General features: G+C 59.4%; 47 protein-coding genes, 2 tRNA genes, 3 rRNA genes and 1 pseudogene (2 of these 53 running past the window's edge). 37 read left to right on the top strand and 16 right to left on the bottom strand.

The features are described from left to right. The 17 genes from pssA to PF1751_RS23475 form a co-directional block, all read left to right on the top strand. Positions 1-271, top strand: the final stretch of a protein-coding gene (gene pssA / locus PF1751_RS23555; protein WP_042570830.1) for a CDP-diacylglycerol--serine O-phosphatidyltransferase. It extends 587 nt beyond the left edge of the window; the window shows 271 of its 858 coding nt (coding positions 588-858); its start codon lies off the left edge, out of view; it ends in the stop codon at positions 269-271. A gap of 63 nt (positions 272-334) precedes the next feature. Continuing rightward, positions 335-1,348 carry a protein-methionine-sulfoxide reductase catalytic subunit MsrP gene (msrP, locus tag PF1751_RS23550; RefSeq protein WP_010206553.1) on the top strand — a complete coding sequence of 338 codons (1,014 nt, stop codon included), beginning with the start codon at positions 335-337 and terminating at the stop codon, positions 1,346-1,348. Next, a complete protein-coding gene (gene msrQ, locus PF1751_RS23545; RefSeq protein ID WP_010206552.1) occupies positions 1,348-1,968 on the top strand; it encodes a protein-methionine-sulfoxide reductase heme-binding subunit MsrQ in 621 nt (206 codons plus the stop codon). The genes msrP and msrQ overlap by 1 nt, the downstream gene beginning before the upstream one ends. A 488-nt stretch (positions 1,969-2,456) precedes the next feature. Next, positions 2,457-3,993 (top strand): 16S ribosomal RNA (locus PF1751_RS23540). Between the two features lie 122 nt (positions 3,994-4,115). Further along, positions 4,116-4,192, top strand: a tRNA-Ile gene (locus PF1751_RS23535). A gap of 10 nt (positions 4,193-4,202) precedes the next feature. Continuing rightward, positions 4,203-4,278 (top strand) — tRNA-Ala (locus tag PF1751_RS23530). Positions 4,279-4,516: 238 nt separating this feature from the next. Beyond that, a 23S ribosomal RNA gene (locus PF1751_RS23525) occupies positions 4,517-7,408 on the top strand. Positions 7,409-7,564: 156 nt separating this feature from the next. Then, positions 7,565-7,680, top strand: a 5S ribosomal RNA gene (gene rrf / locus PF1751_RS23520). The 16S, 23S and 5S rRNA genes sit together here with 2 tRNA genes alongside, the layout of an rRNA operon. A gap of 144 nt (positions 7,681-7,824) precedes the next feature. Continuing rightward, positions 7,825-11,277 (top strand): exodeoxyribonuclease V subunit gamma, encoded by a 3,453-nt coding sequence (recC, locus tag PF1751_RS23515; protein ID WP_044287885.1) that lies wholly within the window; start codon positions 7,825-7,827, stop codon positions 11,275-11,277. Next, positions 11,274-14,948: an exodeoxyribonuclease V subunit beta gene (gene recB, locus PF1751_RS23510; RefSeq protein ID WP_044287883.1), complete on the top strand. Its 3,675-nt coding sequence runs from the start codon at positions 11,274-11,276 to the stop codon at positions 14,946-14,948. The genes recC and recB overlap by 4 nt, the downstream gene beginning before the upstream one ends. Then, complete coding sequence (gene recD / locus PF1751_RS23505) at positions 14,945-17,014, top strand: exodeoxyribonuclease V subunit alpha (RefSeq protein ID WP_044287881.1); 2,070 nt, start codon at positions 14,945-14,947, stop codon at positions 17,012-17,014. The genes recB and recD overlap by 4 nt, the downstream gene beginning before the upstream one ends. Positions 17,015-17,156: 142 nt before the next feature. Beyond that, positions 17,157-17,732, top strand: coding sequence for a regulatory sequestration protein YfiR (yfiR, locus tag PF1751_RS23500; protein WP_010206546.1), 576 nt, complete (start codon positions 17,157-17,159; stop codon positions 17,730-17,732). Beyond that, on the top strand, positions 17,729-18,991 hold the full coding sequence (gene dgcN / locus PF1751_RS23495) for a diguanylate cyclase DgcN/YfiN (protein ID WP_010206545.1): 1,263 nt from the start codon (positions 17,729-17,731) through the stop codon (positions 18,989-18,991). Before yfiR ends, dgcN begins: the two co-directional genes overlap by 4 nt. A gap of 4 nt (positions 18,992-18,995) precedes the next feature. Then, positions 18,996-19,487 carry an outer membrane lipoprotein YfiB gene (gene yfiB, locus PF1751_RS23490; RefSeq protein ID WP_010206544.1) on the top strand — a complete coding sequence of 164 codons (492 nt, stop codon included), beginning with the start codon at positions 18,996-18,998 and terminating at the stop codon, positions 19,485-19,487. A gap of 544 nt (positions 19,488-20,031) precedes the next feature. Next, on the top strand, positions 20,032-20,715 hold the full coding sequence (locus PF1751_RS23485) for a TauD/TfdA family dioxygenase (RefSeq protein ID WP_231621429.1): 684 nt from the start codon (positions 20,032-20,034) through the stop codon (positions 20,713-20,715). Between the two features lie 123 nt (positions 20,716-20,838). Continuing rightward, positions 20,839-21,687: an EamA family transporter gene (locus tag PF1751_RS23480; protein ID WP_010206542.1), complete on the top strand. Its 849-nt coding sequence runs from the start codon at positions 20,839-20,841 to the stop codon at positions 21,685-21,687. Beyond that, positions 21,687-22,634, top strand: coding sequence for a LysR substrate-binding domain-containing protein (locus PF1751_RS23475; protein WP_044287879.1), 948 nt, complete (start codon positions 21,687-21,689; stop codon positions 22,632-22,634). Before PF1751_RS23480 ends, PF1751_RS23475 begins: the two co-directional genes overlap by 1 nt. A gap of 45 nt (positions 22,635-22,679) precedes the next feature. Here the strand turns inward: PF1751_RS23475 and PF1751_RS23470 are convergent, their stop codons facing one another. Beyond that, positions 22,680-22,970: a DUF3077 domain-containing protein gene (locus PF1751_RS23470; RefSeq protein WP_010206539.1), complete on the bottom strand. Its 291-nt coding sequence runs from the start codon at positions 22,968-22,970 to the stop codon at positions 22,680-22,682. 330 nt (positions 22,971-23,300) lie between these two features. After that, on the bottom strand, positions 23,301-24,248 hold the full coding sequence (locus PF1751_RS23465; RefSeq protein WP_010206538.1) for a LysR family transcriptional regulator: 948 nt from the start codon (positions 24,246-24,248) through the stop codon (positions 23,301-23,303). A 131-nt stretch (positions 24,249-24,379) separates the two neighbouring features. Here PF1751_RS23465 and PF1751_RS23460 point away from each other — a divergent pair, with 131 nt between their 5' ends. Together PF1751_RS23460 and mmsB are read left to right on the top strand one after the other, a co-directional pair. Next, entirely contained in the window at positions 24,380-25,897 is a 1,518-nt protein-coding gene (locus PF1751_RS23460) for a CoA-acylating methylmalonate-semialdehyde dehydrogenase (protein WP_015885874.1), read from the top strand. Between the two features lie 15 nt (positions 25,898-25,912). Continuing rightward, the gene (gene mmsB / locus PF1751_RS23455; RefSeq protein WP_044287875.1) at positions 25,913-26,800 is read left to right on the top strand and encodes a 3-hydroxyisobutyrate dehydrogenase; all 888 of its coding nucleotides are present in this window, start codon (positions 25,913-25,915) and stop codon (positions 26,798-26,800) included. 48 nt (positions 26,801-26,848) lie between these two features. On the opposite strand, the gene PF1751_RS23450 is transcribed toward mmsB, so the two are convergent. Next, on the bottom strand, positions 26,849-27,193 hold the full coding sequence (locus tag PF1751_RS23450; RefSeq protein WP_010206533.1) for a cupin domain-containing protein: 345 nt from the start codon (positions 27,191-27,193) through the stop codon (positions 26,849-26,851). A gap of 385 nt (positions 27,194-27,578) precedes the next feature. Here PF1751_RS23450 and kynB point away from each other — a divergent pair, with 385 nt between their 5' ends. Both kynB and kynA read left to right on the top strand, forming a co-directional pair. After that, a complete protein-coding gene (kynB, locus tag PF1751_RS23445; protein WP_010206532.1) occupies positions 27,579-28,229 on the top strand; it encodes an arylformamidase in 651 nt (216 codons plus the stop codon). Continuing rightward, entirely contained in the window at positions 28,226-29,083 is an 858-nt protein-coding gene (kynA, locus tag PF1751_RS23440) for a tryptophan 2,3-dioxygenase (RefSeq protein WP_010206531.1), read from the top strand. The genes kynB and kynA overlap by 4 nt, the downstream gene beginning before the upstream one ends. 157 nt (positions 29,084-29,240) lie before the next feature. Here kynA and PF1751_RS23435 read toward each other — a convergent pair whose 3' ends face one another. The 4 genes from PF1751_RS23435 to antA form a co-directional block, all read right to left on the bottom strand. Next, a complete protein-coding gene (locus PF1751_RS23435) occupies positions 29,241-30,644 on the bottom strand; it encodes an amino acid permease (protein ID WP_010206530.1) in 1,404 nt (467 codons plus the stop codon). Positions 30,645-30,716: 72 nt separating this feature from the next. Next, complete coding sequence (gene antC, locus PF1751_RS23430; protein WP_021492164.1) at positions 30,717-31,724, bottom strand: anthranilate 1,2-dioxygenase electron transfer component AntC; 1,008 nt, start codon at positions 31,722-31,724, stop codon at positions 30,717-30,719. A gap of 66 nt (positions 31,725-31,790) precedes the next feature. Next, positions 31,791-32,282, bottom strand: coding sequence for an anthranilate 1,2-dioxygenase small subunit (antB, locus tag PF1751_RS23425; RefSeq protein WP_010206527.1), 492 nt, complete (start codon positions 32,280-32,282; stop codon positions 31,791-31,793). Further along, on the bottom strand, positions 32,282-33,673 hold the full coding sequence (gene antA / locus PF1751_RS23420) for an anthranilate 1,2-dioxygenase large subunit (RefSeq protein ID WP_010206526.1): 1,392 nt from the start codon (positions 33,671-33,673) through the stop codon (positions 32,282-32,284). The genes antB and antA overlap by 1 nt, the downstream gene beginning before the upstream one ends. Before the next feature lie 312 nt (positions 33,674-33,985). Here antA and PF1751_RS23415 point away from each other — a divergent pair, with 312 nt between their 5' ends. Beyond that, positions 33,986-34,966 (top strand): AraC family transcriptional regulator, encoded by a 981-nt coding sequence (locus PF1751_RS23415; RefSeq protein WP_010206525.1) that lies wholly within the window; start codon positions 33,986-33,988, stop codon positions 34,964-34,966. 133 nt (positions 34,967-35,099) lie between these two features. Here PF1751_RS23415 and PF1751_RS23410 read toward each other — a convergent pair whose 3' ends face one another. Next, positions 35,100-35,975 (bottom strand): LysR family transcriptional regulator, encoded by an 876-nt coding sequence (locus tag PF1751_RS23410; RefSeq protein WP_010206524.1) that lies wholly within the window; start codon positions 35,973-35,975, stop codon positions 35,100-35,102. Positions 35,976-36,089: 114 nt separating this feature from the next. Here PF1751_RS23410 and PF1751_RS23405 point away from each other — a divergent pair, with 114 nt between their 5' ends. Genes PF1751_RS23405 through catA form a run of 3 tightly spaced genes read left to right on the top strand, consistent with a single transcriptional unit; the run spans position 36,090 to position 38,491 of the window. Continuing rightward, positions 36,090-37,217: a muconate cycloisomerase family protein gene (locus PF1751_RS23405; protein ID WP_010206523.1), complete on the top strand. Its 1,128-nt coding sequence runs from the start codon at positions 36,090-36,092 to the stop codon at positions 37,215-37,217. Positions 37,218-37,229: 12 nt separating this feature from the next. Beyond that, positions 37,230-37,520, top strand: coding sequence for a muconolactone Delta-isomerase (gene catC, locus PF1751_RS23400; protein ID WP_010206522.1), 291 nt, complete (start codon positions 37,230-37,232; stop codon positions 37,518-37,520). A 41-nt stretch (positions 37,521-37,561) separates the two neighbouring features. Then, positions 37,562-38,491 carry a catechol 1,2-dioxygenase gene (gene catA / locus PF1751_RS23395; protein ID WP_044287873.1) on the top strand — a complete coding sequence of 310 codons (930 nt, stop codon included), beginning with the start codon at positions 37,562-37,564 and terminating at the stop codon, positions 38,489-38,491. A gap of 104 nt (positions 38,492-38,595) precedes the next feature. Here the strand turns inward: catA and PF1751_RS23390 are convergent, their stop codons facing one another. Next, the gene (locus tag PF1751_RS23390) at positions 38,596-39,069 is read right to left on the bottom strand and encodes an Lrp/AsnC family transcriptional regulator (protein ID WP_003176072.1); all 474 of its coding nucleotides are present in this window, start codon (positions 39,067-39,069) and stop codon (positions 38,596-38,598) included. Between the two features lie 144 nt (positions 39,070-39,213). On the opposite strand from PF1751_RS23390, the gene kynU reads away from it, so the two are divergent. Both kynU and PF1751_RS23380 read left to right on the top strand, forming a co-directional pair. Then, on the top strand, positions 39,214-40,464 hold the full coding sequence (gene kynU, locus PF1751_RS23385; RefSeq protein WP_044287870.1) for a kynureninase: 1,251 nt from the start codon (positions 39,214-39,216) through the stop codon (positions 40,462-40,464). Between the two features lie 136 nt (positions 40,465-40,600). Then, positions 40,601-42,007, top strand: coding sequence for an amino acid permease (locus PF1751_RS23380; protein ID WP_010206519.1), 1,407 nt, complete (start codon positions 40,601-40,603; stop codon positions 42,005-42,007). Here the strand turns inward: PF1751_RS23380 and PF1751_RS23375 are convergent. Further along, positions 41,953-42,843, bottom strand: a complete 891-nt coding sequence (locus PF1751_RS23375; protein ID WP_010206518.1) for a LysR family transcriptional regulator — start codon at positions 42,841-42,843, stop codon at positions 41,953-41,955. The two genes, PF1751_RS23380 and PF1751_RS23375, sit on opposite strands and share 55 nt — an antisense overlap. Positions 42,844-42,966: 123 nt before the next feature. Here PF1751_RS23375 and PF1751_RS23370 point away from each other — a divergent pair, with 123 nt between their 5' ends. The 5 genes from PF1751_RS23370 (at position 42,967) to PF1751_RS23350 (ending at position 48,008) form a co-directional block, all read left to right on the top strand. Next, positions 42,967-43,731: a sulfite exporter TauE/SafE family protein gene (locus PF1751_RS23370; protein ID WP_021492161.1), complete on the top strand. Its 765-nt coding sequence runs from the start codon at positions 42,967-42,969 to the stop codon at positions 43,729-43,731. A 120-nt stretch (positions 43,732-43,851) separates the two neighbouring features. Beyond that, positions 43,852-44,442: an NADPH:quinone oxidoreductase MdaB gene (gene mdaB, locus PF1751_RS23365; RefSeq protein WP_042571635.1), complete on the top strand. Its 591-nt coding sequence runs from the start codon at positions 43,852-43,854 to the stop codon at positions 44,440-44,442. Between the two features lie 30 nt (positions 44,443-44,472). Further along, positions 44,473-45,369 (top strand): LysR family transcriptional regulator, encoded by an 897-nt coding sequence (locus PF1751_RS23360; RefSeq protein ID WP_010206514.1) that lies wholly within the window; start codon positions 44,473-44,475, stop codon positions 45,367-45,369. A 103-nt stretch (positions 45,370-45,472) separates the two neighbouring features. Then, positions 45,473-46,366, top strand: a complete 894-nt coding sequence (locus tag PF1751_RS23355; RefSeq protein ID WP_021492160.1) for an NAD-dependent epimerase/dehydratase family protein — start codon at positions 45,473-45,475, stop codon at positions 46,364-46,366. A gap of 196 nt (positions 46,367-46,562) precedes the next feature. Next, the gene (locus tag PF1751_RS23350; protein WP_010206505.1) at positions 46,563-48,008 is read left to right on the top strand and encodes a SulP family inorganic anion transporter; all 1,446 of its coding nucleotides are present in this window, start codon (positions 46,563-46,565) and stop codon (positions 48,006-48,008) included. A gap of 122 nt (positions 48,009-48,130) precedes the next feature. On the opposite strand, the gene PF1751_RS23345 is transcribed toward PF1751_RS23350, so the two are convergent. Continuing rightward, the gene (locus PF1751_RS23345) at positions 48,131-48,511 is read right to left on the bottom strand and encodes a lysozyme inhibitor LprI family protein (RefSeq protein ID WP_010206504.1); all 381 of its coding nucleotides are present in this window, start codon (positions 48,509-48,511) and stop codon (positions 48,131-48,133) included. Positions 48,512-48,759: 248 nt separating this feature from the next. On the opposite strand from PF1751_RS23345, the gene PF1751_RS23340 reads away from it, so the two are divergent. Genes PF1751_RS23340 through PF1751_RS23325 form a run of 4 tightly spaced genes read left to right on the top strand, consistent with a single transcriptional unit; the run spans position 48,760 to position 52,845 of the window. Then, positions 48,760-50,109 carry a GntT/GntP/DsdX family permease gene (locus tag PF1751_RS23340; protein WP_010206503.1) on the top strand — a complete coding sequence of 450 codons (1,350 nt, stop codon included), beginning with the start codon at positions 48,760-48,762 and terminating at the stop codon, positions 50,107-50,109. Between the two features lie 12 nt (positions 50,110-50,121). Beyond that, entirely contained in the window at positions 50,122-50,982 is an 861-nt protein-coding gene (locus tag PF1751_RS23335) for a MurR/RpiR family transcriptional regulator (RefSeq protein WP_010206501.1), read from the top strand. 1 nt (position 50,983) lies between these two features. Continuing rightward, on the top strand, positions 50,984-52,447 hold the full coding sequence (locus PF1751_RS23330) for an N-acyl-D-amino-acid deacylase family protein (RefSeq protein WP_044287868.1): 1,464 nt from the start codon (positions 50,984-50,986) through the stop codon (positions 52,445-52,447). A 29-nt stretch (positions 52,448-52,476) separates the two neighbouring features. Continuing rightward, positions 52,477-52,845 (top strand): glyoxalase superfamily protein, encoded by a 369-nt coding sequence (locus PF1751_RS23325; protein ID WP_010206499.1) that lies wholly within the window; start codon positions 52,477-52,479, stop codon positions 52,843-52,845. A gap of 636 nt (positions 52,846-53,481) precedes the next feature. Here the strand turns inward: PF1751_RS23325 and PF1751_RS29995 are convergent. Both PF1751_RS29995 and PF1751_RS29990 read right to left on the bottom strand, forming a co-directional pair. Next, the gene (locus PF1751_RS29995; RefSeq protein ID WP_370636473.1) at positions 53,482-54,345 is read right to left on the bottom strand and encodes a methyl-accepting chemotaxis protein; all 864 of its coding nucleotides are present in this window, start codon (positions 54,343-54,345) and stop codon (positions 53,482-53,484) included. Then, positions 54,337-55,266 (bottom strand): annotated as a pseudogene (locus tag PF1751_RS29990) (methyl-accepting chemotaxis protein); the annotation flags it as partial. The pseudogene PF1751_RS29990 and the gene PF1751_RS29995, both read right to left, overlap by 9 nt. Positions 55,267-55,652: 386 nt before the next feature. Between PF1751_RS29990 and PF1751_RS23315 the strand changes: the two are divergent. Continuing rightward, a complete protein-coding gene (locus PF1751_RS23315; protein WP_010206497.1) occupies positions 55,653-56,270 on the top strand; it encodes a BamJ family beta-barrel-assembly machinery protein in 618 nt (205 codons plus the stop codon). Positions 56,271-56,405: 135 nt separating this feature from the next. Here PF1751_RS23315 and PF1751_RS23310 read toward each other — a convergent pair whose 3' ends face one another. The 3 genes from PF1751_RS23310 to PF1751_RS23300 all read right to left on the bottom strand — a co-directional run. Beyond that, entirely contained in the window at positions 56,406-56,663 is a 258-nt protein-coding gene (locus PF1751_RS23310) for a PA4570 family protein (protein ID WP_003194088.1), read from the bottom strand. 161 nt (positions 56,664-56,824) lie between these two features. Continuing rightward, positions 56,825-57,166, bottom strand: a complete 342-nt coding sequence (locus tag PF1751_RS23305; protein WP_010206496.1) for a zinc ribbon domain-containing protein YjdM — start codon at positions 57,164-57,166, stop codon at positions 56,825-56,827. A gap of 197 nt (positions 57,167-57,363) precedes the next feature. After that, on the bottom strand, positions 57,364-57,671 hold the end of the coding sequence (locus PF1751_RS23300) for a polyprenyl synthetase family protein (protein WP_010206495.1). The gene runs 661 nt beyond the window's last position; the window shows 308 of its 969 coding nt (coding positions 662-969); its start codon lies off the right edge, out of view; the stop codon is at positions 57,364-57,366.

The raw sequence follows: 57,671 nt of genomic DNA, 5'->3' as shown, positions 1-57,671 counted from the left end.
CGGCATTCAGGGTTCGAAGATGTCGTTCCTGGTGGCCTTGATGGTGGCAGCAGCCGGCATGCTGATGGTCAGCAATATCAAGTACAACAGCTTCAAGGAGCTGGACCTGAAGGGGCGTGTACCTTTTGTGGCTATCCTGGCAGTGGTTCTGGTGTTCGCCGTAGTGTTCAGCGATCCGCCTCGCATTCTGTTGCTGGCGTTCCTGGTTTACGCTGCTTCGGGGCCGGTTCAATACTTGTTGCATCTGCGCCGCGACAAAACATTGCCTTAATGTAATTTCCCCCATACTCCGCAGTCTATTGGTGCATCAGTTCTCCAATGCTGCGGAGTTGCCATGTTAATCAAATTGCCTAAAGCGTCCGATTGCCACGAATCGGATGTCACCCCTGAATCCTTCTATCTCTCTCGCCGTAGCTTGCTCGGCGGTGCGCTTGCCGGTATCGCAGCCAGCAGCTTGCCGCGTTGGGCGAGTGCTGACGAAGCCTCGCGTTATGCCGATGTCGAAGCGGGCAGGGCGCCGGGCTGGTTTACCGAGAAGCTGTCAGGCACCAAATGGCAGGCGGTCACGGTGAAGGACGAAGCGATCACGCCGTTCAAGGATGCGACCCACTACAACAACTTCTATGAGTTCGGTACAGGCAAGGGCGACCCGGCGACGAATGCGGGCTCCCTCAAAACCGAGCCTTGGAGCGTTGTGATTGATGGCGAGGTCGCCAAGCCAGGCCGTTATGCCCTGGAAGACTTCATGAAGCCTTATCAATTGGAAGAGCGGATCTACCGTCTGCGCTGTGTCGAGGCGTGGTCGATGGTTATTCCGTGGATCGGTTTTCCGATCTCGGCGTTGCTCAAACAGGTTGAGCCGACTTCCAAGGCCAAATACATTCGTTTTGAAACGCTTCAGGATCCAAAGAGCATGCCGGGGCAGCGTTCAAGTTTTGGCTTGATCGATTGGCCTTATGTAGAGGGGCTGCGTCTGGATGAAGCGATGAACCCTTTGGCGATCCTGGCGGTGGGGATGTACGGGCGCGAATTGCCTAACCAGAATGGTGCGCCGCTGCGGTTGGTCGTGCCGTGGAAGTATGGCTTCAAGAGTGTGAAGTCCATTGTCCGTATCAGCCTTGTAAGCGAGCAGCCGAAAACCACCTGGCAGAGCATTGCAGCGGACGAGTATGGTTTTTACGCGAATGTGAACCCTACGGTCGACCACCCGCGTTGGACTCAGGCGCGGGAGCGTCGTCTACCGAGTGGGCTGTTCAGTCCCAATGTGCGTGAGACGCAGATGTTCAATGGCTATTCGGATGAGGTGGCGTCTCTTTATACCGATCTCGATCTGCGGAAGAACTACTGATGCGCTTCCCGATCTGGCGCATTGGCGTCTTTATAGCGGCGGCGGTATGGCCGTTGTTCTGGCTATATGAAGCTTGGAGTTCTGTCCTGGGGCCGGATCCGGGCAAGGTGTTGGTTGATCGACTGGGTCTTGGCACGCTGATTCTATTGTTGATCACCCTGACAATGACGCCGTTGCAGAAGCTCAGTGGCTGGGCGGGGTGGATAGCGGTACGCCGTCAACTCGGGTTGTGGTGCTTTGCTTATGTTGTGCTGCATCTGGCTGCTTATTGTGTGTTTGTGCTGGGGCTGGATTGGTCGCAGTTGGGTGTTGAGTTGCGCAAGCGGCCTTACATTATTGTCGGGGCGTTGGGTTTCCTGTCGCTGTTGGTGCTGGCGGTGACGTCGAATCGTTACAGTCAGCGCCGGTTGGGCAGCCGTTGGAAGAAACTGCACCGGCTGGTGTATGGGGTTCTGGGGCTTGGGTTGCTGCATATGCTGTGGATCGTGCGGGCGGATCTGAAGGAGTGGGCTATCTATGCTTTTATAGGTGCGCTTCTCTTGGTGCTGCGGATACCGCCGGTCATGCGGCGAATCCCTCGTCTTATTGCGAAAAAACCAGTTTCTGCAACAAAAGCGTAATTAAGGGTTGACGACGGATTCCAGACGTCTATAATTCGCCCCACTTCCGGCGCAGTCGAAACGGAAAACTCCTTGGTAAACAATGAGTTATGTAGGTTTCGGCAGCAGGTTGCTTCAGTTCATCGAAGCCAAAAGGGAGTTGAAAAAGAGGTGTTGACAGCAGCGTGTAACGCTGTAGAATTCGCCTCCCGCTAACGAGAGATCGAAGGCGCAAGTGGTTGAAGTTGTTGAAGAATTCTTCGAAAACTTCTGAAAATAATCACTTGACAGCAAATGAGGCTGCTGTAGAATGCGCGCCTCGGTTGAGGCGAAAGATCTTAACCAACCGCTCTTTAACAACTGAATCAAGCAATTCGTGTGGGTGCTTGTGGAGTCAGACTGATAGTCAACAAGATTATCAGCATCACAAGTTACTCCGCGAGAAATCAAAGATGTAACCAACGATTGCTGAGCCAAGTTTAGGGTTTCTTAAAAACCCAAAGATGTTTGAACTGAAGAGTTTGATCATGGCTCAGATTGAACGCTGGCGGCAGGCCTAACACATGCAAGTCGAGCGGTAGAGAGAAGCTTGCTTCTCTTGAGAGCGGCGGACGGGTGAGTAATGCCTAGGAATCTGCCTGGTAGTGGGGGATAACGTTCGGAAACGAACGCTAATACCGCATACGTCCTACGGGAGAAAGCAGGGGACCTTCGGGCCTTGCGCTATCAGATGAGCCTAGGTCGGATTAGCTAGTTGGTGAGGTAATGGCTCACCAAGGCGACGATCCGTAACTGGTCTGAGAGGATGATCAGTCACACTGGAACTGAGACACGGTCCAGACTCCTACGGGAGGCAGCAGTGGGGAATATTGGACAATGGGCGAAAGCCTGATCCAGCCATGCCGCGTGTGTGAAGAAGGTCTTCGGATTGTAAAGCACTTTAAGTTGGGAGGAAGGGCAGTTACCTAATACGTGATTGTTTTGACGTTACCGACAGAATAAGCACCGGCTAACTCTGTGCCAGCAGCCGCGGTAATACAGAGGGTGCAAGCGTTAATCGGAATTACTGGGCGTAAAGCGCGCGTAGGTGGTTTGTTAAGTTGGATGTGAAATCCCCGGGCTCAACCTGGGAACTGCATTCAAAACTGACTGACTAGAGTATGGTAGAGGGTGGTGGAATTTCCTGTGTAGCGGTGAAATGCGTAGATATAGGAAGGAACACCAGTGGCGAAGGCGACCACCTGGACTAATACTGACACTGAGGTGCGAAAGCGTGGGGAGCAAACAGGATTAGATACCCTGGTAGTCCACGCCGTAAACGATGTCAACTAGCCGTTGGAAGCCTTGAGCTTTTAGTGGCGCAGCTAACGCATTAAGTTGACCGCCTGGGGAGTACGGCCGCAAGGTTAAAACTCAAATGAATTGACGGGGGCCCGCACAAGCGGTGGAGCATGTGGTTTAATTCGAAGCAACGCGAAGAACCTTACCAGGCCTTGACATCCAATGAACTTTCTAGAGATAGATTGGTGCCTTCGGGAACATTGAGACAGGTGCTGCATGGCTGTCGTCAGCTCGTGTCGTGAGATGTTGGGTTAAGTCCCGTAACGAGCGCAACCCTTGTCCTTAGTTACCAGCACGTAATGGTGGGCACTCTAAGGAGACTGCCGGTGACAAACCGGAGGAAGGTGGGGATGACGTCAAGTCATCATGGCCCTTACGGCCTGGGCTACACACGTGCTACAATGGTCGGTACAGAGGGTTGCCAAGCCGCGAGGTGGAGCTAATCCCATAAAACCGATCGTAGTCCGGATCGCAGTCTGCAACTCGACTGCGTGAAGTCGGAATCGCTAGTAATCGCGAATCAGAATGTCGCGGTGAATACGTTCCCGGGCCTTGTACACACCGCCCGTCACACCATGGGAGTGGGTTGCACCAGAAGTAGCTAGTCTAACCTTCGGGGGGACGGTTACCACGGTGTGATTCATGACTGGGGTGAAGTCGTAACAAGGTAGCCGTAGGGGAACCTGCGGCTGGATCACCTCCTTAATCGACGACATCAGTTGCTCCATAAGTTCCCACACGAATTGCTTGATTCATTGAAGAAGACGATAGAAGCAGCTTTAAGCTCCAAGCTGATAGCTCATAGCTAATCAGTTGCGCTCGAAATTGGGTCTGTAGCTCAGTTGGTTAGAGCGCACCCCTGATAAGGGTGAGGTCGGCAGTTCGAATCTGCCCAGACCCACCAATTTTGTTATGGGGCCATAGCTCAGCTGGGAGAGCGCCTGCCTTGCACGCAGGAGGTCAACGGTTCGATCCCGTTTGGCTCCACCATATAACTGCTTCTGCTGTTAGAGTTTAGAAATGAATATTCCAGTGTGAATATTGATTTCTAGTCTTTGATTAGATCGTTCTTTAAAAATTTGGGTATGTGATAGAAAGATAGACTGAACGTTACTTTCACTGGTAACGGATCAGGCTAAGGTAAAATTTGTGAGTTCTCTTAGTTGAGAAATTCGAATTTTCGGCGAATGTTGTCTTCACAGTATAACCAGATTGCTTGGGGTTATATGGTCAAGTGAAGAAGCGCATACGGTGGATGCCTTGGCAGTCAGAGGCGATGAAAGACGTGGTAGCCTGCGAAAAGCTTCGGGGAGTCGGCAAACAGACTTTGATCCGGAGATGTCTGAATGGGGGAACCCAGCCATCATAAGATGGTTATCTTGTACTGAATACATAGGTGCAAGAGGCGAACCAGGGGAACTGAAACATCTAAGTACCCTGAGGAAAAGAAATCAACCGAGATTCCCTTAGTAGTGGCGAGCGAACGGGGACTAGCCCTTAAGTGGCTTTGAGATTAGCGGAACGCTCTGGAAAGTGCGGCCATAGTGGGTGATAGCCCTGTACGCGAAAATCTCTTAGTCATGAAATCGAGTAGGACGGAGCACGAGAAACTTTGTCTGAATATGGGGGGACCATCCTCCAAGGCTAAATACTACTGACTGACCGATAGTGAACTAGTACCGTGAGGGAAAGGCGAAAAGAACCCCGGAGAGGGGAGTGAAATAGATCCTGAAACCGTATGCGTACAAGCAGTGGGAGCCCACTTTGTTGGGTGACTGCGTACCTTTTGTATAATGGGTCAGCGACTTATTTTCAGTGGCGAGCTTAACCGAATAGGGGAGGCGTAGCGAAAGCGAGTCTTAATAGGGCGTCTAGTCGCTGGGAATAGACCCGAAACCGGGCGATCTATCCATGGGCAGGTTGAAGGTTGGGTAACACTAACTGGAGGACCGAACCGACTACCGTTGAAAAGTTAGCGGATGACCTGTGGATCGGAGTGAAAGGCTAATCAAGCTCGGAGATAGCTGGTTCTCCTCGAAAGCTATTTAGGTAGCGCCTCATGTATCACTGTAGGGGGTAGAGCACTGTTTCGGCTAGGGGGTCATCCCGACTTACCAAACCGATGCAAACTCCGAATACCTACAAGTGCCGAGCATGGGAGACACACGGCGGGTGCTAACGTCCGTCGTGAAAAGGGAAACAACCCAGACCGTCAGCTAAGGTCCCAAAGTTATGGTTAAGTGGGAAACGATGTGGGAAGGCTTAGACAGCTAGGAGGTTGGCTTAGAAGCAGCCACCCTTTAAAGAAAGCGTAATAGCTCACTAGTCGAGTCGGCCTGCGCGGAAGATGTAACGGGGCTCAAACCATACACCGAAGCTACGGGTATCACGTAAGTGATGCGGTAGAGGAGCGTTCTGTAAGCCTGTGAAGGTGAGTTGAGAAGCTTGCTGGAGGTATCAGAAGTGCGAATGCTGACATGAGTAACGACAATGGGTGTGAAAAACACCCACGCCGAAAGACCAAGGTTTCCTGCGCAACGTTAATCGACGCAGGGTTAGTCGGTCCCTAAGGCGAGGCTGAAAAGCGTAGTCGATGGAAAACAGGTTAATATTCCTGTACTTCTGGTTATTGCGATGGAGGGACGGAGAAGGCTAGGCCAGCTTGGCGTTGGTTGTCCAAGTTTAAGGTGGTAGGCTGAGATCTTAGGTAAATCCGGGATCTTAAGGCCGAGAGCTGATGACGAGCTAACTTTTAGTTAGCGAAGTGGTTGATGCCATGCTTCCAAGAAAAGCTTCTAAGCTTCAGGTAACCAGGAACCGTACCCCAAACCGACACAGGTGGTTGGGTAGAGAATACCAAGGCGCTTGAGAGAACTCGGGTGAAGGAACTAGGCAAAATGGCACCGTAACTTCGGGAGAAGGTGCGCCGGTGAGGGTGAAGGACTTGCTCCGTAAGCTCATGCCGGTCGAAGATACCAGGCCGCTGCGACTGTTTATTAAAAACACAGCACTCTGCAAACACGAAAGTGGACGTATAGGGTGTGACGCCTGCCCGGTGCCGGAAGGTTAATTGATGGGGTTAGCTAACGCGAAGCTCTTGATCGAAGCCCCGGTAAACGGCGGCCGTAACTATAACGGTCCTAAGGTAGCGAAATTCCTTGTCGGGTAAGTTCCGACCTGCACGAATGGCGTAACGATGGCGGCGCTGTCTCCACCCGAGACTCAGTGAAATTGAAATCGCTGTGAAGATGCAGTGTATCCGCGGCTAGACGGAAAGACCCCGTGAACCTTTACTATAGCTTTGCACTGGACTTTGAATTTGCTTGTGTAGGATAGGTGGGAGGCTTTGAAGCGTGGACGCCAGTTCGCGTGGAGCCATCCTTGAAATACCACCCTGGCAACTTTGAGGTTCTAACTCAGGTCCGTTATCCGGATCGAGGACAGTGTATGGTGGGTAGTTTGACTGGGGCGGTCTCCTCCTAAAGAGTAACGGAGGAGTACGAAGGTGCGCTCAGACCGGTCGGAAATCGGTCGTAGAGTATAAAGGCAAAAGCGCGCTTGACTGCGAGACAGACACGTCGAGCAGGTACGAAAGTAGGTCTTAGTGATCCGGTGGTTCTGTATGGAAGGGCCATCGCTCAACGGATAAAAGGTACTCCGGGGATAACAGGCTGATACCGCCCAAGAGTTCATATCGACGGCGGTGTTTGGCACCTCGATGTCGGCTCATCACATCCTGGGGCTGAAGCCGGTCCCAAGGGTATGGCTGTTCGCCATTTAAAGTGGTACGCGAGCTGGGTTTAGAACGTCGTGAGACAGTTCGGTCCCTATCTGCCGTGGACGTTTGAGATTTGAGAGGGGCTGCTCCTAGTACGAGAGGACCGGAGTGGACGAACCTCTGGTGTTCCGGTTGTCACGCCAGTGGCATTGCCGGGTAGCTATGTTCGGAATAGATAACCGCTGAAAGCATCTAAGCGGGAAACTAGCCTCAAGATGAGATCTCACTGGAACCTTGAGTTCCCTGAAGGGCCGTCGAAGACTACGACGTTGATAGGTTGGGTGTGTAAGCGCTGTGAGGCGTTGAGCTAACCAATACTAATTGCCCGTGAGGCTTGACCATATAACACCCAAGCAATTTGACTACTCTAACGAGCATCAGATTGCGGTGTGTGAAGATGATACGAACCGAAAGTTCGATATCTCACAAAACACCGATCTGTCACATACCCAATTTGCTGAAGCGAGGCCATCAGGTCACGACTCAGTACCCGAATTTCTTGACGACCATAGAGCATTGGAACCACCTGATCCCATCCCGAACTCAGCAGTGAAACGATGCATCGCCGATGGTAGTGTGGGGTTTCCCCATGTGAGAGTAGGTCATCGTCAAGATTAAATTCCGAAACCCCATCTGCGAAAGCAGATGGGGTTTTGTTTTGGGCGGTCGGAAAGACAGCTCACATCGCAATTCCGCCAACAACTGCCCACAGTGCTAAAGTCGCACCCTCGATTTTCGCTTTTCCCAAGGAAGCCGTTATGCCGGATGCGACGTCCCTCAGCGCTGGATTCATGGTGGTTCACGGCAATCGCCTGGACGAACTGCGCAGCCTGGTGGTCAGCTGGATGCGCCGCTACCCCCTGGCTCCCCTGGAAAACGAAATCGCCCTGGTCCAAAGCAACGGTATCGCCCAGTGGCTCAAGCTGGCCCTGGCGGAAGATCCGGAAGACGACGACATGGGGGGTTGCGGCATCGCCGCCGCCATCGATGTTCAACTACCCGGCAGCTTTATGTGGCAGCTCTACCGTATGGTCTTGGGAAAAGATGAAATTCCGCCCAAATCCCTGCTCGATAAAGCCCCGCTGACGTGGCGCCTCATGCGCCTGCTTCCGGAGCTTATCGATCAACCGCACTTCGAACCACTCCAGCGCTTTCTCACCCACGACACCGATTTGCGCAAACGCTACCAACTCGCCGAGCGTCTGGCTGACCTGTTCGACCAATATCAGGTCTACCGTGCCGATTGGCTCGAAGACTGGGCTGCCGGCCGCCACCAGCTGCGCAACGGTCGAGGCGAATCCAAGCCACTCAACCCTGCCAACTGCTGGCAAGCCGAACTATGGCGAGCACTGCTGCTGGATGTTGGTGAAGAAGGCATGGCCGAAAGCCGCGCCGGCGTTCATCAGCGCTTTATCGAGCGCATCAATACACTGGAAAAAGCGCCCGGGGGCCTGCCATCCCGAGTCATCGTTTTCGGCATTTCCTCGTTGCCCGCCCAGGCACTGGAAGCCCTCGCCGGCCTCGCGCGATTCAGCCAAGTTCTGCTCTGCGTGCACAACCCTTGCCGCCACCATTGGTCCGACATCGTCGCCGACAAAGACCTCCTGCGTAACGAATACAAACGCCAGGCGCGCAAAGCCGGCATGCCGGTCACCATCGACCCACAAACCCTGCACCAGCACGCCCACCCGCTACTGGCCGCCTGGGGCAAACAAGGCCGTGACTACATCAGCCTGCTGGACAGCTACGACGACCCCAATAGCTACCGCGCTGCATTCCGCGATGGCCGCATCGACCTGTTCAGCGACAGCGAGCCCACCACACTGCTCAATCAACTCCAGGACGACATCCTGGAGTTGCGTCCACTCAATGAAACACGCGAGCTATGGCCTGCTGTCGACCTGCAACGTGATACCTCGATTCGCTTCCACATCGCCCACAGCGCGCAGCGAGAAGTGGAAATTCTCCACGACCAACTGCTCCAACGCTTCAGTGCCGACCCCTCGCTGCGCCCGCGGGATGTCATCGTCATGGTCCCGGATGTCGACAGCTATGCGCCGCACATCCGCGCCGTGTTCGGCCAACTCGAACGCAATGACCCACGCTTCATCCCGTTCACCCTGACCGACCAAGGCCAACGCGGCCGTGACCCGCTGCTCATCGCCGTCGAACACCTGCTGAAACTGCCCGACAGCCGCTTCCCGGTCAGCGAGATCCTCGATCTGCTCGACGTGCCGGCCCTGCGCGAACGCTTCGCCATCAAGGAGCGCGACCTGCCCACGCTGCATCGCTGGATCGAAGGCGCCGGCATCCGCTGGGGGCTCAACGCCGAACAACGTGCCGGTCTGGGCCTGCCAAAAGAACTGGAACAAAACAGCTGGCGTTTCGGCCTGCGCCGCATGTTGCTCGGTTACGCCGTCGGCACCGGCGCCGCGTGTGATGGTATCGAGCCCTACGACGAAATCGGTGGCCTTGATGCGGCGCTCATCGGCCCTTTGGTCGCTTTGCTCGACGCACTCAGCGATGCGCATCAAGCGTTATCACTGCCGGCTTCACCGACGCAATGGGGCGAGCGCTTGCAACGCCTGATACAACTGTTCTTCCTACCCAGCAGCGAGCACGATGACTACCTGCTGGGCCAACTCGAACAACTCAGGGAAACCTGGCTGGAAACCTGCGAATCCGTCGGCTTGCAAGACGAATTACCTCTCACAGTGGTCCGCGAGGCCTGGCTTGCGGGGCTGGACCAAGGTCGCCTGTCCCAACGCTTCCTCGCCGGGGCTGTCAATTTCTGCACTCTGATGCCCATGCGTGCGATCCCGTTCAAGCTCGTTTGCCTGCTCGGCATGAACGACGGTGATTACCCGCGCGCGCAACCACCGCTGGACTTCGACCTGATGGGCAGCGACTACCGCCCAGGCGACCGCTCACGCCGTGAAGACGACCGCTACCTGCTGCTCGAAGCCCTGCTTTCAGCACGTGACCAGCTCTACGTCAGTTGGGTCGGCCGCAGCATCCGCGACAACAGTGACCGCCCAGCGTCGGTACTCATCGGCCAACTGCGTGACCATCTCGCCAGTGGCTGGCACCTGGCAAACAGTGACAAACCGCTGATCGAAGCCATGACCCAAGAGCATCCGCTGCAACCGTTCAGCGCCCGTTACTTCCATGAAGGCGATGCGCTGTTCAGCTACGCGCGCGAATGGCAGTTGCTTCATGAAGCCTCCGATGCCCTCCCGACAGAACACGACCTGGCTCCCCACCAACAGGAAGAACCCCTGAGTCTCGGCCAGCTCCAAGACTTCCTGCGCAACCCGGTCAAACACTTCTTCAGCCAGCGCCTGAAAGTATTCTTCGAAGCCGCCGAAGTGCCGCTGGCCGACGAAGAGCCTTTTGTTCTCGACGCACTGCAACGCTACAGCCTGAGTGACAGCCTGCTGAATGCCGCGCTCACCCGACCCGATCAGCTCGACCAGACCCTGAACGCCCAGGCCCTGCGCCTGCAAGGCAGTGGCCTGTTGCCGATGGTTGGTTTCGGCGAATGCCTGCGCAACGAACTGATCGAGCCTTTACCCGATCTGTTGCGACGCTATCAGCAATTGCTCGCCCTTTGGCCTACCCCGCACACCGGTGCCGAACCGGTCAGTTTTGAGCATCACGGCGTGCAGTTGGAAGGCTGGATCAGCGGTCTGCATCGACGCAGTGATGGCGGGTTGCTAAGCGTTACCACCATTCCCAACAGCATCGGCTCGATCAAGACCCGCAAGTGGCATCGCCTGATTCGCCCTTGGGTCAATCACCTGGTTGCCTGTGCGTGCGGTCTGCCGCTGAGCACCGGCTTGGTGGCCAGCGATGACACCCTGCTGCTGCCGCCTCTGGATAAAGCCAATGCCCAGGAAGTCCTCGGCCACTTGCTGCTCGCCTGGCATGCCGGAATGAGCAAACCGTTGCCCGTGGCCGTCAAAACCGCTTTCGCGTGGCTCAGCCAGACCGACCCCGTCAAGGCCGAAGCAGCCGCAGTTAAAACCTACGAAGGTGATGGGCTCAACAACGAAGGCGAACGCCGCGAAACGCCGGCGCTCACCCGGCAATTCCCCGATTACGCCACACTCATCGCCAGTGAAGAATTCGAAGGTTGGTGCGAAACCCTGTATCGCCCGCTGCTCAACGCCCCGTGGCGATCACTCACCGGCGAGGAGGCCAGCGCATGACCAGCAGACCCTTGGCCCTGGCCTTTCCGCTCAAAGGCAGCCAGCTGATTGAAGCCAGCGCCGGTACCGGAAAGACCTTCACCATCTCCGCCCTCTACCTGCGCCTGGTCCTCGGCCACGGGGGCGATGAATCAAGCTTTGGCCGCGAACTGCTGCCGCCGCAGATCCTGGTGGTGACCTTCACCGATGCCGCCACCAAAGAACTGCGCGAACGCATCCGCATCCGCCTGGCCGAAGCCGCTCGTTTTTTTCGCGAAGAGATTGAACAGCCAGACGCCCTGATCGCCGATCTGCGCGCGGATTACCTACCCGAACAATGGCCTGCCTGCGCCAACCGCCTGGACATCGCCGCCCAGTGGATGGACGAAGCCGCCGTCTCGACCATCCACAGTTGGTGTCAGCGCATGCTGCGCGAACATGCGTTCGACAGCGGCAGCCTGTTCACCCAGACCCTGGAAACCGACCACAGCGATTTGCTCGGCGAAGTGTTGCGCGATTACTGGCGGCTGTTCTGCTACCCGATGCATGACGACGCACTCAACTGGGTGCGCAGTCACTGGGGTGGACCTGCTGCGTTGATGCCACGGGTACGCGCGTTGTTCGGCAGCGAGCGGCCGACGGATGAAACCCGCGAGCCCGCAGAACTGATCACGGCTTGCCTGCAAGAGCGCCGCGAAGCGCTGACAACCCTCAAGGCGCCTTGGCAACAATGGGCCACTGAGCTGCGCGACATCTGCCTGCAAGCCGTGGCCGCCAAAGCCGTCGACGGGCGCAAGATGCAGGCGCGCTACTTCGAACCCTGGTTCGAAAAAATCAGTGCCTGGGCTGCTGACGAAACCCTCGAACAACTCGACATCGGCACCGGCTTCACGCGCCTGACGCCTGACGGCATGGCCGAAGCCTGGAAAGGCGAGCCACCGCAGCATCCTGGCATCGACGCCATGGCCGGTCTCAAGGCGGCTCTCGATGCGCTGCCGACCCCCGACGCCGCCGTGTTGCAACACGCCGCCGGCTGGGTGGGCAAACGCTTTGAAGAAGAAAAACGCCGTCGCACCGAAATGGGGTTCGACGACATGCTCATCCGCCTCAACGCCGCGCTGCAAGCCGACGGCGGCGAACGCCTGGCCAGTGTGGTCCGCGAGCAATTCCCGGTGGCCCTGATCGACGAGTTCCAGGACACCGACCCGGTGCAATACAGCATCTTCGACAGTATCTACCGCATTGAAGAAAACCACCTCGACAGTGGCCTGTTCCTGATCGGAGACCCCAAGCAAGCGATCTACGCCTTCCGTGGCGCCGATATCTACACCTACCTGCGCGCCCGTCAGTCCACCACCGGCCGCCACCACACGTTGGGCACCAACTTCCGCTCCAGCCACGCGATGGTCGAGGCAGTGAACCATGTGTTTCAGCGTGCGGAAACGGGCCGTGGTGCATTCCTGTTCCGCGAGCCCGATGGTGTAAACCCGGTGCCGTTCCACTCGGTACTGTCCCAGGGGCGCAAGGAACAATTGCAGGTCGATGGGCAAACGCTGCCCGCGATGAACCTCTGGCACTTACCCACCGACCAGCCGGTTTCCAACGTGATTTATCGTCAGCAGCTGGCGGCCGCCTGTGCCACGCACATTGTTGAGTTGCTCAACGGCGGGCAGCAAGGCAGCGCAGGTTTCCTACAACCGGACGGCAGCTTCAAAGGTGTACGCCCGTCAGACATCGCGATCCTTGTGCGCGACGGCAAGGAAGCCCAAGCCGTACGCGGCGAATTGGCCGCCCGTGGAGTGCGCAGCGTCTACCTGTCCGACAAGGACTCCGTCTTCGCCGCACAGGAGGCCCACGACCTGCTGGCTTGGCTCAAGGCTTGCGCCGAGCCGGATGTCGAACGCCCGCTGCGCGCCGCTCTGGCCTGCGTCACGCTCAACCTGTCACTGGCAGAACTGGAGCGCCTGAACCAGGACGAGCTGGCGTGGGAAAGCCGCGTCATGCAGTTCCGTGGCTACCGCACGATCTGGCGCACCCAAGGCGTGCTGCCGATGCTGCGTCGCCTGCTGCACGACTTCAAGCTGCCGCAAACCCTGATCGCACGCAGTGACGGTGAGCGTGTGCTGACCAACCTGCTGCACCTCAGTGAACTGCTGCAACAGGCAGCTTCTGAACTTGATGGCGAGCAGGCACTGATCCGCCATTTGGCCGAGCACCTGGCACTTTCCGGCCAGGCGGGCGAAGAACAAATCCTGCGCCTGGAAAGTGATGAACAACTGGTCAAGGTCGTGACCATCCACAAATCCAAGGGCCTGGAATACGACCTGGTTTTCCTGCCCTTCATCTGCTCAGCCAAACCCGTGGACGGTAGCCGATTGCCCCTTCATTACCATGATGAAAACGGCAAATCCCACGTCAGCCTGCGCCCTACGCCTGAGCTGATCGCCCAGGCGGACAACGAACGGCTGGCCGAAGACCTGCGCCTGTTCTACGTAGCCCTGACCCGCGCCAAGCATGCGTGCTGGCTGGGTATCGCCGACCTCAAGCGCGGCAACAGCAACAACTCCGTACTGCACCTGTCGGCGCTGGGCTATTTGCTTGGCGCAGGAGCATCACTGGGTGAGTCCGCCGGCTTGGCGCGCTGGCTCTTGGACCTTCAAGAAGGGTGCACGGCAATCCACTATGGCCAGGTGCCCGAAGCGCAAGACAACCTCTTCCACCCACCCCGCAACGAAGCCACGCTGCGAGCGCCCCTCCTGCCCAAACGCAAGGCTGCAGAAAACTGGTGGATTGCTTCCTACAGCGCCTTGCGCATCGGCGACAGCATGAGCGCCGCCACCCTCGAAGCACCGGAAAGCCCGCAGGCCCAAAAGCTGTTTGATGACGAACGCCTCGATCCCGACGCACCGCGCGAAGTGGCGGCATCCGGCGGCGACATTCACCGTTTCCCACGCGGCCCTAACCCAGGGACCTTCCTGCACGGCCTGCTGGAATGGGCAGGGGAGGACGGATTCAACGTCACGCCCGAGGCGATCGAAAAGGCCGTGGGCGCCCGCTGCAACCGGCGCAACTGGGAAGGCTGGATCATTACCCTCAGCAGCTGGCTCGGCCACCTGCTGCAAACGCCATTGCCTGTGAATAACAGCCACGTCTCCCTCAGTGGTTTGCAGCAGTACCAGATCGAGATGGAATTCTGGTTCGCCAGCCACAAGGTCGACGTACTCGCCCTCGACAAGCTGGTCTGCCAATACACCCACAACGGTGTATCCCGCGTCGCCGCAGAGCCGGTGCTGCTCAACGGTATGTTCAAGGGCTTCATCGATTTGACCTTCGAACATGACGGCCGCTATTACGTGGCCGACTACAAATCCAACTGGCTGGGCCCCGACGATTCGGCCTACACCTTTGATGCCATGGAACAGTCGATCCTTGATCATCGGTACGACCTGCAATACGTGCTTTACCTGTTGGCCCTGCACCGCCAACTCAAGGCGCGCCTGCCGGACTACGACTACGACCGCCATGTCGGCGGTGCGTTGTACATTTTCCTGCGGGGTACGCAGTCCGCGAGTCAGGGTGCGTATTTCACCCGACCGCCGCGGGAATTGATTGAAGGCCTGGACCTGCTGTTCCAGGGCAAGCCCATCCCGCCCAAGGTTGAGCCCGCCTGGGAACAAGGAGTGTTGTTATGAGCCTGTTGCCGTTACCGCTGGAGGAACTGACGCCCCTCAGCCGCGCCGCCGACCTGGTGCAATTACTGGAACGTTGGGTCGACCGTGGCTGGTTGCGTGCCTTGGACAAAGCCTTTGTCGGTTTCCTGCACGAGCTTGATCCACAGGCGGACCCGCTGATGCTACTGGCCGCCGCGCTGACCAGCCATCAATTGGGCCACGGCCATGTCTGCCTTGACCTGTTCGAAACCCTCAAGGCGCCGGATTTCGCCCTGTCGTTGCCGCCTGAAGGCGACCTGCAAACCGGCGCCATGCTGCTGCCGTCGCAGTTGCTCGACGGCCTGGACGGCGCCCACTGGTGCCATGCTCTGGCCGCCAGTCACTTGGTGGCGTTGGCAGTCGATGGCCGCGAATCCGCCCAAAGTCGCCCTTTGGTACTCTCCGGCAAGCGCCTGTACCTGCGCCGCTACTGGACCTACGAACGGCGCATCGACACCGCCCTGCGCCTGCGTCTCGCTACTCAGGAGAGTGTCGCCGCTGATTTGCCGCAGCGCCTCAACAGCCTGTTCGACCAACCACCGCCCGACGGCGTGATCGACTGGCAAAAACTCGCCTGCGCGTTGGCCACTCGCGGCGCATTCAGCATCGTCACCGGCGGCCCCGGCACTGGCAAGACCACCACCGTGGTGCGCTTGCTCGCGCTGTTGCAGGCGCCGGCTGTGGACGTCGGCAGCCCACTGCGCATTCGCCTGGCCGCGCCCACCGGTAAGGCCGCCGCACGCCTCACCGAGTCCATCAGCCAACAAGTGCTGTCGCTGAAAGTGCCTGACAGCGTGAAGGAAAAAATCCCAACCCAGGTCACCACCGTCCACCGCCTGCTGGGCAGTCGTCCGGGCACGCGGCATTTTCGTCATCACATCGGCAACCCATTGCCGCTGGATGTGCTGGTGGTGGACGAAGCCTCAATGATCGACCTGGAAATGATGGCCAACCTGCTCGACGCCTTGCCGCCCCATGCACGCCTGGTGCTGTTGGGCGACAAGGACCAACTGGCGTCGGTAGAAGCGGGCGCCGTGCTCGGTGATTTGTGCCGCGACGCCGAAGCCGGTTTCTACAGCGCCGAGACGCGCCAATGGCTGCAGGCCGTCAGCGGTGAAGACCTCAGCGCCAGCGGCCTGCAGGAAGACTTCGACGGCAGCCATCCCCTGGCCCAGCAAGTGGTGATGCTGCGTTACTCGCGACGTTTCGGCGAAGGCAGTGGCATCGGCCAACTGGCGCGCTGGGTCAACCAGCAAAACCCTGAAGAAGCCCGCAAACTGCTTGCCGCGCGCAGTCACGATGATCTGTTTTGCGTCAGTCTCAAGGGCGAACACGATCACGCCCTGGAACGCCTGGTGCTGGACGGGCAGGGCGAGGGTGCCGAGGGCTATCGCTATTACCTCAACCTGTTGCAAAGCGCGCGTCCGTCGCCGGAAACACCGCGTGAAAGCGACGCCTGGACCCACTGGGCGCAACAACTGCTGCAAGCTTTCGACGCGTTCCAACTGCTCTGCGCGGTACGCAAAGGCCCCTGGGGCGTGGAAGGCCTGAACCTGCGCATCACCGCCGCCCTGCGCAAGGTACGGCTGATCGACGGCGACGAACAATGGTACGAGGGGCGCCCGGTGCTGATGACCCGTAACGATTACGGCCTGGGCTTGATGAACGGTGACATCGGCATCGCCCTCAAATTGCCCGAAAGCGACGGCGGTCCCCAGGTGCTGCGCGTGGCTTTCCCGCGTAACGACGGCCAGGGCGGCGTGCGTTTTGTGTTGCCCAGCCGTTTGAACGATGTGGAAACCGTGTACGCCATGACCGTGCATAAATCCCAGGGCTCGGAATTCACGCATACCGCGCTGATCCTGCCGGATGCGTTGAGCCCGGTGCTCACTAAAGAGCTGATCTACACCGGCATCACTCGGGCCAAGCGTTGGTTCAGCCTGATCGAGCCCCGAGGCGGCGTGTTTGAAGAAGCCGTCAGGCGTAAGGTCAAGCGTTTGAGTGGGTTGATGCTGGAGTTGGGTCACGAATCAGAAAAAACTGACTGACAGCTCATGCAATATTTCTTATTCAGGCGTCTGATTTTTCTGAAAAAATAGCGAGCCCCGCCAACGCCCGTCTTCGTGGGGTTTTCCGCCGCTGTGCTATCGTTGCGGCATCATTTATAAAAACACCTGAGAGAATCGCTGCATGAACGTGGCTGTCGCGTCCACAGAGCGCAGTTTGAGCTGGAGACGCCTGCTACTGGTGGCGGTCCTGTGTGTGCTCGCGCCACACGCCTGCGCCCAGGCATCCGACCCTGCAGGCCTTGCCGCACACCGCGCCCAGGCGGTCACCCAAGTGGTACTGGGTATCCTCAGTTATGCGCGCTGGCCGGTAGAGCCTGCGCAATTGCGCCTGTGTATTGTTGGCCCGACCCAGTACACCGACGATTTGATCAAAGGCACCACCCAGGCCACCGGCCGTCCCGTCGTGGTTCAGCGCCTGCTGGCCAACCATCCGGATATCGTCAATGCCTGTGACGCGGTGTACATCGGCAAACTCAGTGCCGATGAGCGCAGCCAGCTGTTCACGTCGTTGATCGGCCATCCGGTACTGAGCATCAGCGAAGGTGGCGACCAATGCACGGTGGGCAGTCTGTTCTGTCTGCGGGTGAGCGATGAGCAGGTTTCGTTCGAGGTCAACCTCGACTCCGTCGCCCGCAGCGGTGTACGCATTCACCCGAGCGTGCTGCAGTTGTCCCGTCGCCGAGCGCCTGCGTCATGACGGTTGTCAAAGTGCGGCCGACCCTGGGTTCTGTCATCGGCCGAGGACACCTGATCCTGGCGCTGGTGGCCGTGACCCTGGCGAGTGTCTCTCTGACCTTGCTCGGGGTGCTGGCGTTGCGGGTCTATGCCGAGCACAACCTGCACCTGATCGCACGTTCCATCAATTACACCGTGGAAGCGGCGGTGGTGTTCAACGACAGCGCGGCGGCCACCGAAGCCCTCAGCCTGATCGCCTCCACCGAAGAAGTGGCCGAGGCCGAAGTCTTCGATGTCAACGGCACGTTGTTGGCGAAGTGGATACGCCCGGAAACCGGCATGCTTTCTCGGGTCGAGCTGGAGCTGGCGCATACCCTGCTCGAACAACCCATCAGCCAGCCGATCCTGCATCAAGGCCAAGTCATCGGCAGCACCCACCTCACCGGTCACGGCGGCAGCTTGCTGCGCTTCCTGCTCAGCGGCCTGGCCGGGATCCTCATCTGCACTGCGCTCAGCGCGTGGATCGCCCTGCACCTGGCGCGGCGCCTGTTGCGCGGCATCACCGGCCCGCTGCAAAGCCTCGCCGCGGTGGCCCACGCCGCGCGCAGTGAACGCGACTTCGACCGCCGCGTACCCCCGGCAAAAATCGCCGAACTCGACAGCCTGGGCAGTGACTTCAACGCCTTGCTCGGCGAGATGGAAGCCTGGCAAAGCCATCTGCAAAGCGAAAACGAATCCCTCGCCCATCAGGCCAACCACGACAGCCTCACCGGCCTGCCCAACCGTGCTTTTTTCGAAGGCCGTTTGATTCGGGCGCTGCGCAGTGCGGCCAAGGCCAAAGAACAGGTGGCGGTGCTTTACCTCGACAGCGACCGCTTCAAAGAGATCAATGACAGCTTTGGCCACGCCGCCGGCGATGCAGTCCTCGTCGCCGTCGCGGAGCGCGTGCGTGCGCAATTGCGTGAAGATGACCTGGTGGCGCGCTTGGGCGGCGATGAGTTCGCCATCCTGCTGGCGCCGTTGCACAAGGCGCAAGACGCCGAGCGTATTGCCGACAAGATCATCGCCAGCATGGACCTGCCGATCCCCGTGCCAGGCAACACCCAGGTACTGACGTCCCTTAGCATCGGCATCGCCATCTACCCCGATCATGGTGCCACCCCAGGTGCCTTGCTCAATGCCGCCGACGCGGCGATGTACCAGGCCAAACGTTTGTCTTCGGGCGGCCAGCAAACGGCGGAGTCGGAGCACTCGGCCGCCAACGTTCAACACAGGAGCTGACACCTTGTTCTCGACCGCGCGTTTCATGTTTATCACCCTGCTCGTGGCACTGCTCGCCCTTGGCGGCTGCCAGACGCCGCCGCCCAAAGGCCTGACCCCAGCGCAAGTGGCCGTCCTCAAGCAGCAGGGCTTCGAGCTGACCGATGACGGCTGGGCATTCGGCCTGTCCGGCAAAGTGCTGTTCGGCAGTGACGTCGAGACGCTCAACCAACCCAGCACCGAGATTGTCCAGCGTATCGGCAAAGCCCTGCTGGGCGTGGGTATCGAACGCGTTCGCGTCGACGGCCACACCGACGCGTCGGGCAAGGAAACCTACAACCAGCAACTGTCCCTGCGCCGTGCCAAAAGTGTGGCGACGGTGTTGACCGGCGTGGGCATGAAAGAAGAAAACATCCAGCTGCGCGGGCTGGGCAGCAGCCAGCCAGTGGCGTCCAACGACACAGTGGCGGGACGCACCGAAAATCGGCGGGTGTCGATTGTGGTGATCGCGGACTGAGCCCGTCCTACCGACCTCAATGTAAAACCCAATCAACTGTGGGAGCTGGCTTGCCGGCGATAGCGGTGTCTCAGTACGGGATGTACTGACTGACACACTGCCATCGCCGGCAAGCCAGCTCCCACAGTGGGTTTTGCGGTGCCTGGCTACAGCGTTCGCTTACCGGCCCGGTGTCATCGCCTGCGTTGACGCACCATCACCGTATCTCAGCAAAGACCGTCAAGCATGTTTCCTGTAGGAGAAGTCTGCCATGACGAATCTTGATGGCTAGGCTGACGAAGTTTCGCTTTTTCGCAAAGGGTGGGCTTAGTTAAATGGCCGCTCCAAGTAACCACCGTAAAGGACTGCGATGAGCATAAACGTCAGTAACTTCCGCCAAGAGGTTTCTAAAACTAGGCTTTCACACAGTGCTTTTAATGAGCTGTTGAGCGCAAGAGCGTTGTTCGAGTCTGAAAGTCAGGGAGTTCGATTCGATACCAAAGCCGCGCACATCAATCCTCTACAATCACCCGTCCTGAGCAAGGAGCTAGATAGAATCCGAACCATGATCGATCATGAAAGCCATGTTTTGATTCTTGATGGCTTTAAGGTCGACAAACTTTCGAGTTTCAAATCGCTGATATGGACATTTGGCTCTCTACTCGGTGTGCCAATGGTGCAGAACCATCTCGGTCATAAGGTGATTGAGGTTTATGACAGGGGCGGTAAGAGCATTGAAGATGGTGCGAGATACCATCAAACCCGCCAAGGTGCCTATGTGCACAACGATGGAGTGAGCGACCCGTTGCCTATCGATTACTTGATCCTGGCGTGCGGACAAAAAGCGCTTTTGGGAGGTGAGAGCATTCTGATTGATGCAAGCGCGGTATACGCGGAGCTGATGGCGTTTCCAGAAATACTGGAAGAACTTAAATGCGACTTCTTTTTTGAAAACCGCGGCATGTCAGATGAGGAGCAGTTGTTCAAAGCGCCTATCCTGAGTTTTTCCGATGAAGGTATTCCACTGGTCAGATACTTTCGCGTCTACATTGAGTCCGCTCACCTTAAGGCGGGAGTGCCATTAACCATGGCCCAATCCCAAGCGCTAGACTTTCTGGACACCGTTCTCGATCAGTCATCGGTTCAGCATCGAGTGTTGCTGGAACCAGGGCAGGTACTCATTTCAGCCGATAACAAGTTTCTCCATACCCGCACGCACTTTATAGATATGATATTCCACGTTGTGTGATTGATGATGGCGAGTCCTTGAACGATCTAAATCGCTACATGCTACGGATGTGGTTACGCAAACAATGATGCCTCGAGGCGCCTAAGTTACATCCCCCCCTCTATCCGCCATAAGCCGAACCCCATGGAAAACTCCGATATCGCGATCACGCTGGTCCTGATCTCTGCCTTTATGCACGCCACTTGGAACGCCGTAGTCCGTGCCGGTAGCAGTCGCTTCATGACCTTGGCCATGGTGGATGGCACCGCGCTGGTGATATGCCTGTTGGCGTTGCCGCTTGTCAGTGTACCGAGCCTGGAAGTAGGGGGTTATATCCTCGTCTCCGTGGTACTCAATACGGTCTATCGATTATTTCTGATCAAAGCGTACGAAACGGGTGACTTCGGTCAGGTTTACCCGGTGATGCGTGGGGTACCGCCGGTATTGGTCGCGCTGTTTTCCTACTTTCTGTTGCATGAACAGTTGTCAGTTCAGGCACTGGTGGGTGTGTCGCTGATATGTGTGGGAATTATCAGCCTGACCTTTGTGCGTCGGATGACGGCGCAGATGTTCAAGCCGATCCTGATGGCGGTGTGCGCTGGAGCGTTTATCGCGTCTTACACTGTAGTGGACGCCAAAGGTGTAAGAACCAGTGAGACGGTGTTGCAGTACATCGTCTACCTGACGGTGTTCCAGAGTATTCCGATCCCACTGCTGGCGTTTTCCAAAGAGCGCTCGGCTTTGGCTCAAGCGATACGTGGGCACTGGCGAGTCGGCCTATTAGGCGGCGTTTTTTACTTGGCGTCCTACGCATTGGTGTTGTTTGCATTGTCGCTGGACGCGGTGGCCAAGGTCTCAGCGCTGCGGGAAACCAGTGTTATTATCGGCGCCATTATTGCCGCGCTGTTCTTTCATGAACGGTTCGGTTGGCGACGGATGCTGTCGGCATTCGTCATTGTTAGCGGGATCATCTTGATCAAAGTGAGCACCTGATGGCTCAGCGTCCGCCTCCCACACCGATGCTTCAAGCGTTCGTCAGCGCTGCGCAAACCGGTAGTTTTGCGCGTGCGGCTTCTGACCTTAACCTCACTGCCAGCGCCATTAGTCATCAAATTGCAGGCTTGGAGGAATGGTGGGGCGTGCAGTTGTTTGAGCGGCATTCACGCGGCGTCAAGCTGACGCCAGCGGGGCAAGCCTTGTTGCCGGTTACCGATGGCTTTTTCAAGGCGCTGGATGGGGTACTGCAATCGCTCAACCCCGGTAAATCCCGACCGTTGTACCTCTCGTGCACGTCTTCTCTCTGCTCGACGTGGCTAATCCCCAGGATGCATGGGTCGCACACAGAGGCCTCGTTCAACCTCGATCTGGTGTTGACTAGCGCCGATATGAACAGCACCAGCCTGGAAGCTCATCAATACGATGTCGCGGTGGTGATGGGGTACGGCGATTATCCGGATCACCATGTTGAATTGCTGATGTGCGACGCGGTATTTCCCGTTTGCTCGCCAGAATTTCTGCGGTTGAAGGGGGATATTTCACTGGAGGATGTCGCCCGGTACCCGCTGATTCATCGGGTGGACGATCAGGTGTGTCCGGGGTGGGAAAGCTGGTTTGCGTTTCAGGGGTTGGCGGCGCCGCCTTATCACCATGGGCCGCGATTTCCGGATTCGAGCCTGGCGATCAGTCTGGCGGTGAAGGGCACAGGCATTGCACTGGGCAGGACTGCGTTGGTATATGACCTATTGGCAGACGGCGCGTTGGTTGCGTTGAAAAGCCCCGTGATGATGTCGCCAGCGGCGTACTACATCATCTGTCAAAACGGCCGGCAGTTAGAGCCGGATATCGCTCGGTTGATTGAATGGCTCAAGACCAGTGCGAATAAGTTTTTGCGCGAAGTTCGGGCTCGGTATCCGCAAATTGCCGGGGCTGGTGCGATTTAAATGTAGGAAGGAGCAAGGCTCCTCCCGCATTCGAACGGTATTCGCTTACCGGCCCGGTGTCATCGCCTGCGTCAGGTCATCTACCACGGCCTTGCCCATTTCACACAGGTAATGCGCAGCCCATGCGTATTGCTCGCCGCGGACATCCATGGCGGCTTCCATCGCGAGTTTCTTGGAGTAAAAAAGTAGGGTGGAGGCGTGTTCCAAAGCTTCCTCAATCGGCATGCCGGCGTTGACGCGGAACAGGGGTTTTTGGTTTTCGCCGTAGTCGCCGAAGGTGACGACGCCGAGGGTGGAGATGGAGGAGATCGGTGGGTCGGGGACGATTTTAGTCATGACGATTGCTCTCTGCTGAAGTAGAGCCGCCACATCACATCGCTAAACATGAAGAGGGTGGCAGCTGTATGCAGGTTAGCGATCCGGGCCAGGAGCACCCCGGGTAGACTCGAAGGTCTCCAGCACACAGCCACCATAAAACGTTAAAAGCGGGCAAACGCCGGCTGATAGTGTTGGGAGCGGTGACACGCCTGAAGCCCGGATCGCTAAACCCGATCGCTGATGTACAGCGAAGTCAGGAGGCTAGTGACCCAGACGATAGGGCGCAATAGGGTGGAGAGTCTCTAGGAAACGTCCTGCAATTTAAAGCGAATCGTCGTTGATGGCCCTTTAATCCGCAAACCGTATCTCCCGCGTCTCCCCCATCAACAACCCCTGATTCTGCTCAGTCACCTCGCGGATGTAATCCCACAACAACGTAATCCGTTTCAGCTTCCTCAAGTCCTCTCGGCAATACATCCAGAACTGCCGCGTAATCGTAATCTGCTCCCCCAGCACTGGCAGCAGCCGTGGATCCTGCGCCGCGAGAAAACACGGCAATATCGCCATCGACCGCCCTTGCTGCGCCGCCACGTACTGCGCGATCACGCTGGTACTGCGTAGGCTGGCGCTGGCGCCGGGCACCACGTTCGCCAGGTACAGCAGCTCCGAACTGAACGCCAGGTCATCCACATAGCTGATAAACGGATGTTCGGCCAAATCGGCGGGTTTGCGGATGGGCGGGTGTTGGTCCAGATAGTCCTGGGTCGCGTACAGCTGCAGTTTGTAGTCGCACAGTTTGCAGCACACATAGGGCCCGTGTTCCGGGCGCTCCAAGGCGATGACGATGTCGGCTTCGCGCTTGGACAGGCTGATGAAGTGGGGCAGGGGCAGGATGTCCACCGAGATGGCCGGGTAGGTGTCGACGAAGTGGCTCAACTGCGGAGTGACGAAGAAGCTGCCGAATCCTTCGGTGCAGCCCATGCGCACGTGGCCGGAGAGTGCCACGCCGGAGCCGGAGACTTGCTCGCAGGCCATGTGCAGGGTGCTTTCGATGGACTCGGCATAGCCCAGCAAACGTTGGCCTTCGGTGGTGAGGACGAAGCCGTTGGTCCGGGATTTTTCGAACAGCAGGGTGCCGAGGGACACTTCCAGGGAACTGATACGCCGCGACACCGTGGTGTAGTCCACCGCCAGGCGCTTGGCGGCCACGCTGGCCTTGCGGGTGCGGGCCACTTCGAGGAAAAACTTTAGGTCATCCCAGTTCAGGGAGCCCAGCGACGTGATGTTTTTTTGCATATTGGTCCGGCTTTTATGTGCGTTCTTATTAGAGATTTGCACATCTATACTCCAAAAACTGTCCGAACGCCTCATTCCCAAGGCGGTTTACGCGCCTTGTCTCTGCATAACTACAAGATTCTGGAGACCACATGAACGCATCTGCCGATATTTCCGTGCAACAGGTCAAGTTGCTGATCAACGGCGAGTGGGTCGAGTCCAAGACCACCGAATGGCAAGACATCGTTAACCCGGCCACTCAAGAGGTGCTGGCCAAAGTCCCGTTCGCCACTGCCGATGAAGTCAACGCTGCCATCGACGCCGCCCATCGCGCCTTCCAGACCTGGAAGCTGACGCCGATCGGCGCGCGCATGCGCATCATGCTCAAGCTGCAAGCCTTGATCCGCGAACATTCCAAGCGCATTGCCGTGGTGCTCAGCAATGAGCAGGGCAAGACCATTGCCGATGCCGAGGGCGATATTTTCCGTGGCCTGGAAGTGGTCGAACACGCTTGTTCCATCGGCACCCTGCAAATGGGCGAGTTCGCTGAAAACGTTGCCGGTGGCGTCGATACCTACACCCTGCGCCAACCCATCGGCGTGTGCGCCGGCATCACCCCGTTCAACTTCCCGGCGATGATTCCGCTGTGGATGTTCCCAATGGCCATCGCCTGCGGTAACACCTTCGTCCTCAAACCGTCCGAACAGGACCCGCTGTCGACCATGCTGCTGGTGGAACTGGCGCTTGAAGCCGGTGTGCCGGCCGGCGTGCTCAACGTGGTGCACGGTGGCAAGGATGTGGTGGATGCGCTGTGCACCCATAAAGACATCAAGGCCGTGTCCTTTGTTGGCTCGACGGCTGTGGGCACTCACGTCTACGACCTGGCCGGCAAACACGGCAAGCGTGTGCAATCGATGATGGGCGCCAAGAACCACGCGGTGGTACTGCCCGATGCCAACCGCGAACACACCCTCAATGCTCTGGTCGGTGCTGGTTTCGGCGCAGCGGGCCAGCGTTGCATGGCCACCTCGGTGGTGGTGCTGGTGGGCGCGTCCAAGCAGTGGCTGCCGGACCTCAAGGCGCTGGCGCAGAAGCTCAAGGTCAACGCGGGCAGCGAAGCCGGTACCGATGTGGGCCCGGTGATCTCCAAACGCGCCAAGGCACGTATCCTGGAGCTGATCGAAAGCGGCGTGAAAGAAGGCGCCAAGCTGGAGCTGGACGGCCGCGACATCAAGGTGCCGGGCTTCGAGCAAGGCAACTTTGTCGGCCCGACCCTGTTCTCGGGCGTGACCCCCTCCATGCAGATCTACACCCAGGAAATCTTCGGCCCGGTGCTGGTGGTGCTGGAAGTGGCGACCCTCGATGAAGCCATCGCACTGGTCAACGCCAACCCCTTCGGCAACGGCACCGGCCTGTTCACCCAGAGCGGTGCGGCGGCGCGCAAGTTCCAGAGCGAAATCGACGTGGGTCAGGTCGGTATCAACATCCCGATCCCGGTGCCGGTGCCGTTCTTCAGCTTCACCGGTTCGCGCGGTTCCAAGCTGGGCGACCTCGGCCCGTACGGCAAGCAAGTGGTGCAGTTCTACACCCAGACCAAAACCGTCACCAGCCGTTGGTTCGATGACGACACGGTCAACGATGGCGTCAACACCACCATCAACCTGCGCTGATACCGGGAGACGATCATGAAGATTGCATTTATCGGCTTGGGCAACATGGGAGCACCCATGGCCCGCAACCTGATCAAGGCCGGCCACGCGCTGAACCTGTTCGACTTGAACCAGACGGTACTCAAGGAGCTGGCCGAGCTTGGCGGCACTGTCAGCGACTCACCGCGTGATGCGGCGAAAGGCGCGGAGCTGGTGATCACCATGCTGCCGGCGGCGGCGCATGTGCGCAGCGTGTGGCTGAATGAAGACGGCGTTTTGGCCGGCATCGGTAAAGGCGTACCGGCGGTGGATTGCAGCACCATCGACCCGCAAACCATCCGCGACGTAGCGGCTGCTGCGGCCAAGCAAGACGTAGCTGTGGCCGACGCGCCAGTCTCCGGCGGCACCGGCGGCGCCCAGGCCGGCACGTTGACCTTCATGGTCGGCGCCAACCCGGAACTGTTCGCCACCCTGCAACCGGTGCTGGCGCAAATGGGCCGCAACATCGTGCACTGCGGTGAGGTGGGCACCGGGCAAATCGCCAAGATCTGCAACAACCTGTTGCTGGGCATCAGCATGGTCGGCGTCAGCGAAGCCATGGCCCTGGGCGATGCGCTGGGTATCGACACGCAAGTGCTGGCGGGAATTATCAACAGCTCCACCGGGCGTTGCTGGAGTTCCGACACCTACAACCCATGGCCGGGCGTGATTGAAACAGCGCCGTCGTCACGTGGCTACACCGGCGGGTTCGGTGCTGACCTGATGCTCAAGGATTTGGGCCTGGCCACTGAAGCGGCGCGCCAGGTGAAGCAGCCGGTGATCCTGGGCGCCGTGGCCCAGCAGTTGTATCAATCGATGAGCCAACGTGGGGAAGGGGGCAAGGACTTCTCAGCGATTATCAACAGCTATCGCAAGCCCAAATAGGGCGTGTTCCGGGGGCCCGCCTGTGGCGGGCTCCCGGTTTTTTGCGGCTCAAGCAAACACAAAATACTTACGCACTGTTTCGACCACTTCCCACGTCCCCTTCATCCCCGGCTCCACCACGAAGATATCCCCAGCCCGCAAGTGAATCGGCTCCAGGCCTTCCGGCGTGATGATGCAGTAGCCTTCCTGAAAGTGGCAGTATTCCCACTTCACGTAGTCCACGTACCACTTGCCCGGGGTGCAGATCCAGGTGCCCATGATCTTGCTGCCGTCTTCGCTGGTGTAGGCGTTGAGGTTGACGGTGTGCGGGTCGCCTTCGAGTTTTTCCCACTTGCAGGCATCCAGGACCGGCAGGGGGTGGGTGTCGCGCAGTACGGTAATGGGCTTGGACATGATGTCTCCAGGGCAGGGAATGGAAAGATCCACCCTAAGGCCTCGGGCGTTGCGCCAGTGGTCTGAACTCGACATCGGGATGCCCAGAAGCGCAGGGGAGTGCGACTCTTTGGGCACCGTGCAGTCCATGTGGGAGCGGGCTTGCTCGCGATTGCGGTGTGTCAGCCACACATACATTGACTGACTTATCGCATTCGCGAGCAAGCCCGCTCCCACATTGGTTCTTCAGTGGCTGAGCCACCGTGCCGGAATGATATATCTAAGCGCCTACACGCCCATTCTTCGCAGTAAGTGCGAAAGATTTCCTGCTTCACGCCAGAATTCGCAAGAAAATTCGCAGCCGGCCCTCGTATCATTCACTCCAGTAACCGCCAAGAGCCTTGAAATGAACCCAATAAAAACGTGGTGGGATATCAGCCCGCCCTTGAGTACGGCGACCCCGACCTGGCCGGGGGATACGCCGTTCCAGGAAGAGCGCGTGTGGCAGTTCGGCCCGGAGTGCCCGGTGAATGTCGGGCGTATCACGCTGTCGCCACATACCGGCGCCCACGTGGATGCGCCGCTGCACTACAGTGCGGACGGCGCGCCGATTGGCGAGGTGTCGTTGGACGTGTACATGGGCCCGTGCCGGGTGTTGCATTGCCTGGACAGCGGCGCGCTGGTGCAGCCGCATCAGCTGGAAGGCCGTGTGGATAAGTTGCCCGAGCGTGTGCTGCTGCGCACTTATCCACAAGCGCCACTGACTGAATGGGATTCGAACTTCACCGCCGTCGCCCCGCAAACCATTGAGCTGCTGGCGAGCCTGGGTGTGCGCTTGATTGGTATCGACACCCCATCCCTGGACCCGCAGCAGTCCAAGACCATGGATTCCCACAACGCCGTGGCGCGCCATGGCATGGCGATTCTCGAAGGCATCGTGCTCGATGACGTACCGGAAGGCGACTACGAACTGATCGCCCTGCCGCTGCGTTTTGCCAACCTCGATGCCAGCCCGGTCCGCGCAATCCTGCGCCCGCTCAAGGAGCCCACGCGATGAGCCAATGTCCTTTCTCTGCCGACTACCAACCGCCTGAAGAGTGGCACAACGCCGAACTGAATTTTTCCGAGTCCATGAGCTACGGCGATTACCTGGACCTGGGCAAAGTCCTCAGCGCCCAGCACCCGCTGTCGCCGGACCACAACGAAATGCTCTTCATCATCCAGCACCAGACGTCCGAGCTGTGGATGAAGTTGATGCTCCACGAGCTCAAGGCCGCCCGCGAACACGTGCGCCTGGGCGAGCTGCCGCCGGCGTTCAAGATGCTGGCGAGGGTGTCGCGGATCTTCGATCAACTGGTGCACGCCTGGGCGGTGCTGGCGACGATGACGCCGTCGGAGTACAAGTCGATCCGCCCGTTCCTGGGGCAATCGTCGGGGTTTCAGTCGTTCCAGTACCGCGAGATCGAATTTATCCTCGGCAATAAGAGCGCGGCGCTGTTGCGGCCCCACGCCCATCGGCCGGAGCTGTTGAACGAGTTGAAAGTGGCGATTGCCACGCCGTCGCTGTATGACGAGGCGATCAACCTGATGATCCAGGCCGGCCTGGCGATTGATCCGAAACGCGCCGAGCGCGACCCCACGGCGGCGACGGTTCACGATGAATCGGTGGAGGCGGCGTGGCGCGAGGTGTATCGCGATCCGAGCCGGTATTGGGACCTGTATCAGTTGGCCGAGAAGTTTATCGACCTGGAGGACTCGTTCCGTCAGTGGCGCTTCCGCCATGTGACGACGGTGGAGCGGATCATCGGCTTCCAGCCCGGCACTGGCGGCACGGAAGGTGTGGGGTATTTGCGCAAGATGCTCGATACCGTGCTGTTCCCCGAACTCTGGCGAGTCCGCTCCACGCTCTAAGCAAAAAGCCCCGGATTACCGGGGCTTGTTGTTTTGACATGCAATCAACTGTGGGCGCTGGCTTGCCTGCGATGGCATCCTCTGGGTCTTACTGTAAACCGAGTCGCCTGTATCGCGGGCAAGCCCGGCTCCCACACAAGCCGGGCTCCCACAGGTATCACTGTGCGTTGACGACCGCGTGACTTCTGCGGACCCGCAACCGATACGCCACGTAGATAATCCCCACCCACACCGGCATCGCATACACCGACTCGCTGATACCTGGAATCGCCAGCATCACGCTGATGATCATCACCATGAACGCCAGGCACAGGTAGTTGCTGAACGGGAACCAGAAGGTTTTGAACGACGGCGTCACGCCTTGTTCACCCATGGCTTTGCGGAACTTGATGTGGGTGATGCTGATCAGCGCCCAGTTGATCATCAGCGAGGCAACCACCAGCGCAAACAGCAACTCCAGGGCACTCTGCGGCGCCACGTAGTTGACCACCACGCACAGCATCGTCACCAACGCCGAAATCGCCAGGGCGCGGATTGGCACGCCTTGCTTGTTGAGCTTCATCAGCGATTTGGGGGCGTCGCCTTGCTCGGCCAGACCGAACAACATGCGGCTGTTGCAGTACACGCCGCTGTTGTACACCGACAGCGCCGCGGTCAGCACCACGAAGTTGAGGATGTGTGCGGCGGTGTCGTTACCGATCAGCGAGAAGATCTGCACGAACGGGCTACCGCTGTAGGCATCGCCCGACGCGCCGAGGGTTTGCAGCAGTTGGTCCCACGGGTACAGCGACAGCAGCACGGTCAGGGCGCCGACGTAGAAAATCAGGATCCGGTAGACCACTTGGTTGATCGCTTTCGGGATCACTTTACGCGGCTCGCTGGCTTCGGCGGCAGTGATGCCCACCAGCTCCAGGCCACCGAACGAGAACATGATGAACGCCATGGACATCAACAGCCCCATGCCGCCATTCGGGAAGAACCCGCCGTGGCTCCACAGGTTGCTCACCGAGGCTTGCGGGCCGCCGGTGCCGCTGAACAGCAGGTAGCAGCCGAGCACGATCATGCCGACAATCGCTACCACTTTGATGATCGCAAACCAGAACTCGGTTTCACCGAAGAACTTCACGTTCAGGGTGTTGATCAAGTTCACTGCGACAAAGAACACCAGCGCACTGACCCAGGTTGGAATGTCCGGCCACCAGAACTGGATGTACTTGCCCACGGCCGTCAGTTCAGCCATGCCCACCAGGACGTAAAGGACCCAGTAGTTCCAGCCCGCCAGGAAGCCTGCGTAGCCGCCCCAGTATTTGTGGGCGAAGTGGCTGAACGAGCCGGCCACCGGCTCTTCGACGATCATCTCACCGAGCTGGCGCATGATCAGGAACGCAATGAAACCGGCAATCGCGTAACCCAGGATCATCGACGGCCCCGCCGACTTGAGCACCCCGGCCGAGCCGAGGAACAACCCCGTGCCAATCGCCCCTCCCAAGGCGATCAGCTGAATGTGCCGGTTCTTCAGGCCACGCTTGAGGCCTACCGGGTTAACCATGTCATCCGCCATTAACATTCCCTTCTACTTGTTTTTCTCAGGGTTGAGTGCACGCCGCATCAGCCCCTCAGAAGTGCTGAGGGGTCAGATATTACTCTGCGTAAACTTTTCGTAATACAACTGAACGCCATCAAGTGCCTGATCCGCCAGCCATTGCTGGATGGATTCGACCATTGGCGGGGGGCCGCACAGGTACATATCCGCCGAACCGTCCCGCAATTCGGCCAGGTCGAAATGCTCGGTGAGGTAGCCGCGTTTACCAGACCACTCTTCTGAAGGTGCGCTGAGCACTTCGGTGTAGCGCAAGTTTGGGATTTTCGCGGCATAGGCCCGTATGCGCGCTGCTTCGCATAAGTCCTCGGCACCGCGCACGCCGTAGTAGAGGTGCACCGGTTGCTCGCAACCATTGGCGGCCAGTTGGTCGAGCATACCCAGCAAGGCCGATAACCCGGTACCGCCCGCCACCAGCACCAATGGCTGCGTGACGTGGCGCAGGTAGAAGGCGCCGAGTGGCGCTTCCATCAACAGCTCGTCACCCACCTGGCAGCGCTCGCGCAGGTAATTGCTCATCACCCCGTCGGGCAGCAGACGCACCAGAAATTGCAGGTGATTGCCTGGCAGGTTGGCGAAGGAATAGGACCGCCAACTGTCCGTGCCAGGCACTGACAGGCGCGCGTATTGGCCGGGCAGAAAATCCAGCGCCTGATCCAACTGCACCTGCAGGATCGCCGTGCTGGCTGACACCTGCTCCACTGCGCTCACGGTGCCCTTTACCTGAACCGGGCCGGGCGCATTGCACAGGCTCGAATCAAAGTCGAAGTAAAACGTAGCGTCGGACTTCACCCGCGTCTGGCAACTGAGCATCTTGCGCTGTTGCAGGTCGAGGCTGGACAGGGCTTCTTCGTCCACATAGTCCTGGCTGTAATCGCCAGACTCGCAACGACCCTGGCAAGTACCGCAGACGCCTTCGCGGCAATCCAGGGGGATCTTGATGCCGTTGCGCAGCGCGGCATCCAGCAGGATTTCGTTGGCACCCACCGGAAAGAACAGGGTCTTGCCGTCGGCAAAACTGAAGGCCACTTTGTGATTCATGTGTTGCTCTCCGCGTATGTATGACGCGCGCACCCTGTGGCGAGCGGACTGGCCAAAAAGGCGCGTTTAAAGATGATAAAAATCCAGCACCGAGTTGATGGTGTCGTTGAGCAGCAGCGCATGCTTGCGGGTGATCAACCAACTGTCGCCATCGGGTTTCAGGCGATAGGTGGCGTGGCCATAGAACTGCTCCGACGTGGCCAGGCGATAGAACAGCGTGTGCCAGTTCAGTCGCACCTCCAGCGTGCCATCCGCCTGCTCGGCGATGCGCACGTTGTTGATCAGGTGCAAGGTGCGTGGCATTGGCGTAGCCGACGCGGCTTTGCCGGTGCGCAAGCGGAACACGCGGTCTTCCAGGCCCGAGCGGTTGGCGTAATAGATCAACGACATCTCGCGCTTGGGGTCGCGGGTGTAGACGTGCTCCGAGTCCCACTGCGGCAGGTGGAACTCGCTCTGCGGGTCGAACAACTGCACATAGGCGTCCCAGTCCTGGGCGTCGCACAGCTCGGATTTGCGGTAGAAGAACTGCTCGATCTGATACTGCAATTGCGCATTCATCACTTCACCTCCCGCAGTGTCAGCGCTTGCCTGTCCAGGCCATTGAGCAGGAACTGCTGCCAGTTGCGATGCTGGTTCACGTAGAGGCCTTCATGGGTGAATTCGGTGCCGGTCATGGCCGGCTGGATGCCGATGGCTTCGCTGTTCGGCGTGGGCCCGGTTTCCCAGCGGTGGCTGCCGCGTGAGATGTCGCTCCAGCGCTCCAGGCGGCCCTGGAACCCGCGCTGGGCTTCGCGAAACTCCACCAGGTCGTCCGGCGTGCCCATGCCCGATACGTTGAAGAAGTCCTCGAACTGGCGAATACGGTTTTCGCGGTCCGCGTCGGATTCGCCCTTCACCCCCAGGCATTGGCTGATGATCTCGGTCTTGTTCCACGCCACCGGGCGGATGATGCGCAGTTGCGAGCTGATCTGGTCGAGGAAGAACAGGCTCGGGTAGATATTCAAGTTGCGCAGGCGGTGCATCATCCACTCGGCTTTTTGTTGGCCGTGTTCTTCCACCAGGCGCGGCATGATGGTCGCGTAGCCGGAACGCACGCTGGGGTTGGGCATGTCACTGAACAACACACTGTGGCCATTGTTGAAGGCGAACCAACCGTCGTCGGTGTTTGCATCACCCGCGCCGAGTTTGCTGTAGTCCAGGGTGCTGCCTGCGCCCGCGCCATTCTCGGTGTTCACCTGCTGGCGATGCTGCACCGTGGCCACGTAGTTGTAGTGCACAGTGCTGACGTGATAACCGTCCAGGCCGTTTTCGTTCTGTAGCTTCCAGTTGCCGTCGTAGGTGTAGGCGGATTTGCCCGGCAGCACTTCCAGCTCGCCGGTGGCGGACTGGGCGACCATCATGTCGAAGAACACTTTGGCGTCGCCCAGGAAGTCTTCCAGGCTGTCGGTGCCAGCCACATCCAGGCTGATGAACACGAAGCCTTTGTAGCTCTCGATACGCGCCTTCTTCAGCCCGCGCGTGGCCTTGTCGAAACCATCCGGGTATTCCCCCGGCGCCTTGACCTTTACCAGCCGGCCGTCGCTCTTGTAACACCAGGCATGGAACGGGCAGGTGAAGGTGGACTGGTTACCCTTGCCGACCCGCGTCAGGGTGGTGCCGCGATGCTGGCAGGCGTTGATCAGCGCATTGAGTTGGCCTTCGCCGTCGCGGGTGATGATCATCGGCTGGCGCCCGGCGCGCATCGTGACGAAGTCGTGGTTATTCGCCAGTTCGCTTTCGTGGCAGGCGTAGATCCAGTTCTTTTCGAAGATCAGTTCCATCTCCAGATCGAACAGCTGCGGCTCGGTGAACATGTCGCGGGCGATACGGAACACTTCATCCGCCGGGCGAAAATCCAGACAACCTTCGATAAATGTTTTCCACTGCTCGACGCTTCTTGCACCACTCATGGGAGGCACCTTTTTGATAGGGGCTAATCGGTGGTCCATTAGAGGCAGCGGGGCGGGGTGCGGGCTATCCGCTTAGTGGGGGAACCTGCGCCGGATAATTGGGCAGCAAATACCCAACCCGGTGCAGTGTGGTGATGGGATGCGCTACTGTCTTGTCGGGCAATGGCCGGAAAAACCGCTTTCTTATCCATTTAGTCGACCAATGCTATCCACCCGCTGGCCATTGCGCTGGCGTGGCGCATTATTTGCTGTCGAACAACAACGACGCGCCGCCAGAGCGCGCAACAGCCTAACCGCCGTGGGTGCATCCTGATGAGCAGCCAAACGATTCAACGCTTCGACCTTGAAGGCGCCCGCAGCTGGATGTCCGGGATCTGCGGGCCCCATCGCCTCGCCACCGCCACGCCCGAGCGCCTGCGCTTTCACCACAGCGCCAATGTGTTCAAGTCCCGCGCCACCACCCTGGGCGTGATCGAATACGGCACCGATGTGACCATCGACATCGAAGACGCCGAGCACTTCAGCAGCTACAGCCTGAGCCTGCCCCTGGTGGGCGAGCAGGAGTTGAGCAAGAACGGCGAGCGCCTGAGTTCCAACCGCGACCAAGGCGTGATCATTTCACCCAATGAACATCAGGTGCTGGCGATTTCCGGCGACTGCCGCAAGTTGCAGGTGGTGATCACGCGGGCGGCGATGGGGGAGTCACTGGAAGGTTTGCTGCAACGGCCGATTGATGCGCCGTTGCGCTTCGAGTCGGTGATGGACGCGGTGGACGGCGCCTCGGCGGCGTGGTGGCGCATGGCGCGCTACTTCATTGCGGAGCTGGAACACGGCAGCGAGTTGTATGAACAGCCGGCGTTTACCCGCGACCTGGAAAGCTCGCTGATCAAGGGCCTGATCCTGGCCCAGCCGAACAATTACTCCGAAGAACTGCGCGATATGCTCGGTGTGAAACTGCCGCATTACCTGATCCGTGCGCGCCAGTACATCCATGACAACGCTCGGGAAGCCGTGCACCTGGAAGATCTGGAAGCGGCTGCGGGGGTGTCGCGGTTCAAGTTGTTCGATGCCTTTCGCAAGTACTTTGCCCTGTCGCCGATGGCCTATTTGAAGAAGCATCGGCTTTCTGCGGTGCGCCAGGAAATCCTCGAGCACGGCTCTACCCGCACCATTTCCGAAATTGCCCTGGGCTGGGGCTTTACCCACCTGGGGCGATTTTCGGCCGAATACCGAAAACTGTTCGACGAATCCCCCAGCCAGACCCAGCAGCGCAAACGCATGCGCAGTATCTGAAAACAATGAAGGTCAAACTGTGGGAGCGGGCTTGCTCGCGAATGCGGTATCTCAGTCAACCTATTCGGCGACTGATACACCGCTTTCGCGAGCAAGCCCGCTCCCACATTGGATGTGCGGTGTTTCGGAGAAATCAGATCAGTTCTTCCACCAGTTGCAGGCAATGACTGAGCCCCGGCGATTGATCATTTACCCGCCGGCTGAGAATGATCGGCGAGGTCGCGGTGGCCTCCACCACCGGCGTGTAGCCGATGTCCGCCCGGTGCAACACCTGCACCGAGGCAGGCACCAGCGTCACGCCGATCCCGGCGCCGACCAGGCCGATGGCGGTTTGCAACTCGTTGGTCCACTGCGCCACCTTGAGGCTCAAACCGTGGGCATCGAACAGCGCAATTACATGGTCGGCATAGCTGGGCCGTGGGTTACCGGGGTAGAGCACAAAGGGCTCGGCGGCCAGTTGAGCGAGGGTGGCGGGCGCGTCCAGCAAGGGGTGTCCGGCGGGCAACACAGCCACCAGCCGATCCTCCACCAGCACCCTCTGGACGATGGCCGGGTCGTCGATGCGTATCCGCCCGAAACCCACATCAATCCGCCCGGCCTTGAGCGCTTCGACCTGTTGCAAGGTGGTCATTTCCGACAGCCCCAACTCCAGCTCCAGTGCCTCATGCGTGCGCAGCCGCCGAATCAGTTCCGGCAACACGCCGTACAGCGTCGACGGTGCAAAACCGATGCCCAGCCAGGTCTTTTCACCCTGGCCGATGCGTCGCGTGTTGTCGCAGACCTTGTTCAGTTGTTCCAGCAGCACAGTGGCGTGTTCATAGAAAAACCGACCGGCCTCGGTCAGCCGCAGCGGTCTGCTACGTTCAAGCAGGATCACGCCCAACTCGTCCTCCAACTGCTGGATCTGCCGGCTCAATGGCGGCTGGGCGATGTGCAGGCGTTCGGCGGCGCGGGTGAAGTTGAGGGTTTCCCCCAGCACCTGGAAATAGCGCAGGTGACGCAGTTCCATAACGGCTCCTTTCATACCTTGAGGGTATTGCTTGAGACCCATTCTATATTGGAAGCCTATAAAAATAGGGCACAGAATCGGCTCAAATCTATAAAGAACCCAGCGGGTATTGCCATGCCGATTTGCGCCATCGAGTCGATCGACACGATCATCGTCGACCTCCCCACCCTTCGCCCGCACAAGTTGGCGATGCACACCATGCAGAACCAGACGCTGGTGATCATCCGCCTGCGCTGCGCCGACGGTATCGAAGGCATTGGCGAAGCCACCACCATTGGTGGCCTCAGTTACGGCAACGAAAGTCCTGACAGCATCAAGGTCAACATTGACCGTCACTTCGCGCCCCTGTTGATCGGCCAGGACGCCAGCAATATCAACGCGGCCATGTTGCGCCTGGAGCGCAGTATTCGCGGCAACACCTTTGCCAAGTCCGGTATCGAAAGCGCCTTGCTCGATGCCCTGGGTAAACGCCTGAACCTGCCGGTCAGCGAACTGCTCGGCGGCCGTGTGCGCGATGCCTTGCCGGTGGCCTGGACCCTGGCCAGCGGCAACACTGAAAAGGATATTGCCGAAGCGGAAAAGATGCTCGACCTGCGCCGCCACCGCCTCTTCAAGTTGAAGATTGGCGCGGGTGAGGTCAGCCACGACCTGGCTCACGTGATCGCGATCAAAAAGGCCCTGGGCGACCGCGCCAGTGTGCGCGTCGATGTCAACCAGGCCTGGGATGAAGCGGTGGCACTGCGTGCATGCAAAGTGCTCGGTGACAACGGAATCGACCTGATCGAACAGCCTATCTCACGCAACAACCGCGGCGGCATGGCGCGGCTCAACCTGTCGAGCCCGGCGCCGATCATGGCAGATGAGTCCATCGAGTGTGTCGAGGATGCCTTTAACCTGGCCCGCGAAGGCGCGGCCTCGGTGTTCGCCCTCAAGATCGCCAAGAACGGCGGCCCGCGTGCCGTGTTGCGTACCGCCGCGATTGCCGAAGCGGCCGGCATCGGCCTGTACGGCGGCACCATGCTTGAAGGCGGCATTGGCACCTTGGCCTCGGCGCATGCCTTCCTCACGCTGAACAAGCTGGCGTGGGACACCGAACTGTTCGGCCCGTTGCTGCTCACCGAAGACATCCTCACCGAGCCGCCGGTGTACCGCGATTTCCAGCTGCATGTCTCCACCGCACCGGGCCTGGGCCTGGCCATCGATGAAGAGCGCCTGGCGTTCTTCCGTCGTGACAAACACTAAGAGGCGCCTGCCATGTTGTTCCACGTAAAAATGACCGTGAACCTGCCCCTCGACATGAACCCCGAGCGTGCAGCGGGCCTCAAGGCTGAAGAAAAAGCGTTGGCGCAGCGCCTGCAACAGGAAGGCAAATGGCGCCACCTGTGGCGCATCGCCGGGCACTACGCCAACTACAGCGTGTTCGATGTCGACAGCGTGCAGGAACTGCATGACCTGCTGATGCAACTGCCGCTTTACCCCTACATGGCCATCGAGGTGAACGCCCTGTGCCGTCACCCTTCGTCGATCCATGAGGATGACCGCTAGGCCGGTATTCACCTTAATAACTACAAGATGAGGAATGCACCATGTCCATCCGCCTGTCCCAGACTGCCCATGCCCAACAGTTTCTTGAAGAAGCCAGCGGCAACCTCAACGACGGTGGCAATCCGCGTACCAAAGCGCTGATCTACCGGATCCTGCGTGACACCGTGAACATCATCGAAGACCTGGAAGTGACCCCGGAAGAATTCTGGAAGGCGGTCAACTATTTGAACGAGTTAGGCAAGCACCAGGAGGCCGGACTGCTCGCCGCCGGGCTGGGCCTGGAACATTACCTGGACTTGTTGATGGACGCTGCCGATGAGGAAGCCGGCAAATCCGGTGGCACTCCGCGCACCATCGAAGGCCCGTTGTATGTGGCCGGTGCGCCGCTGTCGAAGTACGAGGCACGGTTGGATGATGGCAAGGACGACGCGGTGCCGCTGTTCATGCGCGGGCAGGTGCGTGACACCGAGGGCAAACCATTGGCGGGGGCGATTGTGGACGTGTGGCAGGCCAACACGGCGGGTACTTACTCGTGGTTTGATCCGACGCAGTCCGAGTTCAACCTGCGCCGACGCATCGAGACCGACGCACAGGGCAACTACCGATTCCGCAGTATCGTGCCGTCCGGCTACGGCTGCCCGCCAAGCGGGCCGACCCAGCAACTGTTGGATCAACTGGGGCGTCACGGGCAACGGCCAGCGCATATCCACTTCTTCATTTCGGCGCCGGGGCATCGACACCTGACCACGCAGATCAACCTGTCGGATGACCCGTACCTGCATGATGATTTTGCCTATGCGACGCGGGATGAGTTGATTGCGCAGATCCGCTTCAGTGACGATCCACAGCTGGCGCGGGAGTTCGGTGTGGAAGGGCGGTTTGCGCAGATTGATTTTGACTTTGAATTGCAGGTGGCGGATGCGCCGGTAGAGCAGAAGCGCATGCAACGAGTGCGCGCCCTCGAAGACTAAACGCGGTTAAAAATATGGGAGCTGGCTTGCCTGCGATGACGAGGGTGAATGCACCCTAGCTATCGCAGGCAAGCCAGCTCCCACAGGGGGTTGTGGTGTTGGCGCTATTTGCGGACGACCAGGTCCAGCACCTCATCCCGATCCTTGATCTTCTGCAACACAATCTCCGAGCGTATATCCATCACGCCCGCCGTGCGGTTCAGGTGGTTCACGATAAAGTCCGAGAAGTGCTTGAGGTTGCGTGCCTGCACCCGCAGCACATAGTTGCTGGCGCCGGTGATCACGTAGGCGCTGGCCACTTCCGGCCAGCCCTGCACCTTCTTGATGAATGTCTCGTGCCAATCCTCCACATCCTGGCGCAAGGACAGGTGGACGATGGCCTCCAGCTCAATCCCCAATTGCTCCGCATTCAGCACCGCGCGGTAACCGCTGATGATCCCCTCGCTTTCCAGCAGGCGCAGACGGCGCAGGCAGGCGGACGGCGAAAGCGCGACCTTTTCCGCCAGTTCCTGGTTGCTGATGCGGCCATCCTGTTGCAGGAAATGCAGGAGGCGCAGGTCGGTGGCGTCGAGAATCATGGTTAGAATAAATCCGCGTGTTTGGGGGTTAAATTCGAATTTCCTACAGCTTAATTAGCCTGTTGCTACTCACTTTGCACGAAAATTCTCTAAAACTTCGTTCATTATTTGGTCCATTCTTACTTATAAAAACCAGGACAACCCATGACCACTCGAAGCCATTGCCAAGCCCTCGACGCCCAGGACCCGCTGGCACCTTTGCGCAGCCAGTTCGCCTTGCCGGAGGGTGTGATCTACCTCGACGGTAACTCCCTGGGTGCACGGCCGGTGGCGGCGTTGGCGCGGGCGCAAGCGGTGATTGCCGAGGAGTGGGGCAACGGTTTGATCCGTAGTTGGAACAACGCCGGCTGGGCGGATTTGTCCCTGCGCCTGGGTAACCGCCTGGCACCGTTGATCGGCGCGCGTGACAACGAAGTGGCGATCACCGATACTACCTCTATCAACCTGTTCAAGGTGCTGAGCGCCGCGTTGACCGTGCAGCGCCAACGCCAGCCTGGGCGCAAGGTGATCGTCAGTGAGGCGAGTAACTTCCCCACCGACCTGTACATCGCCGAGGGACTGGCCGAGTTGCTGCAGCAAGGCTATTCCCTGCGCCTGGTGAACAGCCCGGACGAACTGCCCCAGGCCATCGATCAGGACGTGGCGGTGGTGATGCTGACCCACGTCAACTACAAGACCGGCTACATGTACGACATGCAGGCGCTGACCGCCCTGAGCCACGAGTGCGGTGCGCTGAGCATCTGGGACCTGGCGCACTCGGCGGGCGCGGTGCCCATCGACCTGCATCAGGCCGGTGCCGACTATGCGATCGGCTGCACCTACAAGTACCTCAACGGTGGCCCGGGTTCCCAGGCGTTTGTGTGGGTCAATCCAGCGCTGGTGGATGTGGTGCGCCAGCCATTGTCGGGCTGGTTCGGGCACACCCGGCAGTTCGCTATGGAGTCGACGTACGCGCCGAGTGCCGGCATTGCTCGTTATTTGTGCGGTACCCAGCCGATTACTTCACTGGCAATGGTTGAATGTGGCCTGGAGATTTTTGGCCAGACCGATATGGCGAGTTTGCGCAGCAAGTCCCTGGCGTTGACCGATCTGTTTATCGCGTTGGTCGAAGCCCGTTGCGCTGCCCACGACTTGAAGTTGATCACCCCGCGTGAACACGCCAAGCGCGGTAGCCATGTGAGCTTCGAACACCCTGAAGGCTACGCGGTGATCCAGGCCTTGATCGCCCGTGGTGTGATCGGTGACTACCGCGAACCACGCATCATGCGTTTCGGTTTTACCCCGTTGTACACGCGCTTTACCGAAGTATGGGAAGCCGTGGAAATCCTCGGCGACATTCTCGACAACCACACCTGGAACCAACCGCAATTCAAAGTCCGCAACAGCGTCACCTGATCCACCGCCGATCAAAGGTGGGAGCTGGCTTGCCTGCGATGACGGTGGTGAATGCACCGACGCGATCGCAGGCAAGCCAGCTCCCACAGGGTTCCGCGTCAGCAACAACCATCACAATAATAAAGGGGCACGCCACGTGACCACGCCAGACAACGGCTTTGCAGAGATCACCCACCGCGAACTGGGCCTGCGGCGCCAGCTCACTTCCGGCCAGATGAGCATGATCGCCATCGGCGGCGCCATTGGCACCGGGCTGTTCATGGGCAGCGCCTACGCCATTGGTTATGCAGGGCCCAGCGTATTGGTGAGCTACGCCATCGGCGCGTTGATCACCTTGCTGTTGATGGGCTGCCTGGCGGAGATGACGGTGGCCCATTCCACCTCGGGGTCGTTTGGCGCCTACGCCGAGTTTTACATCAGCCCGCTCGCCGGGTTCCTGGTGCGCTATGCCTACTGGGCGGCGATCGTGCTGGCGGTGGGCGCCGAGGTCACGGCGGTGGCGATGTACATGAAGTACTGGTTCGCCAACGTGCCGGAGTGGGTGTGGATCGTGTCGTTTTCCAGTGTGCTGATCCTGCTCAATGCCATCAGCGTGAAGACCTTTGGCAACTTCGAGTACTGGTTCTCGACGATCAAGATCAGCGCCATCGTCGGCTTCATTATCCTCGCCGTGTACGTGGTGTTCGGCTCCGGCAACCCGCAGTACGGTGTGCAGAATTACACCGCCCACGACGGCTTTTTCCCCCATGGCCTGAGCGGCATGTGGATCGCGGTGATCGTGTCGATCTTCAGTTATTTGAGTGTGGAGATGATCGCTGTGGCTGCCGGTGAAGCCGCCGACCCGGAACAGGCGGTGAAGAAAGCCTTCCGCGCCACCATCGTGCGCCTGGTGGTGTTTTACTTGCTGACCCTGGCGCTGATGCTGGCCATCGTGCCGTGGAACCAGGCCGGGCAGGCCCAGAGTCCGTTTGTCACGGTGATGCAGACCATCGGCATACCCGGCGCCACCGGGGTGATGAATTTCGTGATCCTGATTGCGGCGCTCTCGGCCATGAACAGCCAGCTCTACATCACCACCCGCATGATGTTCAGCCTGTCCCGTGCCGGCTTTGCCCCCAAGTCCATGGGCGCGTTGAGCAAGAACGGCATTCCGCTGAATGCATTGCTGCTGTCCAGCTCGGGCATTGCGCTGGCGACTTTGTTGAACGTGGTGTACCCGGAAAGCTCGTTCACGCTGATGATGGCGATCTCGATGTTTGGCGCGATCTTCACCTGGTTCATGATCTTCCTTACCCACCTGTTTTTCCGGCGTTATCGCAAGCGTCACGGTGGGCCGACATTGTCGTTCCAACTCCGGCTGTTTCCCTACAGCACGCTGCTGGGGCTGGTGCTGATGGGCGCGGTGATGGTCACCACGTATTTCACCGAGGCGTTCAAGATGACCCTGGTGTTTGGCGTGCCGTTCCTGCTGATTCTATCGGCGGTGTATTACGGATTCTTCCGCAAGGGCAGGGCCAAGGCGTCGAACAAGGCCTTGGCATAGCCGGGCAGGTGTTCGAACGAGCGCGCGCATAACTGCAGTTTCCGGCGGGCCCACGCTTCCTGCAGGGGGTAGGCCCTGACGCTGCGCTCCAGTGGCCAGCGCTCCAGCGCGGCTTGGGGCACGATGCCCAGGCCAGCGCCGCGGGCGACCATGCGAATCACCCCATCAAAACCCTCGGCACGTATGCGCGTCTGCAAGCGAAAACCGGCGTGCAGCGCCTGTTCTTCGAGGTAAACCGTCAATGCGCTGTGGGGGGCGAGGCCGACAAAGTCGTATTGCAGGCTATCGACAAAACTCCCTGCGCTGAACGGATGATCCTGCGGTGTGATCAGCACCAACGGGTCATCGCGAAAGGGCAGAGTCTGCAGGCCGTGGGTGTCCACCGCGTCGGAGACGATCCCAAGATCTGCCGTGCCCTGGCGTAAGGCCTGGGTGATACGCAGGCTCGGCAACTCCTGCAGATCGATATCGAGATTGGGGTGCTCGCATAGAAAGTCCGCCAGCAGTTCCGGCAGGTATTCGCTGAGGGCGGTGGTGTTGCACAACAGGCGCACCTGGCCTTTGACGCCGTTGGCGTATTCCGCCAGGTCCAGTTGCAGATGTTCGGCCTGTTGCAGCAGCAAGCGGGCATGGCGGGCCAGGGCTTTGCCTGCGGGAGTGGGTGTGACACCTCGGCGACCGCGCTCCAGGCACTCAATGCCCAGCGAAGCTTCCATCGCCCGGATACGTGCACTCGCCGCGGCCAGGGACAAATGGCTGCGCCCGGCGCCGGCAGTAATGTTGCCGGTGTCGAGGATGTGCAGATAAAGGCGCAGGTCAATCAAATCAAAATGCATGGGTGGGGGGCCAGTGATTGGACGGGCTTGCTCGCGAAGAGTCTATCAGCCTCACACAAAACAAGAGGCTGCCTCAGTATATGGCGAATTTCCCGCGTCATCGGAAACCCTCACACTGCGCCCATGAATACCTACCTGACGTTCTACCAAAATATCGGCCCCGCCCTGACCCTGCTGGTGATCGGCACCTTCATCCTGGCCGGCACCGTCAAGGGCGTGATCGGCCTGGGCTTGCCCACAGTCTCCATGGGCTTGCTCGGCCTGGCTATGTTACCGGCGCAGGCTGCGGCCTTGCTGATCATTCCTTCTACGATCACCAACCTGTGGCAACTGGCGTTCGGCGGCCATCTGAGCGCATTGGTCAAACGCCTGTGGCCGATGTTGCTGCTGATCTTCCTCGGCACTGGGCTTGGCACGCTGTGGCTGGGCATGAGCGGGGGAAGCTGGGTGGGCCATGCGTTGGGTGGGGCATTGCTGGTGTATGCACTGAGCGGATTGTTCCTACCGACGTTCAAGGTAAAGCCTGAGACCGAGCGCTGGCTGGGCCCTGTGTGCGGCGTGATCACCGGCATCATCACCTCGGCGACCGGCGTGTTCGTGATTCCCTCCGTGCCCTATCTGCAAGCCCTGGGATTGAACCGTGATCAGTTGGTGCAGGCGCTGGGGTTGTCGTTCACTGTTTCCACCTTGGCATTGGCCGCCGGGCTGGTGTGGCGTGGCGAGCTCGGTGGCGGGGAGGTCAATGCGTCGCTGCTGGCGCTGGTGCCGGCACTGCTGGGCATGTGGCTGGGCCAGGCGCTACGCCAGCGCATCAGTGCCGTGTTGTTCAAGCGCGTATTTTTCGTTGGCATGGCCTTGCTGGGCGCGCATCTGCTGATCAGCGGTTAACAATGAAGGGTTTATTCGTGCTTTCCGATCAAGTGTATTTTGCCGTGCCGCCGCTTATTCCAAGGGGACAATGTCGATAGCCTGCCGGCCGACAGTGTTAACCCCTCAGGATGCCTTCCCATGAAAAAAATCCTCCTGCTCAACGGCGGCAAGAAATTCGCTCACTCCGATGGTCGCTACAACGCCACCCTGCATGACGCCGCCGTGGCGGTGTTGGACCGCGCCGGCATCGACGTCAACGTCACGCACATCGACGAAGGCTACGACGTGGCAGAAGAAGTGGCGAAATTCCTCTGGGCTGACGTGATCATCTACCAGATGCCCGGCTGGTGGATGGGCGCACCGTGGATCGTCAAGAAATACATCGACGAAGTCTTCACCGAAGGCCACGGCAGCCTCTACGCCAGTGACGGCCGCACGCGCTCCGATGCCTCGCAGAAATACGGCAGCGGCGGCCTGATCCAGGGCAAGCAGTACATGCTCTCGCTGACTTGGAACGCACCCCTGCAAGCCTTTGACGACCCGACCGACTTCTTCGAAGCCAAGGGCGTGGATGCGGTGTACTTCCCGTTTCACAAGGCCAACGAATTCCTTGGCATGACCGGCCTGCCGACCTTCCTGTGCGTGGACGTGATGAAGCGCCCGGCGATCGAGGCTGACGTAGCGCGCTACGAACAGCATCTGGCGCAGGTCTTCAATTTCTCGGTGTAAGCTGCTGGGAACCGATAACGAGGAGCGCCTGTGAAAGCCCGATCCGATGAGCTACAGATCTTCGTCAGCGTCATTGAATGCGGTTCGATTTCCGCTGCTGCCGAACAGGTCGGGCAGACGCCCTCGGCGGTCAGCCGCACCTTGTCACGCCTGGAAGCCAAGCTCGACACCACGCTGATCAACCGCACCACACGGCGGATGGACTTGACCGAGGAGGGCAAATACTTCTTCGAGCAGGCCAAGGTGATCCTGGCGCAGATGGATGAGCTGGAAGAACGCCTGTCGTCGCGTCAGAAAAAGCCGGCGGGGCGCCTGCGCATCAACGCTGCGGTGCCGTTCATGCTGCATGGGATCGTGCCGTATATCGCGGAGTTTCGCAGCCTCTACCCGGACATCCAACTGGAGCTGAACAGCGATGACTTGATCATCGACCTGCTGGAACAGAGCACTGACATCGCCATTCGCATCGGTGCGTTGGCCGACTCCACCCTGCATGCACGCTCGCTGGGGTGTACGCCACTGCATATCCTCGCCAGCCCCGACTACCTCAAGCAGTACGGCACGCCGACCACGGTTGCCGAATTGGCGGACCACACCCTGCTGGGGTTTACCCAGACCGAAACCCTCAACCACTGGCCGTTGCGCCATGTGGAAGGTGACCGTTGGCTGATCCAGCCCGGCGTGGCAGCGTCCAGTGGTGAAACCGTGCGTCAGTTGGCGTTGGCGGGGCAGGGTATTTGCTGCCTGTCTAATTTCATGACCATCGACGACATCGAGGCCGGGCGTCTGGTGCCGGTGCTTGAGGCGTTCAACAGCGGTTATCGCCAGCCGATCCACGCGGTGTTCTACCGGAACTCGCAGCTGGCGTTGCGTATCCAGTGTTTCCTGGACTTTATCCAGGTCAAGCTGGCGCGGTATGCCTGCTGATTCGTGACCTTCGCGCAAGAGTGAATTGGGCAACAGGGGCTTATTCGTCAGGGATCGGCCCTTGATACTGGCCCCATCACTGACTCACTCAGGAGCACTCTCCATGAAGGTATTTGTAACCGGCGCCGCAGGTTTTATCGGCGGATCCATCGCAACTGGCCTGGTCAAGGCTGGCCACAGCGTTACCGGCCTGGTGCGCAGTGTCGAACAAGCCGCTGAGATGACCGCCCTGGGCATCACTCCGGTGATCGGCAGCCTGGACGACACCGCCGTACTGACCGAACAAGCGCAGAAGGCCGATGCGGTGATCAATGCCGCAAGCAGCGACCATCGCGCCGCCGTGGAAACGCTGTTGGCAGCGTTGAAGGGCTCGAACAAGCCGTTCCTGCACACGAGCGGTTCAAGCATTGTGGGTGATGCGTCGGGCGGCAAGTCCAGCGAGGTCATCTACTTCGAGGACAACCTGCCTGAGCCGACCGTCGACAAGGCCGCCCGCGTGGCCATCGACAACCTGATCCTGGCCGCAGCCAAAGAAGGCGTGAACTCGGCGGTGATCTGCAACACGTTGATCTACGGCCACAGCCTGGGCGTGAAGCGCGACAGCGTGCAATTGCCGCGTCTGCTCAAGCAGGCACGCAAGAGTGGGGTGGTGCGCCATGTGGGCAGCGGGCAGAACATCTGGTCCAACGTGCACATTGAAGATGTGGTGGCGTTGTATTTGCTGGCGCTGACCAAGAATGTGCCGGGCACGTTCTACTTCGTGGAAAGCAGCGAAGCGGCGTTTATCGACATGACCACCGCCATTGCCGAAGCCCTGAACCTGGGCAAACCCCAGGATTGGCCATTGGCCGACGCCGAAGCCGAGTGGGGTTATGAAATGGCCAACTATGGTTTGGGTTCCAACAGCCGAGTGCGTGGCAAGCACGCCCGTGAACGGCTGGGCTGGGCGCCGAAACGTACGTCGGTCGTGGAGTGGATTCGCAACGAGATGGTGTGATGTTCGCTTAAGACCGCGGTGCGCCTTCGCAGGCAAGCCAGCTCCCACATTGGACTGTGTTCACACATCAATTGTGGGGGCCGGGCTTGCCTGCGATGGCGGCGATTCGGTTTACCTGATGTTACACATTACTAGCCCCACCTCCCTCAATTCCGTACCATTCCCTGCCTTATCTTCCGCATTACCCTGGTACTTCATGAACCTCACCCGTCTGCGCGCCGATGCCCTGGCCGGCCTCACCACGTCTTTTGCATTGCTGCCCGAATGCATCGCCTTTGCCCTGGTGGCCCACCTCAACCCGCTGATGGGGCTCTACGGCGCCTTTATCATCTGCACACTGACCGCGTTGTTCGGCGGCCGCCCCGGCATGGTGTCCGGTGCGGCGGGCTCGATGGCAGTGGTAATCGTGGCGCTGGTGGTGCAGCACGGTGTGGAATACCTGTTGGCGACGGTGTTGCTGGGCGGTCTGATCATGGTCGCCTTCGGCCTGCTGCGCCTGGGCAAGCTGGTGCGCATGGTGCCGCATCCGGTGATGCTGGGGTTCGTCAACGGCCTGGCGATCATCATTGCCTTGGCGCAGTTGGAACATTTCAAGAGCGGTGAACAGTGGCTCAGCGGCACGCCGCTGTACGTGATGATCGGCCTGGTGCTGGTGACCATGGCCATTGTCTACCTGCTGCCGCGCATCACCCGCGCCGTGCCGCCCGCGTTGGTGGCGATCCTTGGCGTGGGCCTGGCGGTGTACCTGCTGGGCTTGCCGACCCGCACGTTGGGCGACATGGCCCACATCGCCGGCGGCCTGCCGACCTTCTCCCTGCCGCAGATTCCCTGGACCCTGGAAACCCTCGGCATCATCGCGCCCTATGCGTTCCTGATGGCCATGGTCGGCTTGCTGGAAACCCTGCTCACCCTCAACCTCACCGACGAAATCACCGAGAGCCGCGGCTACCCCGACCGCGAAAGCGTGGCCCTCGGCGCGGCGAATATGGTCTCCGGCCTGTTCGGCGGCATGGGCGGCTGCGCAATGATCGGGCAAACCGTGATCAACCTCAGCTCCGGCGGACGCGGGCGTTTGTCCGGCGTGTTTGCCGGGGTGATGATCCTGTTGTTCATTCTGTTTCTGTCGCCGTTTATCGAGCGCATTCCGTTGGCGGCGCTGGTGGGCGTGATGTTCGTGGTGTCCCAGCAGACCTTCGCCTGGGCCTCCTTGCGGGTGATCAACAAGGTTCCGGTCAATGATGTGCTGGTGATTCTCGCGGTGACGGTCATCACCGTGTTCACCGATCTGGCCACGGCGGTGTTGTGCGGGATTGTGATAGCGGCGTTGAATTTCGCCTGGCAACAAGCGCGAGAGCTGTATGCGGATGAGCACCTGGAAGCCGATGGCAGCAAGCTTTATCGCGTGCATGGCACGTTGTTCTTCGCCTCGACCACGCCGTTCCTGAACCAGTTCGACCCGGCCAACGACCCGGCCCAGGTGACGCTGGATTGCCGTCACCTGAGCTTTGTCGACTACTCAGCGATTGCCGCGTTGATGACCCTGCGTGAGCGTTACACCAAGGCCGGCAAGCATCTGCGGGTGCTGCATCTGTCGGAGCGGTGCAAGAAGCTGCTCAAGCGCGCGAAGGTTCACCACGACTGAACACCAACGTGTAGGCGCGAGCTTGCTCGCGAAAGACTTGAGTGCGCCACCTGCACTCAGGTTATCCGCGTTATCGTTGACGATTTTCGCGAGCAAGCTCGCTCCTACAGGGGGGCCATTCCTTATGGCCCGACCAGGTCTTCCAGCTCTTGGGCGCGGGTCTGGGTCATGTCCAGCAGACAGGCGGAGCCGTTGACCTGGTCGATGGTGCCGCCGGTCGCGGAGCCTGCGAAGCCGCAATTGGCGTCACGGTATTTTATCCACAGGCGCTGCACGTCCTGCAGTTGCTGCTTGCGCGCGCCTTCCTGGGCGGCGAGGGCGGTTTTGTAGGCCTTGTTCAGACGCGTGTCCTGCACCTTGGCTTCCTTGGCGTTGCAATTGACCATGTCTGCGGTCGTGTTGGCGCTGTCCATGCATTTTTTCAACGCTGCGTTATCGGCCGCCGAGGCGGTGCCGCACAGGGCGAGAAACATAGCGCTGGCAGCGAGGGAGGTGCGAATCATGGTCGGTTTTCCTGGGCATGAGTGGAGGCGCATTCTATGACTCGATGGCGGCGCTTGAGTTTCCGGCATCCTCTGATCTTCATGTAAGAACACCCCCCGAATTTTCATCGGCGAACGTCGGGCATATCCCAATGCGACAGCGCTTATCCATGGGCGAAAATTACTTTCATAAAAATTGAAAATCCTCCTCGGTAATGATTTATGAGTTTCACAACCAATTCGACGTGACCCTTTCCGAGGAGTACCGCATGGCCGCATCACCGGGCTTCGGGCTGTTGGCATACGCTGCCATCGCCATCATTGCTTTGATCGTGCTGATCGCACGTTACCGACTCAACCCGTTTATCGTCATCACCCTGGTGTCCATCGGCCTGGCACTGATGGCCGGGATGCCGGCGGACACCATCATGGGCTCCTACGAAGCGGGCGTCGGCAAGACCCTGGGGCATATCGCCCTGGTGGTGGCGCTGGGCACCATGCTCGGCAAGATGATGGCCGAGTCCGGCGGTGCCGAGCAGGTGGCGCGCACGCTGATCAACCGGTTTGGCGAGCGCAACGCGCATTGGGCGATGGTCTGCATCGCGTTTCTGGTGGGGCTGCCGCTGTTTTTCGAAGTGGGCTTTGTGTTGTTGGTGCCGATCGCCTTTACCGTGGCGCGGCGGGTCGGCGTATCGATCCTGATGGTCGGTTTGCCGATGGTTGCCGGTCTGTCGGTGGTGCATGCACTGGTGCCGCCGCACCCGGCGGCGATGATGGCGGTGCTGGCCTATAACGCGTCGGTGGGGCAGACCGTGCTGTATGCGATCCTGATCGGTATCCCGACGGCAATCATTGCAGGCCCTGTCTACGCCAAATTCATCGTGCCGCGTATCCATCTGCCAGCGGAAAACCCGCTGGAACGTCAGTTCATTGACCGCGAACCGCGTACCCGCTTGCCGAGTTTTACCCTGACCATGGGCACCATCCTGTTGCCGGTGGTGCTGATGATGATCGGTGGCTGGGCCAACGTGATTTCCTCCCCGGGCAGCGCTTTCAACCAATTCCTGCTGTTCATTGGCAACTCGGTGATTGCGCTGCTGGTGGCGACATTGGTGAGTTTCTGGACCTTGGGTATTGCGCAGGGTTTCAATCGCGAGTCGATCCTCAAATTCACCAATGAATGCCTGGCTCCTACCGCGAGCATCACCTTGTTGGTGGGCGCGGGCGGCGGTTTGAATCGCATCCTGGTGGATGCGGGCGTTACCAACGAAATTCTCGGCCTGGCCCACGCTTTTCAGCTGTCGCCACTGGTGATGGGCTGGCTGTTTGCCGCGTTGATGCGAATTGCCACGGGCTCGGCCACCGTCGCCATGACCACCGCGTCCGGCGTGGTGGCACCTGTCGCCATGGGCCTGGGTTATCCACACCCCGAATTGCTGGTGCTGGCCACTGGCGCGGGTTCGGTGATCTTTTCCCACGTGAACGACGGCGGCTTCTGGCTGATCAAGGAATACTTCAATATGACGGTGATCCAGACCTTCAAGACCTGGACCGTGCTGGAGACTCTGATTTCCGTGGTCGCCTTCGGTCTGACTTATGGCCTGTCCTGCATCTTGTAACCCGGAGACCCCATGGACATCCTCTACCAGATCCGCGCCCGCCAGGACGCCTTCAGCGCCGGCGAAGGGCGTATCGCCAAGCTGATGCTCAATGACGTGGGGTTTGCCGCATCGGCCAGCCTGGAAGAGTTGTCCCAGCGCGCCGAGGTCAGCACAGCCACCTTGTCGCGGTTCGCGCGCAGCGTGGGGTGTCGGGATCTGCGGGATTTGCGCCTGCAATTGGCCCAGGCCAGTGGAGTCGGCAGCCGCTTCCTCGACCCTGCGGGGTTGCCGGAACAGTCGGCATTTCACCGGCAGATCCTGGGGGATATCGAGGCGACGTTGCGTCAGCACTTGTCGGGGTTCAACCAGGCGAGTTTCGTCGATGCGGTGAGTTTGCTCGGCAAGGCGCGGATGATCCATGCGTTCGGCATGGGCGGTCCGTCGAGTCTGTGCAGTGATGAGTTGCAGGTGCGCCTGGTGCGCCTGGGTTATCCGATTGCCGCCTGCCATGACCCGGTCATGATGCGCGTCACGGCGGCGACGCTAGGGCCCGAGCATGCGTTGATTGTGTGCTCCCTGACTGGCCTTACCCCTGAGTTGCTCGACGTGGTGACCCTGGCACGCAACTACGACGCGCGCATCGTCGCCATCACCCTGGCCGATTCCCCCTTGGCGCAGTTGGCGGATGTCTTGCTGCCGCTGCAACCGGCCGAAACCAGTTTTATCTATAAGCCCACCGCGGCGCGCTACGGACTGCTGCTGGCCATCGACCTGCTCGCCACCGAACTGGCGTTGGCCCTGCCAGACGACAACCAAGAGCGCCTGCGCCGGATCAAGCTGGCCCTGGACGATTATCGCGGCGGCCCCGACAGCCTGCCGCTTGGAGACTGATATGAAGTACGACACGTTGATCCGCCAGGCGCTGATCATTGATGGCAGCAACACCCCCGGCTATGTAGCCGATGTGGGGCTGCGCGACGGGCGCATCGAGACGATTGGCGACCTGTCGAACGCCCAGGCTGAGCATGAGATCGATGCGAGTGGCCGCGTCTTGGCACCGGGTTTCATCGACGTGCACACCCACGATGACACGGTGGTGATCCGCCAGCCGCAGATGCTGCCCAAGCTCAGCCAGGGTGTGACTACGGTGATTGTCGGCAACTGTGGCATCAGTGCGTCGCCAGTGACGTTGCGCAGCGATCCGCCGGACCCGATGAACCTGTTGGGCAGCGCTTCGGCGTTTGTTTATCCGCGTTTCAGCGACTATCGAGCGGCGGTCGAAAAGGCTCATCCGGCGGTCAACGTCGCGGCGCTGATCGGTCATACGGCGCTGCGCAGCAATCATATGGACGACCTGCACCGTACCGCTTCAGCGGATGAAATCGCCGCCATGCGCGTGCAGTTGCACGAGAGTCTCGAAGCCGGCGCCCTCGGTTTATCCACAGGCCTGGCCTACGCCAGTGCGTTCAATGCCGAGACCGATGAGGTGTTGCAACTGAGTGAAGAGCTCACCGCGTTCGGTGCGGTGTACACCACTCACCTGCGCAGTGAGTTCGAGCCGGTGCTGGAGGCGATGGACGAAGCCTTCCTGATCGGCCGGCATGCCAAGGTGCCGGTGATTATTTCCCACCTCAAATGTGCCGGCGCCGGCAATTGGGGACGTAGTCCGCAGTTGCTGGCCTCGCTGGAACTGGCGGCGAAAACCCATCCGGTGGGCTGTGATTGCTACCCCTATGCGGCGAGTTCCTCGACCCTGGACCTCAAGCAGGTGACCGACGCGTTTCGTATTACCATCACCTGGTCGACGCCGCATCCGGAAGTGAGCGGGCGTGACTTGCAGGATATTGCCGCAGAGTGGGACGTTTCATTGATGGACGCAGCACGTCGGCTACAACCGGCAGGCGCGGTGTATTACGGGATGGATGAAGCGGATGTGCGGCGCATCCTGGCGCACCCGCTGTCGATGGTCGGGTCGGATGGGTTGCCCGAGGATCCGTTCCCGCATCCGCGTTTGTGGGGCGCGTTTCCACGGGTATTGGGGCATTTCAGCCGGGATATCGGATTGTTTCCGTTGCACACTGCCGTGCACAAAATGACCGGGTTGTCGGCGGCGCGGTTTGGCTTGGCTGAGCGCGGGGAGATTCGCGAAGGGCACTGGGCTGACCTGGTGCTGTTCGACCCGTTGCGTGTGCGCGACGTGGCAGATTTCAAGGCGCCGCAGCGGGCGGCGGAAGGTATTGATGGGGTGTGGATCAACGGCGTGCTGAGCTACAGCGAGGGGCAGGCGAACGGTCAGCGGCCGGGTCGCTTCCTGGCACGCAGCGGGGATTTGCGTCGGGGTTTTTCGTCTCTATAGTGGGGGCTCTTTTAAACGGAGCGGTCGCCATGCACTTAGGAAAAGTCACCCCCATCCTGCGGATTTTCGACGAGGCCAAGGCGTTGGAATTCTACGTCGATTTCCTGGGGTTCAAGGTGGATTGGCAGCATCGTTTCGAGGCGAATTTCCCGCTGTATTTGCAGGTGTCGTTGGGTGAATGTGTGCTGCATTTGACTGAGCATCATGGCGATGCCTCGCCGGGTGCTGCGGTGCGGATCCAGGCGCAAGGGGTGGACGCCTATCAGCAGCAGTTGGCGGGCAAGGATTATCGGTATGCCAAGCCTGGGGTTGAGGAAACACCTTGGGGATCGCGGGAGATGAGCATCAAGGACCCGTTCGGGAATCGCGTGGTGTTTGTCGAGGAAGGCGAGGGCTGAAGGGCAAATCGCAGGCAATAAAAAACCGCCTTGGTAGGGCGGTTTTTTTTGCAATCCCAGTTAGTGGCTGGGGTTGCTGTCTCAAAGATGCGATGACCCGCGGGAGGATACTACCGCCGGTCATTTTATCGCGCAAGGTTAGGCGATGGTCGGCACCGATAATCTTGAGCGTTTCATTATGTCGATTTCCGCTGCACTAGCTTGCAGTAAATCTTCGAAACAAATACTGGATATTTAACCACTTTCTGTCACACCTTCATGGCGGGTTTTGGTTAGGCTTCACCCCGTTCTGCGTTGGTTGCTATTAGGTGAGCCGGGTACGCGCGCGAATTCTGGACTGATCGCCACGGGCTAGTAATCCGTGCCGGATTCATGCGGGAAGCCCATTAGCCCGGCCGCCTCAAAGATGCGATGACCCGCGTCCAAAGGCTCACGTGTTCCGGTAAGTGCGCTGGAGGTAAGGCCTAACTCACGGAGGGCCGAGTATGTCTAAGTTTGCACGACGTACGTGGAACCTCGTCGTGAACTGCCTGCGTGCTTATCACGTCTGGAAGTTCCTGCGAGACAGCTTCGATGACCGCTAAGGTCTGAGAAGTGGAGCCGCCTGGGTTTAGGCCGAGGCGGCTTTTTGGTTGCTTACACCCGGAAATGACTGACCATCTGTTGCAACTGGCTGCCCAGCCGCGCCAGTTCCACACTCGACTTGGCCGTCTCGTCACTCGCCGTAGCGGTCTGTTCCGATACATCACGCACATTCACAATGCTGCGGCTGATCTCTTCAGCCACGGCGCTTTGCTGCTCGGCGGCGGCGGCGATCTGCTGGTTCATCGACTGGATATTCGACACCGTACGCGTGATGTTCTCCAGCGACACGCCGGCCTTGCGGGTCAGCTCGACACTGCTGTCGGTGAGGCTGCGGCTGTTGTTCATCACATTGGCCACTTGCTGGGTGCCATTCTGCAACCCGGCGACCAGGCCTTCGATTTCCTCGGTGGACTTCTGCGTGCGCTGGGCCAGGCCGCGCACTTCATCAGCCACCACGGCAAACCCACGCCCGGCTTCACCCGCCCGCGCTGCTTCGATCGCCGCGTTGAGGGCCAGCAGGTTGGTCTGTTCGGCGACGGCCTTGATCACGTCCATCACGCTGCCGATCTTGTTGCTCTCTTGTTGCAGATGGGTCATGGCGTCGGTGGAACGCGCCACTTCAGCGGCCAGGCGCTCGATCTGGGCGATGGCCTCGGCCACCACCTTGTCGCCTGCGCGGGCTTGGCCATCGGCATCGGCGGCGGCCAGGGAAGCTTGCTCCGCGTTGCGCGCCACTTCCTGCACGGTGGCGGTCATTTCGTGCATCGCCGTGGCGACCTGATCGGTCTCGATCTTCTGGCTGTTCACGCCGGCGCTGGTCTGCTCGGTGACGGCCGACAGTTCTTCGGCAGCGCTGGCGATCTGGGTCACGCCGTCGCGAATACCGCTGATCAATTCACGCAAGGTGGTGCCCATGCGCTGGATGCCTTGTTGCAGCACGCCCAGTTCATCCCGGCGAGTGACCTGGATGTTGTGGCTCAAGTCGCCGGAGGCAATGCGTTCCACTACCGCCAGGGTTTCCTGGATCGGGCGGGTGATCTGACGGGTGATGACCAGTGCGGCGATCACGCCAACCAGCAAGGCCAGCAAGGTGCTGATCAATTGTAGGCTGCGAGCCTGGGCGCTTTCTGCGTCGCGGCGAGTGAGCTGGATTTCGTACAGTTTGTCGCTGATTGTGACGATATCAGCGCCTTGGGTGGTCATTTCGGCACGGGCAGTCACGATGTTGGCGTTGGCTGCCTTGTAGTTCTGCACCGCGCTGCGGTATGCACCCAGGGCGGTTTCCAATGCGGTCAGCGCGCTTTGCTGGCTGGCGCCAAAGGTGGCGTTGAGGTCTTTCAAGCCGGCGATGGCTTTTTCAATCTGTGCAGCTGCGCGCGCTTCGGTCTCCGGGCTGACGTTACCGGTGTAGCCGCGTACTTCGTAGCGAGCCAACTGGAATTGCATCTTGGCGTCGGCCACCGCCTGGAACTGCGCCAGGTGTTCCGAACTGTCAGGCATTTGCTTCACGCTGGTTTCCAATGCGTTGATCTGTGCATTGGCAATATCCGCCTTGTCGCCCATCACTTGGCGTGAGGCGTTGCCGTTGCGGTAGGCCTCGCGCATTTTGTTCAGCGACTGCTGATAAGCGGTGATGATGGCTTTCTGCTCGTTGAGCAGCTTGAGGTTTTCCGGGCTCTTGAAGCTGTCGATCAGCTTCTGCTGCTGGGCAGCGAAAGCGTCCAGGTTGGTCTGTACGTTCTGGGCCACCGCTTCGTCGCCGTTGGCGAGCATGTATTGCAGGCGCACGATACGCAGCTTGGTCAACGACGCGTTGAGCTGGGTGATATCGCTCATCCAGTTACTGCGGTCGATCAGGCCGCCCAGGCTGGTCCAGCCGGTCAATGCCAGAATCGACGTGAGGACAAGCACCAGGCCGAAGCCCAGGCCCAGTTTGAGGTTGACGCTGATGTTGCCGAACCAGCTATTCATCGAATGCTCCGCAAGAATGATGGGGTGTGCTGGACGGTTATTGATTTTGGAGCCAGCTGCTGTGTAGGGCTGTATCGGCGGCGGGCGTTGAATCTGAAATGCTAATTTGCCGGGTGCGACGAAGAGGCGCACTGCAGTCGTGGCGCGGGGAGGGGGGCTGATCATGGGGCGATCTTGTGTGCTAGTCTGCGGGCCCTTTTAGTTCTGGGTAGCCTGGGAAAACCAGTGTTGTCCTACAGCGGAGCCTCTTCATGTCCGAAGTTAATCTGTCCACCGACGAAACCCGCGTCAGCTACGGTATCGGCCGTCAGTTGGGCGACCAACTGCGTGACAACCCGCCACCAGGTGTGAGCCTGGACGCCATCCTGGCTGGCCTGACCGACGCCTTCGGCGGCAAGCCAAGCCGTGTGGACCAAGAGCAAATGGCCGCCAGCTTCAAAGTAATCCGTGAAGTCATGCAAGCCGAAGCGGCCGCCAAGGCTGAAGCTGCAGCGGGCGCTGGCCTGGCGTTCCTGGCTGAAAATGCCAAGCGTGATGGCATCACCACCCTGGCTTCCGGCCTGCAATTCGAAGTGTTGACCGCAGGTGACGGCGCCAAGCCGACCCGTGAAGACCAAGTGCGCACTCATTACCACGGCACCTTGATCGACGGCACTGTGTTCGACAGCTCCTACGAGCGCGGCCAGCCTGCAGAATTCCCGGTGGGCGGCGTGATCGCCGGCTGGACCGAAGCCCTGCAACTGATGAATGCTGGCAGCAAATGGCGCCTGTACGTGCCGAGCGAACTGGCTTACGGCGCTCAAGGCGTTGGCAGCATCCCGCCGCACAGCGTTCTGGTGTTCGACGTCGAACTGCTCGACGTTCTGTAAGACCTGTTGTTGATTACCTGTAGGAGCGAGCTTGCTCGCGAAAAACGTTAACGATAACGCCGCGCGTCTGGTGTAGCGCGGCGGTTTCAAGTTCTTCGCGGGCAAGCTCGCTCCTACAGTGTTTTGCGCGGTCGCTCATGGATGGAACTTGCCATTCAGCTCCGTCGCCGGGCGCAACGCTCGGGCATAGCAGAACAGAAACAGATTGCGCACCACTTCCTTCAACACACCGGGTTCGCTCGAACTCAGCCCGTTGACGTCCAGGTCACCCTGGTCCTGCAGTTCGTTCAGCGCTTCTTCTTCCAGCACCGCACAGACTTCACCGGTTTCCCGATGCAGGATCCGCAGGTAAGGGTGTGGTCGGTCCAGCCAGGCGTCTATCAAATAAGTCATGGGTCTCATCTCCTTGATGGATTTCAATGAGAATAATTCTTATTCGTAGAATAGCAAGTGCCTATTGGCGGTTTCTGGTTTTTTCTGTGTGGATATTGCGCGGGATCAAACGGGAGGGCGAAACGCCATCCCGCGGCGGGCGCGGGATGGAGGCAATACGTTCAGACTTTGCGCACGAACTCGGACTTGAGCTTCATCGGACCGATACCGTCGATTTTGCAGTCGATATCGTGGTCGCCATCGCACAGGCGGATGTTCTTGACCTTGGTGCCGACCTTCACGACCAGGGAAGTGCCCTTGACCTTGAGGTCTTTGATCACGGTGATGGTGTCGCCGTCCTGCAGTACATTGCCGACGGAGTCTTTCTTCACGGTTTCGTCGCTGGCCGCTTCGGCCTCGCTATTGGCGGACCACTCATGGGCGCATTCCGGGCAGATCAGCTGGGCGCCGTCTTCGTAGGTGTATTCGGAATTGCATTTCGGGCAGGGTGGCAACGTGCTCACTAAAGCTCCTTAGGAGTCAGGATGGCTAAAAGTCGCACATTATATAGGGTTTTGTGGTGTGGCAGGCTATACGCGATCTAAATGTGGGAGCGGGCTTGCTCGCGAAGGCGGCGGGTCAGCTGCTACATGTGCTGACTGACACTCAACCTTCGCGAGCAAGCCCGCTCCCACACAAACCTGCTCGCCACAGATTTGTGTCAGTGCGTACGCGCGACCGCAAACTCACTCAGCTCGACCAGGGCGTCCCGGTATTCGCTGGCGGGAAGGGCTTCCAGGCACTGAATGGCACGGGCCACGTAGTCACGCGCCAGTTGAGCGGTGTACTCCAGGGAACCCGATGCTTCCACGGCGGCGCGGATGGCCTCCAGGTCTTCGATCCCGCCTTTCTGGATCGCCTTGCGCACCAGGGCGGCCTGTTCCGGCGTGCCTTCGCGCATGGTGTAGATCAATGGCAGGGTTGGCTTGCCTTCAGCCAGGTCGTCACCGACGTTCTTGCCCAGGGTTT

This window comes from Pseudomonas simiae (assembly GCF_000934565.1).
Lineage (GTDB): Bacteria > Pseudomonadota > Gammaproteobacteria > Pseudomonadales > Pseudomonadaceae > Aquipseudomonas > Aquipseudomonas simiae.
This window is presented reverse-complemented; position numbering and strand designations above follow the sequence as displayed.

Bases quoted from the DNA above. Each gene is read 5' to 3' on its own strand.
- msrP (WP_010206553.1), top strand. From the start codon at position 335: ATGTTAATCAAATTGCCTAAAGCGTCCGATTGCCACGAATCGGATGTC.
- msrQ (WP_010206552.1), top strand. From the start codon at position 1,348: ATGCGCTTCCCGATCTGGCGCATTGGCGTCTTTATAGCGGCGGCGGTA.
- recC (WP_044287885.1), top strand. From the start codon at position 7,825: ATGCCGGATGCGACGTCCCTCAGCGCTGGATTCATGGTGGTTCACGGC.
- recB (WP_044287883.1), top strand. From the start codon at position 11,274: ATGACCAGCAGACCCTTGGCCCTGGCCTTTCCGCTCAAAGGCAGCCAG.
- recD (WP_044287881.1), top strand. From the start codon at position 14,945: ATGAGCCTGTTGCCGTTACCGCTGGAGGAACTGACGCCCCTCAGCCGC.
- yfiR (WP_010206546.1), top strand. From the start codon at position 17,157: ATGAACGTGGCTGTCGCGTCCACAGAGCGCAGTTTGAGCTGGAGACGC.
- dgcN (WP_010206545.1), top strand. From the start codon at position 17,729: ATGACGGTTGTCAAAGTGCGGCCGACCCTGGGTTCTGTCATCGGCCGA.
- PF1751_RS23485 (WP_231621429.1), top strand. From the start codon at position 20,032: ATGATCGATCATGAAAGCCATGTTTTGATTCTTGATGGCTTTAAGGTC.
- PF1751_RS23480 (WP_010206542.1), top strand. From the start codon at position 20,839: ATGGAAAACTCCGATATCGCGATCACGCTGGTCCTGATCTCTGCCTTT.
- PF1751_RS23475 (WP_044287879.1), top strand. From the start codon at position 21,687: ATGGCTCAGCGTCCGCCTCCCACACCGATGCTTCAAGCGTTCGTCAGC.
- PF1751_RS23470 (WP_010206539.1), bottom strand. From the start codon at position 22,970: ATGACTAAAATCGTCCCCGACCCACCGATCTCCTCCATCTCCACCCTC.
- PF1751_RS23465 (WP_010206538.1), bottom strand. From the start codon at position 24,248: ATGCAAAAAAACATCACGTCGCTGGGCTCCCTGAACTGGGATGACCTA.
- PF1751_RS23460 (WP_015885874.1), top strand. From the start codon at position 24,380: ATGAACGCATCTGCCGATATTTCCGTGCAACAGGTCAAGTTGCTGATC.
- mmsB (WP_044287875.1), top strand. From the start codon at position 25,913: ATGAAGATTGCATTTATCGGCTTGGGCAACATGGGAGCACCCATGGCC.
- PF1751_RS23450 (WP_010206533.1), bottom strand. From the start codon at position 27,193: ATGTCCAAGCCCATTACCGTACTGCGCGACACCCACCCCCTGCCGGTC.
- kynB (WP_010206532.1), top strand. From the start codon at position 27,579: ATGAACCCAATAAAAACGTGGTGGGATATCAGCCCGCCCTTGAGTACG.
- kynA (WP_010206531.1), top strand. From the start codon at position 28,226: ATGAGCCAATGTCCTTTCTCTGCCGACTACCAACCGCCTGAAGAGTGG.
- PF1751_RS23435 (WP_010206530.1), bottom strand. From the start codon at position 30,644: ATGGCGGATGACATGGTTAACCCGGTAGGCCTCAAGCGTGGCCTGAAG.
- antC (WP_021492164.1), bottom strand. From the start codon at position 31,724: ATGAATCACAAAGTGGCCTTCAGTTTTGCCGACGGCAAGACCCTGTTC.
- antB (WP_010206527.1), bottom strand. From the start codon at position 32,282: ATGAATGCGCAATTGCAGTATCAGATCGAGCAGTTCTTCTACCGCAAA.
- antA (WP_010206526.1), bottom strand. From the start codon at position 33,673: ATGAGTGGTGCAAGAAGCGTCGAGCAGTGGAAAACATTTATCGAAGGT.
- PF1751_RS23415 (WP_010206525.1), top strand. From the start codon at position 33,986: ATGAGCAGCCAAACGATTCAACGCTTCGACCTTGAAGGCGCCCGCAGC.
- PF1751_RS23410 (WP_010206524.1), bottom strand. From the start codon at position 35,975: ATGGAACTGCGTCACCTGCGCTATTTCCAGGTGCTGGGGGAAACCCTC.
- PF1751_RS23405 (WP_010206523.1), top strand. From the start codon at position 36,090: ATGCCGATTTGCGCCATCGAGTCGATCGACACGATCATCGTCGACCTC.
- catC (WP_010206522.1), top strand. From the start codon at position 37,230: ATGTTGTTCCACGTAAAAATGACCGTGAACCTGCCCCTCGACATGAAC.
- catA (WP_044287873.1), top strand. From the start codon at position 37,562: ATGTCCATCCGCCTGTCCCAGACTGCCCATGCCCAACAGTTTCTTGAA.
- PF1751_RS23390 (WP_003176072.1), bottom strand. From the start codon at position 39,069: ATGATTCTCGACGCCACCGACCTGCGCCTCCTGCATTTCCTGCAACAG.
- kynU (WP_044287870.1), top strand. From the start codon at position 39,214: ATGACCACTCGAAGCCATTGCCAAGCCCTCGACGCCCAGGACCCGCTG.
- PF1751_RS23375 (WP_010206518.1), bottom strand. From the start codon at position 42,843: ATGCATTTTGATTTGATTGACCTGCGCCTTTATCTGCACATCCTCGAC.
- PF1751_RS23370 (WP_021492161.1), top strand. From the start codon at position 42,967: ATGAATACCTACCTGACGTTCTACCAAAATATCGGCCCCGCCCTGACC.
- mdaB (WP_042571635.1), top strand. From the start codon at position 43,852: ATGAAAAAAATCCTCCTGCTCAACGGCGGCAAGAAATTCGCTCACTCC.
- PF1751_RS23355 (WP_021492160.1), top strand. From the start codon at position 45,473: ATGAAGGTATTTGTAACCGGCGCCGCAGGTTTTATCGGCGGATCCATC.
- PF1751_RS23350 (WP_010206505.1), top strand. From the start codon at position 46,563: ATGAACCTCACCCGTCTGCGCGCCGATGCCCTGGCCGGCCTCACCACG.
- PF1751_RS23345 (WP_010206504.1), bottom strand. From the start codon at position 48,511: ATGATTCGCACCTCCCTCGCTGCCAGCGCTATGTTTCTCGCCCTGTGC.
- PF1751_RS23340 (WP_010206503.1), top strand. From the start codon at position 48,760: ATGGCCGCATCACCGGGCTTCGGGCTGTTGGCATACGCTGCCATCGCC.
- PF1751_RS23335 (WP_010206501.1), top strand. From the start codon at position 50,122: ATGGACATCCTCTACCAGATCCGCGCCCGCCAGGACGCCTTCAGCGCC.
- PF1751_RS23330 (WP_044287868.1), top strand. From the start codon at position 50,984: ATGAAGTACGACACGTTGATCCGCCAGGCGCTGATCATTGATGGCAGC.
- PF1751_RS23325 (WP_010206499.1), top strand. From the start codon at position 52,477: ATGCACTTAGGAAAAGTCACCCCCATCCTGCGGATTTTCGACGAGGCC.
- PF1751_RS29995 (WP_370636473.1), bottom strand. From the start codon at position 54,345: ATGGGCACCACCTTGCGTGAATTGATCAGCGGTATTCGCGACGGCGTG.
- PF1751_RS23315 (WP_010206497.1), top strand. From the start codon at position 55,653: ATGTCCGAAGTTAATCTGTCCACCGACGAAACCCGCGTCAGCTACGGT.
- PF1751_RS23310 (WP_003194088.1), bottom strand. From the start codon at position 56,663: ATGACTTATTTGATAGACGCCTGGCTGGACCGACCACACCCTTACCTG.